Source organism: Streptomyces sp. NPDC058653 (assembly GCF_042716895.1).
Lineage (GTDB): Bacteria > Actinomycetota > Actinomycetes > Streptomycetales > Streptomycetaceae > Streptomyces.
Genome location: NZ_JBHXRM010000023.1, coordinates 60,716 through 116,384, shown reverse-complemented (window position 1 = coordinate 116,384; position 55,669 = coordinate 60,716). Strand labels below are relative to the sequence as shown.

Here is a 55,669-nt window from a genome sequence, read left to right as displayed (position 1 = left end):
CATTCCTTAGGGCTGCCTAACGTGAAGGCTCTCGTCGGTTACGTCCCGAACCGAAGGAGCTACACCCCCCCATGTCCACACGTCTCAATCAAGCGCAGCCGTACGCCCTCGGACTCTTCCGGATGGTGATCGGACTGCTTTTCGCCTGCCACGGCGCCGCGACACTCTTCGGCGTTCTCGGCAAGGACACCGTCGACGCCGGCACCTGGCCCGGCTGGTACGCGGCCGTCATCCAGCTCGTAGGAGGCAGCCTGGTCCTCCTCGGCCTGGGAACCCGGATCGCCGCCTTCGTGGCCTCGGGTTCCATGGCGTACGCGTACTTCAACGTCCACCAGCCCGACGGGCTGTTCCCCATGGAGAACGGCGGTGAGGCCTCGGCGATCTTCTGCTGGGCCTTCCTGCTGATCGTCTTCGTCGGCCCCGGCGCACTCTCCCTGGACCGGTTCATCGGAACGCGCGGCACACGCGAGCCGGAGCACCGGGTTCAGCCGACGGCGGTGCCGGCCTGACCGAGAGCGGTACCCAGCGACACAGGCGCCCGGATCCCGTTTCAACGGGGTCCGGGCGCCCTCGTGTCCGGCAGACTCGGCCGCGGACATACATTCGGCCATTTCCCGATCTCGGCCAACCAGCAAACAGGAGGTGGACAACCGCCGCCCCGTGGGAAGGTGGTCCACCACACAGGCGTACGCTGTATGGCTGACAGCCACTCCCACTTCGCCCGACCGCGGAGGGGGAATCGGCGGTCAGGGGGACCAGGGGGACACGAGGCCGGGAGATTTCGGCTTCGTCACGGAAACGGGGAATGTAAAAGTGCTGGAGAGTCTGGGCGCGCTGACCGGCAGCCCATGGATCTACGCCGTTGTGGCGCTCTCCGTGCTCCTGGACGTGTTCCTGCCCGTCCTGCCCAGCGGTGTACTGGTGATCACGACGGCCACGGCGGCAGCGGGTTCCTCGGCGGTCGCCGACGCGGCCGGCAAGGTGTCGGACGTGGCGCATGTGCCGCGGGAAGTGCCGTCGCTGCTCGTCCTGATCGTGTGCGCGGCCGTCGCCTCCGTCATCGGCGACATCGTCATGTACCGCCTCGCCTGGCGCGGCGGGGACCGGCTGGCGCGCGCCATCGCGCGCTCCCGCCGGCTGACCACCGCGCAGGAACGTCTGGGCGCGTCCCTCACCGGCGGCGGGATCCTCGTCGTGATCGCGCGCTTCGTGCCGGCGGGCCGCTCGGTCGTCTCGCTGAGCGCGGGCGCCGCGCACCGCAAGATGAAGGAGTTCCTGCCCTGGTCGGTGCTGGCGGCCGTGGCGTGGACGGGCTACAGCGCGGGTCTCGGTTACTTCGGCGGCCAGTGGCTCGGTTCGAGCTGGTTCGGTGTCGCGGTCTCCCTGCTGGCGCTGTTCGCGGCGGGGACGGTGGCCGCGTACATCGTGCGCCGCCCGGCACGACGGGCGGACGGCGCGCGGGCGCAGGTGCCCGCGTCGGCGTCGGCCTGATCCATCCGAACGAGGGAGCGCAGCTCCTAGCCGCGGGCCGCCGCCCCTCGTACCTCGATGCCGTCGAGCAGCCGCATCGTGGAGGCGGCGATCTCGTCGACGGCCCGGTCGAACACCTCACGGTTGTGGGCGGCGGGCGCGCGGAAGCCGGAGACCTTGCGTACGTACTGGAGGGCGGCGGCCCTGATCTCCTCCTCGGTGGCTTCCTCGGGGATCACGGGCGGGCGGAGAGTCTTGATACTGCGGCACATACCTCCAGTGTGACCGATCACGGCCCGTGGTGGGTTCAGAATCAGAACTGATAACTTCGGCCCCATGACGACTGTGGACCTCACCGCGATGACCGGCCTCGAACTGCTCCGCTGGGCGGCGAAGCAGCCCACCGACCTCCCTTCCGTCGGACGGCTCCTCGGCATGACCTTCGACGAGCTGGACGAGGGCCGCGTCGTCCTGTCGCTGAGCACCAAGCCCGACTTCGCCAACCCGCTGGGCACGGTGCACGGGGGTATCGCGGCGACGCTGCTGGACTCGGCCCTCGGCTGTGCCGTCCACACGACGCTCCCGGCGGGCGTCGGTTTCACCACGCTGGAGCTGAAGGTGAACTACATCCGTACGGTCGCCGTGGACGCGGGCCGGCTCACCGCGACGGGTACGACGATCCATGTGGGCCGGCGGACGGCGACGGCGGAGGGCAGGGTCACCGACGAGCGCGGCAAGCTGATCGCCCACGCGACGACGACGTGCATGATCCTTCGCCCCGAAGTGGGCCCCGCCGCCTAGGGAGTCGCCGCCCGCGGACCGGCGTCGGCCCTGAGCGTCGGCCGTACGTCCCTCGGGTCGATCGCCTCACCGCAGTCGGGACACGCGAGTCGGGGTGTCATCGTGTGCCCGCACGTCTCGTGGTGGAGGCGTACGGGCGGTCCGTCGTCGCCCGCCATCCACCGGTCGCCCCACGCGAGGAGCGAGACGATCACGGGGTACAGGCCGACGCCCTTCTCGGTGAGCCGGTACTCGTACCGCTCGGGCCGTTCCTGGTACCGCACCCGCCGCAGCACCCCGTGCTCCACGAGCGTGGCGAGCCGCTCGGTCAGCAGGGGCCGCGAGGCGCCCGTGTTCGCCCGGAAGTCCTCGAACCGGCGTACGCCGAGGAACGCGTCGCGCAGCACGAGCAGCGTCCAGCGGTCCCCCACCACCGACAGGGCGCGTGCGACCGAACAGTCGACCTCACCGATCTCGTTCCATCGCATGCGCCCGAGTGTAGGAGCCACCAGGACGGGGCCGGACGGGTACGAGGCCGCCGGGACCGGGGGTCACGGCACCGTCGCCTCCGTGCCGGGCCGTACGGCGACCGACCAGTCCGGGTTGTAGGTGCCGGGCACCGGCCGGCGCGGCCAGTCCCGGGCCCAGCGCGGCGGGTCGGCGCCCCGCAGGATCACCGCCGTCGCGCGGGCGGGGTCGCCCATGGCGGCCGACGCGCAGCCCGCGGTGTACGCGACGGGGATCGCCAGGCTGTTCCCCTTGACCAGGCACCGCGGCCGTACGCCGCCCTCGCGCAGCACGGCGCTGATCCGCTGCCAGTCGGCGCGCGCCCGCTCCTGCACGCCCACGTGGGTACGCACCTGCGAGATCTGCACGCCGGCATGTCCCAGCAGGACGACGGCGAGCGCGAGCGCGACCGGGCGTGAGCCGCGCGCCCGCCCGGCGACCGCGAGCAGCCCGACGGCCGCCGGCAGCGCCAGCGGGGCGTAGGCGGGCAGCAGGAAGCGGGGCGCCGCGTAGGGGACGAGGAAGAGGTACGGCAGCGAGGCCGAGGCCCCGACGGCGACCGCGAGCCCGAGCGGGGCGGCCGGGCGCCCGGCGCGGCGCGTGGTCCACAGCCCGACGGCGACCAGCAGCGGGAGCAGCAGCCACCACGCGGCGGCCCCGGGGTCCATGGAGTCGCCCGTGCAGGGCCGGCAGAGCAACGGGCCGTCCAGGGCGGTGAGATGGGCCCTCAGCGAGAGGACGGGGCGCATACCGCCTTGGATGTCGCTCGCCTCGGCCAGCCGTGCCCCCACACCGCCGAACCGCAGCCACGCCTCCACGATCCAGGGGACCGCCCCCGCCGCGACACCCGCCGCGACGGCCGCCGGCCGCCCCCGCCCCCGCCACGCGGGCACCAGCGACGCGGCGACGAGGAGCGGAAGGGCCACGGCGGCGCCGTCGTTGGGCCGTATCAGCGTGACGACGGCCGTCCCGGCGGCGATCCCGGCGTATGCGCCACGGCCGGGGCGGGGCCGCAGAAAGCATCCGGTGGCGGCGACGGCGCCCATCGCCGTGTAGTGGTTGGGCATCGCGGAGTTGGCGTAGAAGAGCGCGAACCACAGGCTCCCGTACAGCCCCGCGGCCACCGCCGCCGCCTCGGGCCGCCGCAGCACCCCCGCCCAGGGCCGGAACCCCAGATACAGCGCGCCGCCCGCGAGCGCGGTCGTCCAGAGCCGCAGGAGCGGGACCGAGTCGGTCCACGACGCGACGGGGGCGAGCAGCAGGGGGACTCCGCGTGTACGCGGCGCGCTGAACGGGACGCCGGGCCCGTCGTACGGACCGAACCGGCTGGCGTACACGATCTCGTCCCACCCCAGCGGCAGCCCGTACGGCACGAGCACCCCGGCGACGGTCACGAACCCCACGCACACCGCGGCGAGCGCGCGGCGCCCACCCGCATGGGGGCTGCGCCCGGGAGCGGCGTGGCCGACGGCGGCCGGCCCGAGGTCTGTCCGCACGCGTCGTACTCCCCGTACCGCCCGGCGACGTACCGCGCCGCCTCCCGGGGCCGGTGGTCGGCCGCCCTGCGGATCAACTCCGCACAGCGGGGCACTTCGTACCGACTCGGCTGATTCCGGCGCCATCCTGCCATCGGCCTCGGGCGGGACCAAACGGTGACGGGCGCCGTCGGCGCGGGCGGGTTCGCGAGCTCGTACGTGGCCGGGTTCAACGCGCCGGTGGTGTCGGGCGTCGTCGGCGGATCCGCCGGTCCGTGGTGGAAGCGGAAGGCGGAGGTCGGACGTGTGATCGAAGGGTTCACCGGGGACCCGGCCCGCCCGCCGTCCCCTGTCGGCACCCGTCCGCGCACAACAGGAATTCACGGAGCAGGAATCCCTCGTCTCCTGCCCGGTCAGGCCCCGGCGGACTTCCCCTTGAACTGTGAAAACGTTCCAACTCCGACCTGAACGGGTGACGTTGAGGGGACGAGGACGGCCCGGACACGGAACGGGCTACGGTGGGTTCCGTGCTTTCCGCACCGGACCCGCCCCCCGAGGAACGGCCGAGCCCGACACAACCGGAATCAGCCATCGGGCGCCAACTCCGCCCGGCCCGGGGCGAGTCACCTTCTTGAGGGGCCCGCCCCGGGGGATACCTACACCGTGCAGCTGCTCCGCGAGGTCTCGACCGCGAGCAGGGAAACCATCGAGGAGGCCCGATGGCCAAGACCGGACCACAGAAGTACCCAGGCGCCTCAACGGCGTACTGGTACCAGGACACCTACGGCGGCTCGGCGATGGAGTCGAACGTCGGTGTGATCCATACGACGGAGGGCAGGACCGTCCCGTCGTACGGCGGCGGCGCGTCCGCGCCGAACTTCACCGCGCTGCCCGACTTCAGGACGAAGAAGCTCCGCTGGTACCAGCACTTCGACTTCGACGTGTCCTCCCGCGCCCTCGTCAACCGGCCCGGCGGCGTCGACACGAACACCGCGAACGCCGTCCAGGTCGAACTGGTCGGCACGTGCGACGAACGCCACGCGACCACCTGGGACGGCGAACGCGCCGGTGTGGACTATCTGTTCTGGCCCGCCGCACCGGACTGGGCGCTCGCCGAGCTCGGGAAGTTCGTGAAGTGGGCGCACGATCAGCACCGCGTTCAGCCGCGCTCGACCCTCGTCTGGAAGCCGTACAAGAAGGGCCAGGTCGGGGGCTCCTACGGCGCCAACGGCGTACGCCTCACCGGCGCCCAGTGGAACGCCTACTACGGATGGCTCGGCCACCAGCACGTCCCGGAGAACGACCACGGGGACCCGGGTGACCTGGACTTCGCCCGGGTCCTCGCACACGCGACAGGCTCCAACCCCCCTGAGGAGGAAGACATGCCCATCTCGGACGCCGACGCCCGCAAGATCTGGCTGACCGACGGGTTCTTCAAGAACCCCAACCCGGCCACCGCGAAGGAGAACCCCTACATCACCCCCGCGACCGGGCTGCGGAACATCGAGATCGTCACCCGCCGGATGGAGGCGACCCTGGCCGCCCAGACGGCGGCGATCACGGCCCTGGCCGGGAAGGTCGGCTCGGGCGACGACACGGAGACCATCGTCGCGGCCGTACGGCAGGCCATCACGGACGCGGTCGCCAAGGCGGACACCGGCGCCTGACCCTTAAGGACGGCCGGGCTCGGACCAACGCGAACGCCCCCCGATCGAGGCTCGATCGGAGAGCCTCGAACAGACTCCCGCGAGCCGGACGCCGAAGGCCCCCGACCGTGACCGGTCGGGGGCCTTCGTGCCGGTGGGCGCGGACGGTTTCGAACCGCCGACATCTGCTTTGTAAGAGCAGCGCTCTACCCCTGAGCTACGCACCCTGGACGAGGCAACAGCGTACATGGCGCGGGGCCCGCGTTCCCAACGGCTTCGCAGGCCGGGCCGCTTCGGCGGGGGGATACCCCCACCACCGAGACGGTGGCCGGCCGGATCGTTCGGGGGCGCCTGGATTCATACCGTGGAGGCACATCCGCAGCCGCATCATGGGGGACCGATCACCGTGGACACACGTCGTACGTACGACACCCGCCGTACCCGCCCCGCCCGTCGTGGGCGCACGCTCCTCGTGGCCGGGGGCGCGGTGCTCGCGGTGGTCGTCGTCGGTGGGTGCGGGAGCGCCGACGCCGACGAGGCGGAGGTGGAGGCGCGCTCGTTCGCGTACAGCGGGAAGACGCTGACCATCGCGTCGGACAACTCCTCCATCGATCTGGTGCCGGCCGACGTCGAGGACATCGAGGTGACCCGTCAGGTCGACGGCTGGGTGTTCCTCGGGTCGGGGCCCGACCCGGTCTGGAAGCTGGAGGACGGGACGCTCACGCTGAAGCTGAAGTGTCGGGCGGTGGTGAACAACTGCGAGTCGCGGCACACGGTGAAGGTCCCGCGCGCGATGGCCGTGACGGTGCGGAACGACAACGGCAGGGTCCGCGCCGACGGCTTCGACACCGCCCTGAACCTCCGGTCCGACAACGGGTCCGTCGAGGTGCTGAACTCCAGCGGCACGCTGGAGCTGTTCAGCGACAACGGCAAGGTGACGACCGAGCGTGTCTCGTCCACGTCGGTGCGCGCCCGGTCGGACAACGGTGCGGTGCGGCTGGAGCTCACCGCCGTCCCGGACACGGTGGAGACCTTCAGTGACAACGGGTCCGTCACCGTCGACCTGCCGAGGTCCGACACCGCCTACGCGGTGACGGCCGAGAGCGACAACGGGAGCGTCGACGTCGGCGTGCCGACGGACGACGACAGCGCCCATGTGGTGAAGGCCCGCAGCGACAACGGCAAAGTCACAGTCCGAAGCGCGAACTAACCGACCCGTGTGTTCGTCCCTTCCTGGTGGGAGAATGAACTGGGCAGGGCGTAATCGGCACGGGAGAGGGATGTGACGGCGACGACACAGGCGCAGCCGCACGCACGAGCGAGGGCGGGTGGCGTCCGTGATGTCCTCACCCTGATGCTGCTGCCGGTGCCGGTGCTCGTCGCGGCCCTGCCGGGAGCTTTCGCCGGCGGGGGGACGCGGCGCTGGTTCGGCGGGCGGGGGGAGAATCAGCGGGCCGGCGCGCAGGCCGCGAAGGACGCCGCCGCCGCCGCTTTCTACGAGCTGGACACCGCCCAGCGCGATCTGCGCATCTCCATAGAGACGATCACCGCGGTGGACACCTCGCCGGGTGCCCGGCGGGTCGCGGACGAGTTCGCGGCGCTGGGGCGGCGGATCGACGAGGCGAGCAGCGGCTACATCAACGCAGTCGACGCCCATGACCTGGACCGGGACGACCTGGAGCCGTCCGTCGCCTCGACGGCCCGTACGGAACTGACCAAGGCGAAGGACGAGCTCGTACGGGTCAAGGGCGAGCTCGACCGGTTCGAGCGCGGGCTCGGCCCGCTGCTCGACAAGGCGGAGACGCAGCTCGCGCGGCTGGCGCCCGCCGTGGAGCGGGCGCGGCAGACGCTGCTGGCCGCGAGCAACGCACTCGACGCGGTCCGCGGCTCCGGGCTGCGGGCCGACGACCTGGCCGCCCGGCTCGCCACGCTCGGCCCGGAGCTGACCAAGCTCAACCAGGGCGCGGGCCAGCACGGGGTGGCCGAGACCATCCAGCGCGCCGACCGGGTGCTGCGGGACGCCGAGGCGGTACGGGCGGAGGCCGAGCGGCTGCCCGAGCGCGCGGCGGAGATCGACCGGCGGCTGGTGTCGCTGCGTACGCGCGCACAGGCCCTGACGACGCGCGCGGGGACCGTGGAGCCGGTGCTGAGCGAGCTGAGGCGCCGTTTCAGCGCCGAGTGCTGGCAGGACCTCCAGCCGGTGCCCGAGCAGGCGGCGACCTCCGTGCGTCAGGCGGAGGAGAAGCTGAAGGAGGCCGCCAAGGCGCGTGAGGAGCAGCGGTGGCCGGACGCGACGGCCCTGCTCAGCACGGTCCGGGCACTGCTGAACTCCACCGACGAGGCCGTGTCCGCCGCCGGTGACCGTCTCCAGCGGCTCAACGCCGTGTCGAAGGACCCGCAGCACGAGATCGACCGGACGCGGTTCGCCGTGCGGGACGCGCAGCGGCTGGCGATGGCGGGCCGCAACACGCCCGATCCCCGGCACGCACGCCCGCTGGACGACGCCGTGGTGCGGCTGGACCGGGCCGTGGCCGGGCTGGAGGGCCGGCATCCGGACTGGTGGCACTTCCTGGTGGAGACGGAAGCGGTCCGCAACACGGCGGCCCGTGTCGTCGGGGAGATCCGGGACGAGCGGGGCGCGGGCGCCTGACCGGGGCCGGGGAAAGCCCGGCCGCGCGTCCGTCGGTCCACTCGTGGGGCCCGTCGGCCCCCACCCGACCATCTGTCCGATTTGTCCCCTCGTGCCGCCGGGCCGATCCTTGAACTACGCAGGACACCGGCACTCACGGCTGAAGGGGGCCGCACATGTCCGGTCAAGGGACGGTTCCGGGCCCGGCACGGCAAGGGAAGCGGCGGGTCAGGCTCGACGAACATCTGCCCATCGACCACCGGCTGAGCACGGTGTACCGGATCGGCGCGGGACTGATCGGTCTGGTGCTGCTCGTGTTCGGGGTTCTCGGGCTGGTCAACCAGATCGGGCCGTTCGACACCGGCAGCCACACCACCGCAGGTCTGAACACCAACGGCGCGCTGAGCGTGCTGTCGATCTGTGTGGGCCTGCTGCTCTTCGTCGGCATGCTGATCGGGAAGAACTTCGCCTCGACGCTGAACATGATCCTCGGCGTGGTGTTCATCCTCAGCGGCTTCGTGAATCTCTGTCTGATCGACAGCGGGTTCAACCCCCTCGCCTTCCGCCTCCAGAACGTGCTGTTCAGCTTTGTGGTGGGCGTGCTGCTCATGTTCTTCGGCATGTTCGGGAGAGTCAGCGGGAGCCTGCCGCACGACAATCCCTACTGGCGGGCGCGCCATCCCCTCCAGGTGGAGCACGAGCGGCGCACCCGGGACGCCGCGGGAAAGCGCGCGGAGCACGCGCACCGGGCCGTGACGGCCCATCGGCACGGCGACCACCGGACTCCCGGATAACCTGGCCCCATGCCTCGTTACGAGTACCGCTGCCGGCCCTGCGACACCACGTTCGAACTCAGCCGTCCCATGGCGGAGTCCTCGGCGTCGGCCACCTGCCCCGCCGGCCACCAGGACACGGTGAAGCTGCTGTCCACCGTGGCCGTCGGCGGCTCGGCGAAGGGGTCACCGGCCGCCGCGTCCGCCCCCTCGGCCGGTGGGGGAGGCGGCTGCTGCGGTGGCGGCTGCTGCTCCTAGGGCGGACGTCAGCTGTTGAGGTAGCGCAGGACGGCGAGCACGCGGCGGCTGTAGCCGCCGGTCCCCCGGATCTCCAGCTTGTCGAAGATCGCGTTGCAGTGTTTCTCGACCGCGCTCACCGAGATGTGCAGCCGCCGCCCGACCGCCGTGTTCGTGTGCCCCTGCGCCATCTCGCCGAGCACCTCCCGCTCGCGCTCGGTGAGCCGGGACAGCGGGTCCGTGCGGTTGGAGCGGGTCAGCAACTGCCGTACGACCTCCGGGTCGAACGCGGCCCGGCCCGCCGCCACGCGCTCCAACGCGTCCAGGAACTCGTCCACCTGGACCACCCGGTCCTTCAGGAGATAGCCGACGCCCTCCGAGTCGGCCGTCACCAGCTCCTGGGCGTACCGCTTCTCCACGTACTGGGAGAGGACCAGCACCCCCACCCCGGGCCAGCGCTCACGGATCTCCAGCGCGGCCCGCAGCCCCTCGTCGGTGTGCGAGGGCGGCATCCGGACGTCCGCGACCACCACGTCGGGCTGGTCACGCGAGACGACGGCGAGCAGCGCGTCCGCGTCGCCGACCGCGGCCACCACCTCGTGCCCCTCCTCGGCGAGCAGCCGCACCAGGCCCTCCCTGAGCAGGATCGAATCCTCGGCCAGGACTACTCGCACGGGATCTCCGCGGTGATGAGGGTGGGGCCGCCGGACGGGCTGTCGATCCGCAGGACGCCGTCGAGGGCCTCGACACGGCGTGCCAGCCCGAAGAGGCCGCTGCCCGACAGGTCGGCCCCGCCCTTGCCGGCGTCCGTGACCTCTATGCGCAGGGTGCGGGTGTCCTCGACGACGCTGACGTCGATGTCCTTCGCCCCGGAGTGCTTGACCGCGTTGGTGACGCTCTCGGAGACGACGAAGTAGGCGACGGTCGCCGCCGCCCTGGGCGGTTCGGCGCCGAGCCGGCAGCTCAGCGCCACCGGCAGCGGGCACCGTTCGGCGACCGTCTCCAGCGCCGCTCGAAGACCGGCCTCGTCCAGCACCGTCGGGTAGACGCGCCAGGCCACCTCACGGAGCTCGCTCAGGGCCTGTCTGCTCTGTTCGTGAGCCTGGCGGAGCAGTTCGTCGGCGTGCTCGGGGTCGCTGGTGCGCCGGGCGCGGCCGAGGAGTATCCCGAGTGCCACCAGCCCCTGCTGCACCCCGTCGTGCAGGTCCCGCTCGATACGGCGGCGCTCCTCGTGCACGACCTCCACGACCCCCGCCCGGCTGACCGCGAGCTGTTCGATACGCCGCTCCAGCGCCTCCTGCTGGCTGGGCCCGAGGAAGTGCCTGGCCAGCTCGCCTTCGAGATGGGCGATTCCGACGGCGCCCTGGAGACAGAGGAAGACCAGGAAGAGGCCGCCGAAGGAGGAGAGCAGGATCGACCCCACATGGTCGATGTCGATGATCGCCCAGCCGTAGAGGAAGAACGTGCCGTAGGCGAGGCCGACCAGCGCGGACACCACCACGACGGCACCGACCAGTCCGAGTGCCCAGCGCGTCGCGAGGTAGCGCAGTGCCGCGGCCGGTTCGTAGCTGGCGGACACCCGCTCGTCGAGCATCGTACGGAGCCGCCGGCGCTCCAGGTCGATCAGTCTCCGGGCGCAGGCCGTCACCGGGCGCATGACCGCCCTCTCCCCGCGCGGCCGGGCCCGTACGAGCAGCAGGGCCAGACCCGCGAGAACCGAGAAGACCAGTTCGAGCGCCGCCGTGCCACCGCCGATACCGAGTCCGACCGTGAGCCGCGCCCTTCGGCGCACCGCTGTGTTCACGTTTCGCAACGCTAGCCGCCCGGCATGGACGCGCACACTGCGGGAAACCTCATGAATCCGTACCGGTCCGCCTCGATCGGCCTGCCTGAGCAGGCAATTAGCGTGGGAGCCATGAGCGGAAGCAGCCCCGAGCAATGGGTCACCACCTTGATGGACACGCTCGGAGCGCCGGGCGCCGGCATAGCGATCGCTCTGGAGAGCGTGTTCCCTCCCCTGCCCAGCGAGGCGATCCTGCCGCTGGCGGGCTTCGCGGCGAGCACCGGCAAGCTGAATCTGCTGGCGGCGGTGCTGTGGACGACGGCGGGCTCGGTGGTGGGCGCGCTGGCGCTGTACTGGCTGGGCGCCTGGCTCGGCCGGGACAGAACCGTCGCCCTCGCGGCCAAGGTTCCCCTGGTGAAGGCGAGCGACATGGAGCGGGCCGAGGACTGGTTCGCCCGGCACGGCAGGAAGGCCGTCTTCTTCGGCCGGATGGTTCCCGTCTTCCGCAGTCTGATCTCCGTGCCCGCGGGCGTGGAGAGGATGCCGCTGCCCGTCTTCGTCGGTCTGACCGCGCTCGGCAGCGCGGTCTGGAACACCGCGTTCATCATGGCGGGCTACGCGCTCGGCGCGAACTGGAAAGAGGTGAGCGGCCATGTCACGACCTACTCGAAGGTGGTGCTGGGCGTCGTGCTCCTCGCGCTGGTGGCGCTCGTGACCAGACGGGTGATCAGATCGCGTCACCAGCGGCGGCGCGACTGAGCCGCCGCAGGATCTCCTCCCCGGCGGCCACTCCGGTCTCGGTCAGCGTCGTGACGTGCGGGGCGCTCCAGCCGGTGTCGGCCAGCTCGCCGTGGCCCGGCCGCCAGCCCCGGTCGGCGGCCAGCAGCAGGTCGGCGTCGAGGAGGGAGTCGCCGGCGGCGAGGGTCAGTTCGGCGCCGGTCCGCCGGGCCAGCTCACGCATGGCGGCGGACTTGGTCAGCGGTCGCGGTACGGCGTAGATCTTCCGGCCCTGGAGGGAGACCGTCCAGCCGCGGCCCTCCGCCCACTCGGAGAGCTCCTTCACCCAGCCGTCGGGCAACAGCGCGCGGTCGACCACGAGGTAGGCGAAGAGGTCCTCGGCGATGCGCTCCTTGAGCAGCCAGGCGGGGTCGGCCGCGCGCAGGAGGTGCTCCCTGACCTCCGCGAGGGGGGCGCAGCTCGCGGCGAGGCGGTCCGCCACCTGGGTCCGCCACCGCGGGTCGGACTCGCCGTCGACGAGGAGATGACCGCCGTTGGCGCAGATCGCGTACCGGGGCGCGGGGCCGGGCAGCCGGACACGGGCGTACTGCTCGCGGGTGCGGGTCGTGGTGGGGACGAACACGGAGCCGCGCGCGAGATCCACGAGCAGCCCGGCGGCCGTCTCCGTGAGGTAGGACAGGGGCCGGCCCTCGTAGATCTCGACGCAGAGCAGCCGGGGGGCCTCGGCGTCCGGGACGGCGAGCTGGAGCGCGGCGGTCGAGTAGATGAGGGTGCGGTCGAGGTCGCTGGCGACCAGCGCCGGGGCGGGCGCGTTCATGAGGTGGCCACCGCCGTACCGTCCGCGCCGGTGGCGCCACGGGTGTAGCGGGGGTGGATCAGTCCGACGCAGGTGTAGGGAAGTCCGTCGACCTCTTCGACCGGTACGCCGCGCTGCTCGGCGAGCAGCCGGACATGGTCGAGGTCGGCGCCCGCCCCGCGCTTGGCGAGGATCTTCCAGGGGACGCGGCGCAGCAGGACGCGGGTGGTCTCGCCGACGCCGGGTTTGACGAGGTTCACGTCGTGGATGCCGTACTCCTCGCTGATCCGCTCGACGGCGGCCCAGCCTTCCCAGGTGGGCGCGCGGTCGGTGGAGAGGAGCTCCTTGACCTCGGTGTCGACCGCGTCCGCGACCTCGTCGAACCGGGCGGTGACGGTGTCCAGGAAGGAGCCGGACACATCGGATCCGGCGAGTTCGCGGTAGTACTTGGCCCCGTGGAAGTCGTGCGGTCCGACGAGGTCGGCGCGCAGGACGGTGCGGGAGACGAGTCCGGAGACGGTGGAGTTGAGGCAGGCGGAGGGGATGAGGAAGTCCTCGCGGGTGCCGTAGGTGCGTACGCAGCCGCCGGGGTCGGCCAGGACCGCGATCTCGGGGTGGAAGCCGTCGAACGCGGCCAGCGCGTCGGCCAGTTCGCGGGTGATGGCGCCCTTGCCCGTCCAGCCGTCGACGAAGACGATGTCGGCCGGGTGGTGGTGGGCGCCGAGCCAGCGGACGGCGTTGGTGTCGATGCCGCGCCCGCGCACGATGGAGATGGCGTAGTGCGGCAGCTCCAGACCGTGCCGCCGCTGGGCCCAGCGGCGCATCAGGACACCCACGGGGGTGCCGGCCCGGGCGAGTGAGACCAGGACGGGCAGGGCCTGGGTGGCTTCCCGTGAGGCGGGGTCGTCGTAGCGCGCCGGGTGCTCGGCCAGCACGGTCTCGGTGACGGTGCCGACGGCGCGGGCTATCCGGGCGGCGGAGGCGTCGAGCGCGGACCGGAAGAGTTCCTGGTACGCGGCGCTCGGCTGGTACTCGACGGGCAGTGACTCCGCGTAGTGGGCGCCGCCGCTCTGGATCGCCTCCTCGCGCTCCTCCGTGGGGGCTTCCAGTTCCACGTCGGACAGGTCCTGGAGCAGCCACCCGACGTCGTCGGCGGCGTACGAGGAGAAGGCGGGGCCACGCAGGGGGTCGGGCAGCACGGGGGTTTCCTGCCGGTCGGGGACGTGCGGGAGGGCGGGACGGTAGGAGGGGACGACGGCGAGCAGGACACGCGGGACATGGGCGGCGAGCTGGGCGAGCAGACCGCCGGGGGCGTGCAGCTCCGGGGAGTCGCCCGGTGAGTCGACGACCGCGACGACGGCGTCGAAGCCCGCGCCGGCCACGTTGTAGGCGTACCGGTCGCCGGCGCCCTCCCCGTCGGGGAAGGCCGCGGTGTCGTGGGCCGGGAAGACGAGACGGCTGCGTATCGCGTAGCCGGGATCGTCCACGGCGAGCACGGGCGAGCGGGTCGTGGTCGAGTAGCGGACGTCGACGCCGGGGAGCGACCGCTCCAGCTCCAGGGCGAGGCGCAGGGGCGCGTACATCAGCTCCTCGAAGCCGAGGACGAGGACGCGCCGGGCGTCGCCGAGGTTCCGGGCGAGGGCGGCCGCCATGCCGGGCGCGGCGGCCTCCAGGCGGGCGCGGTGGGCGGGTGTGAAGCCGTGGCGTCCGCCGTCGGGCAGCCCGGCGGGCCAGCCGAGCGGGACGCGCACGACGGAGCCGTCCGCCGCCGGGACCTCGGAGGCCGTGCGGGCGGCCGAGTCGTACTCCGCGACAAGTGCCTGGCCGCGGGCCAGCACGTCCCCCGGGAGAGTGACCGTGCCGGAGGCCATCGCCACCAGGTCGACGCGGGCGCCGATGTCCTGGGCGAACTCCGCGAGCCGGCCCTGGTCGGCGGCCGAGCGCATGTCGACGAGCGCCACGATCACGTACCACCGGCGGGGGTAGCGGGCGTGCAGTGCGCGGATCGTGTTGAGAACGGTGTTCCCTGTGGAGAACTCGTCGTCCACGAGGACCAGCGGTCCCTCGCCCGCCAGCAGATCAGGCCGCTCGGGCAGCAGGAGGTGCGAGGTCGCGTGCGAGTGGGACTCCTCGAAGCCGCCGGCGGAGGCGACACCGGGCACCGGGCGGCGGGTGGAGTGCAGGTACGGGGCGTCCGCCACCCCGTCGGCGACCGAGTGGCCGAGGCCGGTCGCGGTCTCCGCGTAGCCGAGGATCACGGTCTCCTCGACGGCGTCGCCCAGCAGGTCCCGTACGCGCTCGCCGAGGGCGACGCCCGCGCCGTGCACGACGGAGGGCCGCTGGGGGACGTGCTTGCCGAGGACGTTGGAGACGAGCAGGTGGGCGCGCTTGGGGTTGCGCCGCAGGGCCACGCCCAGCAGCTCGCGCATGTCGTCCCCGCCGACGAGCTCTATGCCCAGCCGGTCGGCGACCCACGACCCCGTCCATGTCACGTTGCGGCTCTCCTCTGCCCTCTCGGTCCCGGTCCCGCCGGTCCCGTCGTCCGGCACCGCGGCGCTCCCGCTCACGCCGCCAGGCCGGCGGCCAGCAGTTCCACGAAGCCGATGTCCTCCTTGGCGACGCCGAAGACCTCGGCGCGCTGCATGGTTCGTTCTGCCCAGGCGCGGTGGGGCTTCACCTCGTTCATCTTGTTCGTGTACGAGGAACGCAGTACGCCCCCGCCGCCGCGCTCCGGCCGCAAGATGTCCTGGGCGTCGCTGAACTCCTCGTGGCTGACCACCGACAGCGCGTGTACGGGCATGACGTGCGAGGGGTGGATACAGGTCTTGCCGACCAGTCCGTTGGCCTGGTCGAGCTGGATCTCGCGCAGCAGCCCGTCGAGGTCGTGCTCGATCAGGGCCGTACGCAGCTCCTCGGCGCGTCCCGCGAGGAAGGGGCTCTGGCGCAGCTGCGGCTTGAACATCCGCTCGTGGAGCCGGAAGTACTCCCACACCGGGCCGGTGATCGTGAAGCCGCTGCCGTCGGAACGGCCGAGGACGTTCACCACGTCCGCGATGACGGCGGAGATGATGCGTACGTCGTACGCGGTCATATCGGGTGAGCGTCGGAGCCCGTACGCCGAGCAGAAGTCGGTGACGCCGAGCCGCAGCGCCAGCACCCGGTCCCGGTACTTGTCGACGGTGCGGGCGATGCCGGTGAGGGTGTCGGTCCGCGTCTCCAGGTGCAGCAGCTCCGGCGACTCCAGGACGGGCATGGCGAAGAGCCGGAGGCCGCTCTCGTGTTCGGCTGAAATCAGTGCCTCAAGGAACGGCACCCCCCGCTCATCCGTGAACTTCGGCAGTACGAATCCGGACAGGATCTGGGCGGCGGGGCCGAGCCGGCGTACGAGGTCGGGAATCTGGTCCGGTTCCCGGACCCGGACGAAGAGGAGCGGCAGCTCCACACCGCGCCGGTCGAGGTCCGCGAACTGTCTGACCACGTTCTCCTCGGCCCACCCGACCTCGGAGTCGTCGATGGAGTCCTCCAGGCACAGCACCATGGAGACGACCCCGCGGCCCGCCATCTTGACCACGTCGTCCGCCAGCCGCGGCCTGGTGGCGGGGCTGTAGAGGGTGGCTCCGAGGGCTGTCGACAGCATGCGGGCCGGGGAGGAGGAGGTGAATTCGCCGGGCTCCCGGTGGAACAACGCCTGCCGAGCAGTGGGCGGAATATGCCCGAAGTGACGCATTTACTTCCCCCGTACTGCCACGGTGGTCGCGTTGACATGTGGCCGGTAATAGTACGTATGGACGGCAGTCAAGAGTTCCTCCGATGCATGAATTTCAGGTAACTCGTCCAGTTCTCGCCCCCGGCGCGCGCCCGGCTCATCCCTCTCCACCATGCCCCCACGTTGTCCGCGCGGCCTGCGGGGAGGCAGGATGACGGGCATGACGCACGCGATGGTGAAGGGCTCGAACGTTCCCCTCGATGCGATGGCCGTAAGGGCGGTGCTGCGCTGGAGCCCGGGGGCGGGTATCCCCGACGTGGACGTGTCCGCGCTTCTGCTGGGTCCCGAAGGGCGTGTCCGCTCCGACGAGGACTTCGTCTTCTACAACCAGCCCCGTCATCCGTCGGGCCTGGTGAGGCGGCTGCCGAAGAAGCAGGTGCCCGAGGGCCTGACCGACACGGTCGAGGCCGATCTGGCCGCCCTTGATCCGAGCGTAGACCAAGTGGTGCTCGCGGCGTCGTCCGACGGGGCGAGCTTCCAGCACGTGCGTGACCTGCGGGTCCTGCTGTACGACGCGGGCCAGGCCGACGGCGACCCGCTGGCAGTCTTCGATGTGCGTCCCGAGACGGGCGAGGAGACCGCGATCATCTGCGGTGAGCTCTACCGGCGCGGGAACCGCTGGAAGTTCCGCGCCGTGGGCCAGGGGTACCCGACCGGTCTCATCGGGCTGGCGACGGCCTTCGGCATCTCGGTCGACGAGACCGAAGGGGCCCCCGGAGCCGCCGCGCCGGGCTCCGAGGGCGAGACCGCCCAGCTTCCCGGCCCGCCCAATCACCGCGCTCCGGCACACGGCGCCCCGCAGGCACCGCCCGTGCCGCCGGCGCGGCAGCCGCAGTTCGCGCCGCAGCCGCAGGGGCAGTCCGGCTACGGCTATCCGCAGCCCGCGTCAGGCCGGCCGGCCTACGGCTATCCGCAGCCGGCGTCGGCGCAGCCCGGTTACGGCTATCCGCACGCGCCCGCCCCGGGCCCCCAGCCGCCACAGGCACCGCCCGTGCCGCAGGGAGCTCCCGCGTACGGCTATCCCGGGCCCGCCGCCGGGGCGGCTCCCGCGCCCGACCCCAATTTCCGGCTGCCCCCGATGGGGCCGCAGTTCGTACGGCCGCAGCCGTAGCGTCCCCGGGGGCCCGCTCGCGGAGGGGCCCCCGGACGGCTCAGGTCTTCGTCTTGTAGCCGCGCCCCCACTGAAGGCCCCACCCGTACAGGCGGTCCAGCTCGGCCTGGAAGCCGTACACGAACTTCACCTCGCGCCGCACCACCAGATCGCCCTTGACGGTCTGCATCGAGAAGACGGCGCAGGACCGGGCCTGCGGTGCCCGCTCGTCCAGTTCGATCTCGACGCGCGGGCCGTTGCTCGGGTAGAGCGTGACGTTGGCGTGGGTCCGGTCGAAGGCCGGGGTGCGGTCGTAGATGTAGACGAAGACGAGCAGCCGCTTGATCTCCTCCCGGTGGTCGAGGTTGATGAATATCGTCTCGCCCGAGGGGGCGCCGAAGCGGTCGTCGCCGCTGAGCTTGATGTAGGGCGGCTCGTTGAGGCTGCCGAAGAATCCGCCCAGCGGCTGGACAACTCCCTTGGTGCCGTCGGCCAGTTCGTACATGCAGCCGATGTCCAGGTCGACGTTGACCATGCCCAGCGTGTGCGCCTGCACCACGTCGGGCTTGAAGAGCTTGAAGGGGTGCCGCAGCAGCCCGCCGCCCTGCCTGGACCGTCCCTCGATGTCCGAAGTGCGCATCCGCCACGACAGGTTGACCCGTAGGTTCCCGGTGGCCGCGCCCTGTTTGGTGAGCGAGACCGACGGACTGCGCTTGGTCAGCTCGATCGAGTTCGTCGAGGCGCTGCCCGAATCGAACTGCGAAGCCTTACCCCGCCATAGGTTGTCCCAGAAGGCCATGCCCACCCCACCCCCACCATCCGTTGCCGTACAGAACATGAACAGCGGGACGGCCGGAAGGCTTCCGCCTCAGGCCGCCCCGCTCAGAGCGTTCCCGCTATCCCCTCCTGGTCACACCCCGGAGAGGGGGTCAGACAGCGACTGTTGCCTTGTCCTCCGAATCCTCGTCACCCTCGGACTCGACTCGCTTGTTGCGGACCACGGACGACCAGAAGGAGGCGGCGATCAGCACCACGCCGATGAGGCCCGTGATGAACTCGCTGATCTGGTGCTCGATGGTGATGAGCAGGATTCCGGCGAGCGCGCCGATCGCGTAGTGCGCGCCGTGCTCCAGGTAGACGTAGTCGTCGAGGGTGCCCTGGCGCACGAGGTAGACGGTGAGCGACCGGACGTACATCGCGCCGATACCGAGACCGAGCGCCATCCAGAAGATGTGGTTCGTGATGGCGAAGGCGCCGATGACTCCGTCGAACGAGAAGGAGGCGTCGAGGACTTCGAGGTAGAGGAAGAGGAAGAACGCGGCCTTGCCGGCGAGTCCGACGGCCGAGACCTGCTTCCCTTCGGCCTTGGCCTTCTCCTCTTCCTCCTGTTCGCGCTCCTCCTCCTCTTCGAGTTTGTTCTCGAAGTAACTGGAGAGCCCGTTGACCACGAGATAGGTGATCAGACCCGCGACACCGGACAGCAGGACGGTCGCCGATTTGTCCTCGTACCCGGTACTGGTGTGCGCGTGCGTCGCAAACGTCATCGCGGTGACAAGCAGAATGATCAGCGCGATGCAGACCGACAGCATGTCGACCTTGCCGAGCTTGGCCAGCGGACGCTCAAGCCAGCTGAGCCACTTGATGTCACGCTCTTCGAGGATGAAGTCCAGGAAGATCATCAAAAGGAACATGCCACCGAAGGCGGCGATCGCCGGGTGCGCGTCGGTGACGAGCGACTCGTACTTGTCAGGATTGTCCAGCGCCAACTCGACGGCCTCGATGGGGCCGACCTGGGCACTGATCGCCACAATGGCGACGGGGAACACCAGCCGCATACCGAACACGGCGATCAAGATGCCGATCGTGAGGAAGATCTTCTGCCAGAAGGCATTCATCTTCTTCAAGATCCCCGCATTGACAACGGCGTTGTCGAACGACAGCGAGATCTCAAGGATCGACAGGATCAGTACGATCCCGAACGCCTCCCACCCCCACTGCCAGGCCGCGAAGGCAAGGCCGAGCGCCGTAATGGCGAACGACCAGCCGAAGGTTTTCAGGATCACTGGCTACCCCATCTGGTATCTAACGGGTTTTCCCCCGCGCAGAGCACTGCTTTACGAAACGTTGACCCCGAAGTCTAGAGCGATGCCCCGCAGCCCGGACGCGTACCCCTGGCCCACCGCACGGAACTTCCACTCGCCCCCGTAGCGGTAGAGCTCGCCGAAGATCATCGCGGTCTCCGTCGAGGCGTCCTCGGTCAGGTCGTACCTCGCCAGTTCCTGACCGTCCGCCTGGTTGACGACGCGGATGAACGCGTTGCTGACCTGGCCGAAGGTCTGCCCCCGGGCGTCGGCGTCATGGATCGACACCGGGAAGATGATCTTGTCGACATTGGCCGGCACGGCGGGAAGGTCGACCAGCAGGGACTCGTCGTCGCCGTCGCCCTCACCGGTGAGGTTGTCGCCGGTGTGCTCGACGGAACCGTCGGGGCTCCTGAGCTGGTTGTAGAAGATGAACCACTCGTCGCCGAGCACGCGCCCTGACTGGCAGAGGAGTGCGCTGGCGTCGAGGTCGAAGTCCGCTCCGGTGGTGGAACGTGCGTCCCAGCCGAGCCCGATCAACACCTGGGTGAGGTTCGGTGCGGCTTTGGAGAGGGAGACATTGCCCCCCTTGGCGAGTGTGACGCCCATGATCGGTGAGTCCTCCCCGAGGTGACGTGATGCCGGGCACGGCGCGCCTGACGCCGTGCTCGTGGTGCGTGTGCGGGTGCGAACCCCGCACGGTGAGCCGCGTCCGGCGCCGCACTCGGATGTGCGACGCCGGACGACGGACCAGCGGCTCAGACGTTGACGCCGAAGTCCTGCGCGATGCCACGCAGGCCAGAGGCATACCCCTGTCCGATGGCGCGGAACTTCCACTCGGCGCCATTTCGGTAAAGCTCTCCGAAGACCATGGCCGTCTCCGTCGACGCGTCCTCGCTCAGGTCGTACCGAGCCAGTTCGTTGTTGTCGGCCTGGTTGACCACGCGGATGAACGCGTTGCGCACCTGGCCGAAGGACTGCTGGCGGGTCTCCGCCTCGTAGATCGAGACCGGGAACACGATCTTGTCGATCTCCGCGGGAACCGCCGCGAGATTGACCTTGATCGCCTCGTCGTCGCCCTCGCCCTCACCGGTGAGGTTGTCGCCGGTGTGCTCGACCGAGCCGTCGGGGCTCTTGAGGTTGTTGAAGAAGACGAAGTTTCCGTCAGTGGTGACCTTGCCCTCGGCGTTCGTCAGCAGGGCGCTGGCGTCGAGGTCGAAGTCGTTACCGGTGGTCGTGCGGACGTCCCAGCCCAGACCCACGGTGACCGCGGTCAGGTTGGGCGCGGCCTTGGTCAGCGAGACGTTGCCGCCCTTGCTGAGGCTGACTCCCACGAGTCCTCCCTTGATGAGTTTCGCAGGGGGCGCCGCCTCGGCACCGGCCGTTTCGGGCAGCCGTCACCGCGCGTCGCGCGCCCCCCTGGTGCATGTGGCATCGGATCAACGAGTGGATCCTAGTGACCGGTTCCCACCCCTTGTGCGGTTATCGGGGACAACCCCTCCCTCACAAGGCTTTTCCCGGCAGAACGCGATCACGGACGGCGAGCTGTCGTCACAGAGAGGCGAGGGCCCTGACGTAGTCGTCGAGATCGCGCGCGTCCGACAGGGGGTTGACGACCGTCCAGCGCACCACACCGGACCTGTCGATGACGAAGGTGCCGCGCAGTGCGCAGCCCTTGTCCTCGTCGAAGATCCCGTACGCCCGTGAGGTCTCCCCGTGCGGCCAGAAGTCCGACAGCAGCGGGTACTCCAGTCCCTCCTGCTCGGCGAAGATCCGCAGGGTGTGGATGGAGTCGGTGGAGACGGCGAGCAGCTGGGTGTCGTCGTTGACGAAGGTGGCGAGCTCGTCGCGGAGCGCGTGGAGCTCGCCGGTGCAGACGCCGGTGAAGGCGAACGGGTAGAAGACCAGCACCACGTTCCTGCCGTCGCCGTCGGGGCCCGCCCGGAAGTCGGAGAGCCGTACGGTCCGCCCGTGGTTGTCCTTCAGGGTGAAGTCCGGCGCCTGCGCGCCGACCGCGATCCCCGCCGGTCCCGAGCCCGCCGGCCCCGTCCCCGCCGCTGTTCCGGTCCCCATCCCCGCTCCTCTCTCCGTCGTCGGCCGCGATCCCCTCGTCCACGGTCCGTGTCCCCCGACTCGGCCCCGGCCGTGTTCCGGTCGTGCCGGGACGCGGCACCCGACACCCTACGCAAGGGCCCCCGGCGGCGGATGCCGACGGGGGCCGTCAGTGCGTGCGAGGCTTGCGAGGCATGTCTGCCTGGCCGCCGCTTCGGCTTTCGCGCTCGGATGCGGCGCCGGTTCTCAGCGCTTGGACTTCGCCGCCTTGGGCGTGACCAGTCGGCTGCCGGTCCAGTCCTTGCCGGCGTTGATGCTCTTGGTCTGCGCCAGGCCGGCGGTCTGTGCGGCCTCGTTGATGTCGCTGGGCTCGACGTAGTTGTCACGGCCGGTCTTCGGCGTCAGCAGCCAGACCGCCCCGCCTTCGTCGATCAGACCGATGGCGTCCACCAGCGCGTCCGTCAGGTCGCCGTCGTCGTCGCGGAACCAGAGAACGACGGCGTCGGCCACGTCCTCGTAGTCCTCGTCGACGAGCTCCTGGCCGATGACGGCCTCGATGGACTCACGGAGCTCCTGCTCGACGTCCTCGTCGTAGCCGATCTCCTGGACCACCTGTCCGGGTTCGAACCCAAGCCTCGCGGCAACGTTGGTTCGTTCCTCCGCGTGGTCCGCGGTCGCGCTCACGGATTGCCTCCTGATCATGTTTTGGAAAATGCTTCAGCCACGCGCGTACGCGGGGCGCTGGCCGTAGTCCACACGGGCCGGGCGGATCGCGCAAGTACCCGACGGCCGAGACCGCCGAAACGGGTACGTTCCGGGCCGCTTCACCGCATCTCCTGACACCCCACTAACACGGGCCGTGATGGCCCCGGAGAGTTTCTTCCCCTTTTGTCATCCTACGCGGCTTCGGTAGGCCATTCAGGTCCGAACGACCGAACGAAACGCATAGCCGTCTTGGGCGTAAGATTCCGGTTTGGCCGGACCCGGAACACGGCGGACGACCAAGCGGGCGACCTTGTCGCGCGGAATTCGTCGCAGTGTGCTGGTTACCCCTCGGTAGAGGTGACGTTTCCGTCGTCGCGGTACACGATGGATAACGCCGTACGGCCCGCTTTCGTGCCTGTTCCCTGGCGGCAAGAGGCAAGCACTCGCAAGCACCGGCGCAGTACCCGCAGGACCCACAGGCGCGCCCCGCATGGATGGTGTGGCCGGTTCGACGACCGGCCCGGATGCGGGGCGCGACACGACCCGAACAGCGAAGGAAAAGTGTGGCTTCCGGATCCGATCGCAACCCGATCATCATTGGCGGCCTTCCCAGCCAGGTCCCGGACTTTGATCCCGAGGAGACCCAGGAGTGGCTCGACTCGCTCGATGCCGCCGTCGACGAACGGGGGCGTGAGCGCGCCCGTTATCTGATGCTCCGCCTGATCGAGCGCGCGCGCGAGAAGCGTGTGGCCGTGCCCGAGATGCGCAGCACCGACTACGTCAACACGATCGCCACCAAGGACGAGCCGTTCTTCCCCGGCAACGAGGAGATCGAGCGGAAGATCCTCAACGCGACCCGCTGGAACGCCGCGGTGATGGTCTCCCGCGCGCAGCGCCCGGGGATCGGCGTCGGCGGTCATATCGCCACCTTCGCGTCCTCCGCCTCCCTGTACGACGTGGGCTTCAACCACTTCTTCCGGGGCAAGGACGGCGGTGACGGCGGCGACCAGATCTTCTTCCAGGGACACGCGTCCCCGGGCATCTACGCCCGTGCCTTCCTGCTCGACCGGCTCAGCGAGGCGCAGCTCGACGCCTTCCGCCAGGAGAAGTCGAAGGCCCCGGACGGACTGTCCAGCTACCCGCATCCGCGGCTGATGCCGGACTTCTGGGAGTTCCCCACCGTCTCGATGGGCCTCGGCCCGCTCGGCGCGATCTACCAGGCCCGGATGAACCGCTACATGGAGGCCCGGGGCATCGCCGACACCTCCCGGTCGCATGTCTGGGCGTATCTGGGCGACGGCGAGATGGACGAGCCGGAGTCGCTGGGCCAGCTGTCGATCGCGGCCCGCGAGGGCCTGGACAATCTGACCTTCGTCGTCAACTGCAACCTTCAGCGGCTCGACGGCCCGGTGCGCGGCAACGGCAAGATCATCCAGGAGCTGGAGTCGCAGTTCCGGGGGGCCGGCTGGAATGTGATCAAGCTGGTCTGGGACCGCTCCTGGGACCCGCTGCTCGCGCAGGACCGTGACGGTGTGCTGGTCAACCGGCTGAACACGACGCCGGACGGGCAGTTCCAGACGTACGCCACGGAGACCGGCGCGTACATCCGTGAGCACTTCTTCGGTGGCGACCAGCGGCTGCGTTCCATGGTCGAGTCCATGTCGGACGAGCAGATCCTGCATCTGGGTCGCGGCGGCCACGACCACAAGAAGGTGTACGCGGCGTACGCGGCGGCCAAGGCGCACAAGGGCCAGCCGACGGTGATCCTCGCGCAGACCGTCAAGGGCTGGACCCTGGGTCCGAACTTCGAGGGCCGCAACGCGACCCACCAGATGAAGAAGCTGACCGTCGCCGATCTGAAGGGCTTCCGCGACCGGCTGCACCTGCCGATCCCGGACAGCCGGCTGGAGGACGGCCAGCCGCCGTACTACCACCCCGGCAGGGACTCGGAAGAGATCCAGTACATGCACGACCAGCGCAGGAGCCTGGACGGCTACGTACCGACCCGGGTGGTGCGCGCCAAGCCGCTCCAGCTGCCGGGCGACAAGGCGTACGCGGCGGCCAAGAAGGGGTCGGGCCACCAGTCGATCGCCACGACCATGGCGTTCGTGCGGGTGCTCAAGGACCTCATGCGGGACAAGGAGATCGGCAGGCGTTTCGTGCTGATCGCGCCCGACGAGTACCGCACGTTCGGAATGGACGCGTTCTTCCCGAGCGCGAAGATCTACAACCCGCTGGGCCAGCAGTACGAGTCGGTCGACCGTGAACTGCTCCTCGCCTACAAGGAGTCGCCGACCGGGCAGATGCTGCACGACGGCATCTCGGAGGCGGGCTGTACGGCGTCGCTGATCGCGGCGGGTTCGGCGTACGCGACGCACGGCGAGCCGCTGATCCCGGTGTACGTCTTCTACTCGATGTTCGGTTTCCAGCGGACCGGCGACCAGTTCTGGCAGATGGCCGACCAGTTGGCGCGCGGTTTCGTACTGGGCGCGACCGCCGGGCGTACGACGCTGACCGGTGAGGGGCTCCAGCACGCCGACGGCCACTCGCAGTTGCTCGCCTCGACGAACCCGGGCTGTGTCAGCTACGACCCGGCGTTCGGCTTCGAGATCGCGCACATCATGGAGGACGGGCTGCGCCGGATGTACGGGCAGCCGCACCCGGGCGAGGACCCGAACGTCTTCTACTACCTGACGGTCTACAACGAGCCGATCCAGCACCCGGCCGAGCCGCAGGACGTGGACGTCGAGGGCATCCTCAAGGGCGTCCACCGCTTCAGCAGGGGCGAGGGCGGCTCGATCCCGGCGCAGATCATGGCGTCGGGCGTGGCCGTGCCGTGGGCGGTCGAGGCGCAGCGCATCCTCGCCGAGCAGTGGGACGTACGCGCGGACGTCTGGTCGGCGACGTCGTGGAACGAGCTCCGCCGCGAGGCCGTCGAGGTGGAGCGGTACAACCTGCTCCACCCGGAGGAGGAGCAGCGCGTTCCGTACGTGACGCGCAAACTCTCCGACGCCGAGGGCCCGTTCGTCGCGGTCTCGGACTGGATGCGGTCCGTGCCGGACCAGATCTCGCGCTGGGTGCCGGGGACGTACCAGTCGCTGGGCGCCGACGGCTTCGGCTTCGCCGACACGCGTGGCGCGGCCCGCCGGTTCTTCCACATCGACGCGGAGTCGATCGCCCTCGCGGTGCTCACGGAGCTGGCCAGGGAGGGCAAGGTGGACCGCTCGGTGCTGAAGCAGGCGGTGGACCGCTACCAGCTGCTGGACGTGGCGGCGGCGGACCCGGGCGCGGCGGGCGGGGACGCCTGACGGGCGCCGGGTGGCGAGTGGCAGACGGCCGGTGGCCGGTCCCGTGGGTACGGGGCCGGCCACCGGCCGTTGGAGGCCGCCCGTCGCGGTTACGGCCGCGCCTCGCGTTGCCTACTCTTTCCGGCCATGAAGGAAATACCGGCGCGCGTCCGCTGGGAGCGCCGCACGCAGCGGCCGTTGCTGGCGCTCGCGCTGCTCTTCGCCGTCGCGTACGCCCTGCCCATCGTCATGCCGCACGCGGACAGCGCGCTCACCCGCGCCTGCACGCTGGTCGAGTGGGTGGTGTGGGCCCTGTTCGCCCTCGACTACGCGGTACGGCTCGTCCTGGCCCGCGCCCGTTGGCAGTTCGTACGCCGTCATCCGCTGGATCTGCTCGCCGTACTGCTGCCGGTGGTGGCGCCGCTACGGCTGCTGCGGGTGGTCGCGACCCTGCTGCTGGTCGGGCAGCGGGCGAGGATCGCGAGCCAGATCAGGCTCACGACGTATGTGGTGGGGTCGGTCGCCGGGCTGATGATGTTCGGTTCGCTGGCCGTCCTGGAGGTCGAACGCGACTCCCCCGACGGGAACATCAAGACCCTCGGTGACGCGGTCTGGTGGTCGTTCACGACGATGACCACGGTGGGGTACGGCGATCTCTCGCCGACGACCGGGCTCGGGCGGCTGCTCGCCATCGGTCTGATGCTGAGCGGGATCGCCCTGCTCGGGCTGATCACGGCGAACATCGCCACCTGGTTCATCTCCCGCTTCGAGCAGGAGAGCGCGGGCGAGAAGCGCCAGACCGCCGCGATCGAGCTGCTGACGGAGGAGGTGCGGGCGCTGCGCGCGGAAGTGGGCCGGCTGTCGGATGCCGCTCCGCCCGGTCGTGCGCGGGAGAGCGACACCGCGACGGCCGGCCGCACACCGGTCTGATCGCGCCGCCCGGTCCTCCGGTGGGTACCGAAGTGGCCGGTCAGGCCAGCCACATGAGCGCCAGCACGATGTCGACGACACCGAGCGCGAAGGCGATCACCGCCGGTACGTACGCGGTGTTCCAGCGTCCGCCCATGCCCAGCCAGCCGAGGACGACGGCCAGTGGGCCGAAGACGATCGGCAGGATGAACAGGCCGAGGACGGCGAAGACCAGACCGATGATTCCGATGGTCACGCGATCCGTCCCGTTCCGCGACCTCATCCGGCCGCGTGAACGGGGGTGCCTGCGTGTCCGGGTGTTTCCGAAGCCCGTCATCATCACTCCCTGTGTCGGTGGATGTGGGCTGTCTGGAAAGTCGGGTACCCCCGCTCAGCGCTCCCAGACCTTGAAGGCCCGGACGCGGTAGGGCGAGTGGGGAACCCAGGTGCCGTTCCCGGGGTACGTCTCGAACTCGCCGGTCTCCTCGCACTCGTGCGACTGGTAGGTGGTGACGGGCCGCCCGGTGCGGTTGACCAGGGACTGTGCGTCGGCGCCGGGCGGCAGCGGGACGCAGTTCTGGATCTCGGTGCGGAAGAGCTCATGGCTCTGGCGGGGGCCGCGGAATTCGGGTTTGGCCCAGAGACAGAGTTCGCCGGGGCCGCATACGTCGCGTGGTGCGGCGACGGCGGGGGCGGCGGCGGGCAGCAGGGCCGTGGCGGCGGCCAGGGCCGCCGCGGTGAGCAGGGTGGCGGGCATGGCTGTGCGCGTCGTTGTACGCATGGTGGTGAACCCCCGTGTGGTGCTGATCAGTTGTCCGCACTCTGGCCCGGCGGCCCGCTCCGCGGGAAGAGGATCTTGCCCCACTCCACCCGAACAGGCGACGGCCCCGCCCGGATGCCCGGGCGGGGCCGTCGCGCCGAATCACGCCGTGTTGACGCCGGTGGCGTCCGTCCGGTCGTGTCAGATGTGCACGCCGCCTCCGGCCGCGTCCGCGTTGTCGCCGCGCTTGGTCCGGGTGGCGACGAACGCCGCGAGGACCGCGACCGCGCCTGCCACCAGGAACGCCAGGCTCATCCCGGACACGAAGGTGTCCTGCATGACCCCGGTGATCTTCGCGAAGACGTCCGGCGTCACCCCGGGCGCCTCGGCGAGCGCGGGCGGGGCGACACCGATCTCGGCCGCCTGTTCCAGGGACGGGTCCAGGGGCAGCTGGATGCCGGCGCCCTCCCAGTTGCCCTCCAGGTCGGCGCTGACCCTGGCCGACATGACGGCGCCGAGCACCGCCGTACCGAGCGCGCCGCCGACCTGCATCGCGGCCTGCTGGAGTCCGCCCGCGACACCGGAGAGCTCCAGCGGGGCGTTGCCGACGATGACCTCGGTGGCGCCGACCATGACGGGGGCCAGCCCCATGCCGAGCAGCAGGAACCAGATCGACATCACGAACGTGCCGGAGTCGGGTGTCAGGGTGGACATGCCGAACATGGCGACGGCCGTGGCGACCATGCCGCCGACCAGCGGGACCCGTGGTCCGAACCGGGTGATCAGCATGCCCGCGACGGGCGAGGCGACGATCATCATGGCCGTCAGCGGCAGCAGGTGCAGACCGCTGTCGACCGGGCTCATGCCGTGGACGCCCTGGAGGTAGAACGTCACGAAGAAGAGGCCGCCCATGAAGGCGAAGGCCATCAGCACCATGAGGATCGCGCCCGCGCTGAGCGGGACGGACCGGAACATGCTGAGCGGTACGAGGGGTTCCCTGACCTTCGTCTCCCAGACGGCGAAGAGGACGAAGCACAGGACGGCGGCGCCCAGGAAGCCCCAGGTGCCGCCCGAGGTCCAGCCCCAGGACTCGCCCGCCTTGATGATCGCCCAGATCAGGGAGAACATCGCGGCCGAGAGCAGCAGGATCCCGACGATGTCGAAGGACTTGGGTGCCTTGGCCGCCCGGTGGTCCTTGAGGATCAGCAGGCCGAGGGCGAGTGCGACGACACCGACGGGCACGTTGATGAAGAACACCGACTGCCAGCTGACGTGCTCGACGAGCAGACCGCCGACGATCGGGCCGCCCGCGGTGGAGGCGCCGATGACCATGCCCCAGATCCCGATGGCCATGTTCAGCTTCTCGGCGGGGAAGGTGGCGCGCAGCAGTCCGAGCGCGGCCGGCATCAGAAGGGCGCCGAAGACGCCCTGGAGCACACGGAAGGCGACGACGAACGCGACGCTGTCGGAGAAACCGATGATGGCGGAGGCCGCGGCGAAGCCCGCGATGCCGATCAGAAAGGTCTGGCGGTGGCCGAAGCGGTCACCGAGCTTGCCCGCGGTGATGAGCGAGACCGCGAGCGCGAGGAGATACCCGTTGGTTATCCACTGGACCTGGGCGAAGGTGGCGCCGAGGTCGTCCTTGATCACCGGGTTGGCGATGGCGACGATGGTGCCGTCCAGCGCGACCATCATCACGCCGATGGCGACGGAGAACAGTGTCAGCCAAGGGTGGCCCCGCAGGCCCTTGGTGGCACCCGGACCCGCGTCCAGCGGGTCTTTCGGCGCCGATTCAACGGTGGTCTGACTAGTCATGTTCCGAGGCTAATGACAGCCGCTGACAGTTGACAAACCATTTCACTAGTCTGTAACTGTCACGTGGCTCACATCTCACCTCGGGCCGACAACAGCGTACGAAGTGGACGAGAAGTGACGGGAAAGAGGACCGGAGAGCGATGGACGGGCAGCGGGTGGCACGGCATCCTGCCGGACTGCGGGAGCTGAAGAAGCAGCGCACGCGGGACGCCCTGCTGCGGGCGGCCCTCGAACTGTTCACGACCCGGGGGTACGAGGAGACCACCGTCGACGAGATCGCCGAGGCGGTCGACGTCTCCCAGCGGACGTTCTTCCGCTACTTCGCCAACAAGGAGGAGGCGGCCTTCACCATCCAGGACATGGTGGAGTCGCGCTTCGAGGCGGAGCTGCGCAGGCGCCCGCCCGGGGAGAGCCCGTTCGAGGCCATGCACAACGCGGTACTGGGCACCTGGAACTCCATCAACGAGGCGATCGAGGCCCTGGTCCCGGTCGAGGTGCATCTGCGCACCTACCGGATGATCGAGTCCACGCCCTCGCTGCTGGCCGCGCATCTGCGGCGCGCCACGGAGCTGGAGGAGCGGGTCGCGCGGGTGATCGCCGAGCGCGAGGGGCTCGACGTGGAGACGGACCCCCGGCCGCGCGTGGCCGTCGCCGCCTTCTCCGGGGTGATGCGGGTGACGGGACGGCTGTGGGGGCAGCGGGAGACGGGGCTGGACGGGCTGCGGGAGCTGACCGAGTCGTATCTGGACCAGCTCGGGCCGACGCTGGCGGGCGACTGGGGGCCACCGAAGGAGCGGCCCGACCCCGACGGCGGGTGACCGGCCACGTACGCAAGGGGCGTGAGCGGCACTCAGCGGCCCTCCGCGCGAGGCGGATTCGCCCCTTGCGTGCTGTTACGTACGCCACATCCGAGCGTCGGTGAGTGCGCGCTTCCCCGACAGAGCGTGAACAAACGCCAGTTCGCCCCTCTCCAAGGGGTGATCTGTCTCATGCTCGCCCCGGGCGCCGCCGCACCTCTCCTACTGTGTCGGTCAGTGACTACCGTCGACTCCTCCCCGTCCCCCACCGCGTGGCGCGCGCTGCTGGCACTCGCCGTGGTCTTCGTGATGCTGGCGTCCACAGGATGGACCGCGCTCCAGCAGCACGGCGTGCCGGGCACGGCACGGGCGAGGGCCCTCTCGGCCTGGGAGAAGGGCCGTGTCGGCGCCCTGGACCTGCCCGACCCCCACGCGTCGCCGAAGCGCCTGGCCGCGTTCTTCGGCTCGCTCAGCGCCGCGCAGCGGGTCACCCTCGCCGACCGCTACCCGCTCGTGGTGGGCAATCTCAACGGCGCGCCCCTCACACTCCGCTACCGGGCCAACCGGCTGGCGGTGATCCAGGCGCGGGACGACGAGCGGGAACGGACACACGACAGCAGACTCTCCGCCGAGGGAAGGCGGCAGGCGGCCCGGCGGATGAACCGCTTCGACTCGATGGCGGGCGACGGCCGCCGCATCCTCGCCTTCGACCCGTCCGGCGACGGCCGCGCCGCCGAGGTCTTCGGCGATCTCGACAACGCCAGGCGCGTGTCGGTGGTCGTCCCGGGCGCCGACACCACCCTGCTGACCTTCGAGCGCACCGAGCGCCGCTACACCGCCCCCGCCGGTATGGCCAGGTCGCTGTACGACGCCGAGCGGGCGGCCTCGCCCCGTACCCCCACCGCCGTCATCGCCTGGGCCGACTACACCGCGCCCGCGGGTATCGGCGTGGACGCGGTGACCGGGCGGCTGGCCTCGGCGGGTGCCGTACGGCTCAACGCGCTCACCTCCGCGCTGCCGGGCACCTCGCGGGTCTCGCTGATCTGCCACAGCTACGGCTCCGTGGTGTGCGGCATCGCCGCGCGCCGCCTGCCCGCCCGGGTCACGGACGTGGCGGTCGCGGGCAGTCCGGGGATGCGCGCCGATTCGGCGGGACAGCTGGACTCCCGCGCCCGGGTCTGGGCGATGCGGGACCACGACGACTGGATCCAGGTGGTGCCCCATCTGGAGGTCGGCGGCATCGGCCACGGCGCCGACCCGGTGACGTCCGACTTCGGCGCGCGGGTGCTGTCCGCGGAGGGCGCGGCCGGCCACACCGGCTATTTCGAGCCGGGCACGGAGAGCCTGCGGAACTTCGCGGACATCGGGGTCGGTTCGTACCGGAACACCAGTTGTGCGGACGACGGTGACGGCTGCCGGAGTGGAATCTCCGGCGCCGAAGTGATCTGACGCGCGTAGAACTCGGCCCACCGGGGTCCTCGCCGAGGGGCGACGTGCGGCCGTGCGGCGCATACGATGAGGCACATGGGTGATGTGCTGGCCGGAATTCATGCCACCTGGGAGTTCAGTCACGACTCCGTGCTCATCCGCTTCGAACGGGGGATACGCACGCCAAAGCTCTTCCAGGCACTGCGCGAACGGCGCGTCCCGCACGAGGCGTTGGCGTCCGTGACGCTCACCCCGGGCAAGCGCGGGACGGTGGTGCTGCACGCCGTTCCCAGACCCGGAGCCGATCCGCTGATGGAGGCGGCGGCGGGCCAGCTGAAGGAGTCCGGCGATCCCTACCGGCTGGTGCTGCCCGCGGATCACGAGACGCTCGCGGAGTACTACGCGGACGAGCTGCGCGCCGTCCTCACCACCGACGCTCCGCCGGCCGGGCACTATCTGGTGGACCCTCCCCCGGCGCCGCTGAGCTTCAAGGCCTACGACGCCAAGGCGTCCTTCGACGGGTTCACGGCCTCCTTCCGTTGGTTCTGGACCGGCGCGTCCTCGGCGAAGTGGAAGGCGGGCGACCAGCACTTCGCCGTCTCGGAGCTGAGCGGGGTCGAGTGGCGCTCCCCCGAGGTCCTCGACGGCTACCTGCGGCTGCTGCGCCGCGGCGCCGACCACCAGCCCGCCCAGGCCGACCACGATCCGGCGGCCGTGGTCTTCGGCCTCGGCTACGGGCCGGTCCACGAGTCCCTGCCGTTCGCCGCCGCGGTCCTGGCGGCGATCCGGAAGTCGGAGCCCGCCGACGCCGTGCCGGTGGCGGCGGGCCGGCGCGACCCCGCCGACATCGCGGAACGGATCCGGCATCTCGGCGAGCTGCACGAGGCGGGACTGGTGACGGACGAGGAGTTCACCGCGAAGAAGGCGGAGCTGCTCGCCGAGCTGTGACGCGCGTAGCCCGACCCCCTACGGGGGTATGAGCCCAGGTCTGGCTCCTGGGTATGACGCCGGGCGGTACGGGCGCTGCGTACGCTGAACCGGCCATGAGCCCCGAACAGCCGGAACCGCCACCCTCGCCCCGCGCCGCCGCGGCCCGCCGGGCCCTGCGCCCGCTCGGCGACGCCCTGCGGGACTCCACCGGACCGCTGCTGGCCGGCGCCCCCAAGGCGTGGCAGCGCCGGGCCCCGTACGTGGTCGCCTTCGGTTTCGCCGTCGCGCTGCTGTCCACCACGGCCACCGTGCTCGTCCAGGACTACCGGCTGGAGGGCGGCTGGGCAGGGGCGCTCGCCACCGCGCAGGGCGCGCCACTGCTGCTCGCCGTGACCCGGCCGCTCCAGGCATGGCTGATCGTCTTCGTCGCGGACATCGTCGGCGCGGTGCTGCTCCTGACATCGGCGGCGGATCTCGACGGCCGCTCCTGGCCGTGGCCGCCGGCGGTCGTCGTCGGCTACCTCCTGCTGATGGTCTGCCTCGGGCTGCGGGAGCCCCGCCGTACGCTCCTCGCGGTCTGGCTCGCGACAGGAGCGGCGGGGCTGGCCTTCGAACTGCTCTCGCAGCAGCACAGCGACGGTGTCCATCTCCTGCTCTTCGTGCTCAGCGGCGTCGTCCTGCTCGTCACGGCCGCCCTGCGCGAGCGCGGTGACGCCCAGCGCCGCCTGGTCGAGCAGGAGACCATCAGCGAGGTCGAACGCGCACAGCGCACGCTGCTGGAGGAACGGGCCCGGATCGCACGGGAGTTGCACGACGTGGTCGCCCACCACATGTCCGTGATCACGGTGCAGGCCGACTCGGCGCCGTACCGGATCGACGGGCTTCCGGACGCCGCGCGCGAGGAGTTCTCCACCATCGCCGCGGGCGCGCGGGAGTCGCTGACCGAGATGCGGAGGCTGCTGGCGGTCCTGCGCAGCGACGGCTCGGCGGGCGAGCGGGCGCCGCAGCCGGGGCTCGACCGTGTGCAGCAACTCGTCGAGGCGACCGTACGGGCCGGGGTGCCGGCCGAGCTGTCCCTCGCGGCGGATCTCGGTCCCGTCCCGCCGTCGGTGGACCTCTCCGCGTACCGCATCGTCCAGGAGGCCCTCTCCAACGTCGTACGGCACGCGCCCGACGCACCGACCCGTGTCTCGGTGACGGCGGACCCGGACTGGCTGACCGTCCTGATCGTCAACGGGCCCGCGACGGCCCGCACTTCACCCCTGGAGAGCTCCGGCACCGGCCACGGGCTGATCGGTATGCGCGAACGCGTACGGTTGACCGGCGGCACGCTGGACACCGGGCCGCTGCCGGACGGCGGGTTCCGGGTCGCCGCGCGGCTGCCGCTGGCACCGCCGACCACGGAGGATCCCTCGTGACCATCCGCGTGATCATCGTCGACGACCAGGCCATGGTCCGCGCGGGGTTCGCCGCGCTGCTCTCGGCGCAGGCCGACATCGACGTGGTCGGCGAGGCGCCGGACGGGCGCCAGGGCATCGACGTCAGCCGCGCCACCCACCCGGACGTGGTCCTGATGGACGTCCGGATGCCGGAGATGGACGGCCTGGCGGCGGCCCGCGCGCTGCTGGACCCGCCGGTGGGGGTGGTGCACCGGCCGAAGGTGCTGATGCTGACCACGTTCGACGTGGACGACTACGTGTACGAGGCGCTGCGCGCGGGAGCCTCCGGGTTCCTGCTGAAGGACGCGCCGCCCGCGGACCTGATCTCGGCGGTCCGGGTGGTCGCGGCGGGCGAGGCGCTGCTGGCACCGTCCGTGACGCGCCGGCTGATCGCGGACTTCGCCCAGCAGCGGCCGGCCCCGCGCAAGAACCGCTCGCTGCGGCTGAAGGGGCTGACGCCGCGCGAGACGGAGGTGCTGGAGCTGGTGGCGCGGGGGCTGTCGAACCAGGAGATCGCGAGGCACCTGGTGCTCGCGGAGCAGACGGTGAAGACGCACATCGGCCGGGTACTGGCGAAGCTGGAGCTGCGGGACAGGGCGCAGGCGGTGATTTTCGCGTACGAATCCGGGCTTGTTGCCCCTGGCGGTTGACGGTTGCCTCCGGGGCGCCTGCGGCGCTGTGTGGGTTGCGTGCGGGTCCGTGGCGGGCCGGGGTCGGCCTCAAGCGCCGGCCGGGCTGGGGGTGGTCGCTGTGGTTGCCGGGTGCCGCTCCGGGGTCATGCCCGGACGGCGTGATTTACGCCGCGTGCACCCCTCGTCGGACCCAGGGGAACCGGGTCGTCCACGCGGCACAAATCAGCCTGAGTGTCCGGACACGACCCCTGCGCGTCCCCCTTCCCCGCGCGGACCGGAGCGACCGGGGGGCTTGTACGGGTGTCGTGACGGCGTGAGGGGGGCGGGGTCGCAGGAGGGGTGTGTTCGGACACTCAGGCTGATTTGTGGCGCGTGAACAAGAACCTCTCATCGGGACCAACGAGCCGTGCACGCGCCGTAAATCACGCCGTCCGGACATACCCCTCCGGAGGCCCCGAACCCCGCCCCCGCCAACGACACCGCAACCAAGACCCCGCACCAGAAGACCCCCTACCCAGGTCGCACCCGCGACTTGGCTCCCCGGTGTGACGCGCCCCCACCCGTCGTCTTCCTACCTTCCTCCCGCCACACACCGTGGCCACGACGAGGGAGACGCGAATGCGCCGCTACAGAAGGACCTTGGCCGCCGCAGCGCTGATGGCCACCCTGGTGTCCGGCACCGCCGGCTGGGCCGCCGGGAGCGGCCAGAGCCCCGTCACCGGACCCCCGCCCGGCACCGCCGCCTGGCTGGACGACACGTCCCTCGGACGCGCCCTCCCCGACCCGGAGAAGACCGCCCCCGCCCAAGTCGCCGCGTTCTTCCGTACGTTGAGCCCCGCCCAGCGGCACGCGCTCACCGCCCGGCACCCCTCCGTCGTCGGCAATCTCGACGGCGCCCCCGTCGAGCTCCGTTACCGCGCCAACGAGCTGGCCGTCGCCAAGGACCCCCGCTACGCCCGCCTCGCGGAGAGCCGGCGGCAGATCCTCGCCTTCGACCCGCGGGGCCGCGGCACCGTCGCCGAGGTGTACGGGAATCTGCTGACGGCCCGTCATGTCGCCGTCGTGGTGCCGGGTTCGGACATCGACGCGCGGACCTACGACCGGCCGGGGGACCCGTACGGCACCCCCGCCGGGATGGCCACGGCGCTGCGGACCGCGACCAACGGCCGTACCGCCGTGGTCGCGTGGGCCGGTTACACGACGCCGCTCGGTGTCGGCCTGGACGCCGCCACGGGCGGGCTCGCCGAGGCGGGGGCGGACCGGCTGGCCCGGTTCACCGGGGGCCTGACCGCCGCCGGTGTGAGGACGCCGAAGCTGTTCTGCCACAGCTACGGCTCCGTGGTGTGCGGGCTCGCCGCCCGGGACGCCGCCGCGAGCGACATCGTGGTCCTCGGCTCCCCCGGCATGCGCGCCGCCAACGTGGCCGCGCTGCGGACGGACGCCCGGGTGTGGGCGGCGAAGGACCCGTCGGACTGGATCTCCAAGGTCCCGAACGTCGAGTTCCTGGGCCTGGGCCACGGCAGGGACCCGGCGGAGAAGGGCTTCGGGGCGCGGCGGGTCCCCGCCCGGACCGCGCACGGTCACACCGGCTACTTCGCCCCCGGCACGGACTCGCTGCGCGCCTTCGCCGCGATCGCCACGGGTGGTGACGTGCGATGAGGCTCGTCGAGAAGATCGAGGCGGGGACACCCGCGTCCCGTGACCGCGCGATCGACGGTCTGCGCGCGATCGCGCTGCTCGCGGTGCCCACCGGGCACTGGCTGCTGGGCGGATTCACCCTGGAGCAGGGGGCACTGCGCAACGCGAGCCCGCTGAGCACGTTCGGCCCCTTCGCGCCGGTCAGCTGGGTGCTTCAGATGCTCGGCATCTTCTTCCTGGTCGGCGGTTACGCGTCGGTGCTCTCGTACCGGGGCAGGAAGGGCTCCACGGCCGCCTGGCTCCGGCAGCGCGTGACCCGCCTGGGGCGCCCGGTGCTGGGTGTGAGCGCGGTGTGGGCGGTGCTGATCCCGGTGCTGTACGCGGCCGGCGTGCCGGGCACGACGCTGAGTACGGCCTCGACGCTGGTGGTGCAGCCGCTGTGGTTCGTGGGGGTGTACGTCGTGGTGACGGCCCTGACGCCGTACTGCGTGCGGGCGGCGCGGCACCTCGGGGCCTGGGCGGCGGCGCCGTTGCTCGGGGTGGTGGCCGTCGTGGACGTGCTGCGCTACGGCCCGTACGCCGACGCCATGCCCGGGTGGCTGAGCGTGGTGAACATCCTGCCGGGCTGGATGTTCGCGTATCAGCTCGGCGTGTCGTGGGGCGAGGGCCGGATCGGCCGGCGCGGCGCGCGGGTGCTGCTGGTGGGCGGCGGTGTGCTCTTCGCCGTCCTGCTGGTGGTCTTCCACTACCCGGCGTCGATGGTCGGGGTGCCCGGTGAGGCGCGGACCAACTCGCATCCGCCGTCGCTGCTGGTGCTGGCGCTCGCGGCGGCGCAGAGCGGCGCGGCGATCCTGCTGCGGGACCGCGTCGCGGGTCTGCTGCGCAGGCCCGCGCTGTGGGCGCCGGTCGTGATCATCAACCTGTCGGCGATGACGATCCTGTGCTGGCACCAGACGGCGATGCTCGCGGCGGCGGTGCCCGGTTCGTATCTGGGAGCGGTGCCGGGGCTGACGACGGCTCCGGATTCGTACGGCTGGATTCTGGGCCGGGTGCTCTGGATGCCGCTGTTCGCGGTGGTCCTGGTGGTGATCGCCCGGTACGCGCGGGTCTTCGAGACGCCCTGGCGGTCGGGGACGCACATGGCGAACGCCCGCCGGGCGGCGGCGGGGCTGCTCGCGGCGGGCTTCGCGGTGTACGCGCTGGCGTGGTGAGGGGGCTACTCGCGGGCGGCGGCCGTCGCCGACATGTCGGCGTAGCGGGCGCCGGCGACCTGCCCGGCGATCGGCTCCAGGAGCGCCAGTTCGCCGGGGGTGAGGGTGAGGGTGATACGGGTGGCGGCGGCGTTCTCCCGCAGGCGCGAGCGCCTGCGGGTGCCGGGGATCGGTACGACGGTCAGGCCGTGCGCCCGGGCCCGCTGCTGGACCCAGGCGAGCGCGATCTGGCCCGCTGTCGCGTCGTGGGCGGCGGCGACGGCGCGGAGGGGTTCGAGGAGGGCGGCGTTGCGGCCCGCGTTGTCGCCGGTGAAGCGCGGCATGCCGCGCCGGAAGTCGTCGGCCTGGAGTTCCGTCTCGGCCTGGGTGAACGAGCCGGTCAGGAAGCCGCGTCCGAGCGGTGAGTACGGTACGAGCGCGACGCCCAGCTCGGCGGCGGCGCCCGCCGCGCTCGTCTCGACGTCACGGGAGAAGAGCGACCACTCTGACTGGAGCGCGGTGATGGGGTGCACGGAGTACGCCTCGCGCAGTTCGGCGCCGGTGACCTCGCTCAGGCCGAGGTACTTGACCTTGCCCTCGGCGACGAGTCCGGCCATCGCGCCGACGGACTCGGCCAACGGCACGGCCGGGTCGCGGCGGTGCATGTAATAGAGGTCGATGACGTCGACGCCCAGGCGCCGCAGGGACTCCTCCACGGACTCCTTGATGTACGCGGGTTCGTTGCGTACGCCTCGGTACTTCGGGTCGTCGGTCCGCTCGATGCCGAACTTGGTGGCGAGGGTGATCTCGTCGCGGTGGGCGGCGACGAACGGCGCGAGGAAGGTCTCGTTGGCGCCGCGCCCGTAGACGTTGGCGGTGTCGATGAGGGTGACGCCCGCCTCGACGGTCGCCTCAAGGGTGTCCCGGGCGGAGGTCTCGTCCGTGCCGCCGTAGAACTCGCTGATGCCCATGGCGCCGAAGCCCTGGACGCCGACCGTGGGCCCGGTGGTGCCGAGCTTCACGGTGGCTATCTTCTCTGTGCTCATGACGCCCTTTCCGACGCGCGGTGGGCCCCGGCGTAGAAGTTGATCTTGTGGTCGAGTACGGCGAGGGTGTCCTGGAGTTCGGCTATCCGTGAGCGCACGTCGCGCCTGGTCCGCCGGAGCAGTTCCTGCCGCTCCTCGAAGGTGTGCTCGCCCTCCCGGACGAGCTCGGCGTAGCGGACCATGTCGGCGACCGGCATGCCGGTGAGGCGCAGTTTGCCCACGAGGGCCAGCCAGTCGAGGTCCCGGTTGGTGAAGCGCCGCTGGCCGGTGTGCGACCGGTCGACGTGCGGCATGAGTCCGATCCGCTCGTACCAGCGCAGGGTGTGCGCGGTGAGGCCGGTGAAGGCCGCCACCTCGCTGATCGTGTACCGGTCGTCGCCGGCGGGACGGGGATGGGCCGGTGGAGCCGCCACACAGACGTCCGTGGTCTCCGCGGTGACGGGGGTGCTATCGATCAGCGACATGGACTCAACGTAGGACCTTGGAGTGCACTCCAAGCAAGGGGGTCGGGGTCGATTTCCGTCACCCTCCCCACCCGCGTCCGGCCGTGCGGGAGCCCCGTCTACGCTCGTTCCCATGCAGAGCCTGGCGATGATCGAGAACTGGCCGGTGCCGACGGCCGCCACAGCCGTCGTACGCGCGGACGGCACGGTGGGCGGGACGTACGGCCCGACGTCGCACCGTTTCCCGCTGGCGTCGGTGACCAAGCCGCTGGCCGCGTACGCGGTGCTCGTGGCGTACGAGGAGGGGGCGGTCGAACTGGACGAACCGGCCGGGCCCGAGGGCTCGACCGTCCGCCATCTCCTCTCCCACACCAGCGGTCTGGCCTACGACGAGCACCGGGTGACGGCCCCGCCCGGCACCCGGCGGCTGTACTCCAACGCGGGTTTCGAGGTGCTCGGTGAGCACCTCGCGAAGGCGACGGACATCCCGTTCCCCGAGTATCTGCGCCAGGCGGTCCTCGCCCCGCTGGGCATGACGTCGACCGCCCTGGACGGCTCGCCCGCCAGGGACGGTGTCTCGACGGTGGACGATCTGATCCGCTTCGCCGCCGAACTCCAGGCGCCCCGGCTGCTCGACCCCCGTACCGTCCTGGAGGCGATGACGGTGGCCCACCCAGGGCTGTCGGGGATCCTGCCGGGCTACGGGCACCAGAAGCCCAACGACTGGGGTCTGGGCTTCGAGATCAGGGACTCCAAGTCGCCGCACTGGACGGGGAGTACGTCGTCACCGCGGACTTTCGGCCACTTCGGGCAGGCCGGTACGTTCCTGTGGGTCGACCCGGACGCGGGCGCGGCGTGCGTCACGCTGACCGACCGGGACTTCGGACCCTGGGCGGTCGACGCGTGGCCCCCGTTCACGGACGCGGTGCTGGCGGAGCTGCGCGCGGCGGGCTGAGCGCTAGGGCCCGCTCGGGCCCAACTCCCAGATCAGCGCCTCGGCGGGGCCGTCCGCGATCAGTTCCAGACTTTCGGAGTCCGTGATGCGCGCCGAGTCGCCGGCGCCCAACTCGACGCCCGCCAGGACCACCAGGCCCCGCACCACATGCAGATACGCGTACGCCGCGTCGGGGATCTCGGCGCGCTCACCGTCCTGGAGGCGGCGCACGTGCAGCATCGCGCCCGCCTCGGGGAGCGCGTACGGCGTGGAGTCGGCGATGCCGTGCACGATCTCGTAACGGGGCGGGCCGCCGGGCGCGAGCGGGGCGAGCCACATCTGCACGAAGACCAGCGGCTGCCCGCCGTCGTTGCGCTCCACGTGCCGTACACCGCCGCCCGCGCCGAGCCGCTGCACGTCGCCGGGCCGTACCAGCGTCGCGTTCCCGGCCGAGTCGCGGTGGGTCAGCTCCCCCTCGACGACCCAGGTGACGATCTCCGTGTGGCTGTGCGGGTGTTCGCCGAACCCGGCCCCGGGCGCGAGCCGTTCCTCGTTGCAGGCGATCACCGCGCCGAACCTGAGGTTGTCCGGATCGTAGAACTCCCCGAAGGAGAAGGCGTGGAAGGACTCGATCCCGGTGGACAGGTCACCGCCGGGATAGCGGTCGTCGGCGTACCGGACGGAAATCACGGAGCCAGGTTAGGCCCTGTCGTCCGGATCCCGCCTGGCCGATCCGGACAACGGATCCTGCCCCGGCCCCGCGCGCACCCCCGCTGATAAGGCAGTCTTGTCCCGTGCCTGAACCCGCGAACGAAGCCCATCCGCATCCCGCGACCCTGCGCCGACTGGAGAAGTCGGCGGGCAGGCTGGCCGCGAACGCGATCGCCCGCATGGACGAGAAGCTGCCGTGGTACCGCGCGATGCCGCCGGAGAACCGTTCCTGGATCGGTCTGGTGGCCCAGGCCGGGATCGCGGCCTTCACGGAGTGGTTCCGGCACCCCGAGACCCCGCAGGCGATCTCCACTGACGTCTTCGGTACGGCGCCGCGCGAACTGACCCGGGCGATCACGCTGCGCCAGACCGTCGAGATGGTGCGCACCACCATCGAGGTCATGGAGTCGGCGATCGAGGAGGTCGCGGCGCCCGGCGATGTGTCGGTGCTCCGTGAGGCGCTGCTCGTGTACGCCCGGGAGATCGCCTTCGCGACGGCGCAGGTGTACGCGCAGGCCGCCGAGGCGCGCGGCGCCTGGGACGCCCGGCTGGAGTCCCTGGTGGTGAACGCGGTGCTCTCCGGCGAGGCCGACGAGGGCGCCGTGTCGCGGGCCTCCGCGCTGGGCTGGAACTCGCCGGAGCACGTGTGCGTCCTGCTGGGCACCGCGCCCGACGGGGACAGCGAGCTGACGGTGGAGGCGATCCGCCGGGCCGCGCGGCACGCCAAGCTCCAGGTGCTCACCGGGGTGCTCGGCGACCGGCTGGTCGTCATCGCCGGCGGCAGCGACAATCCGCTCCAGGTCGCGAAGGCCCTGATCGGACCGTACGCGGCCGGGCCGGTGGTGGCCGGCCCCGTGGTGCCCGACCTGCTGGCGGCCACGAGGTCCGCGCAGGCGGCCGCCGCCGGTCTCAAGGCGTGTTCGGCGTGGCAGGACGCGCCGCGTCCGGTACTGTCCGACGATCTTCTGCCGGAGCGCGCGATCGCGTCGGATCCCGCCGCCCGCGAGCAGTTGGTGGAGGAGATCTACAGACCGCTTGAAGAGGCGGGCTCGGCGCTTCTGGAAACTCTGAGTGTTTACCTGGAGCAGGCGAGCAGCCTGGAAGGCGCCGCCCGGATGCTGTTCGTGCACCCCAACACCGTGCGCTACCGGCTTCGACGTGTGACCGACGTCACCGGATGGTCACCTTCCGACGTCCGTTCCGCTTTCACTCTGCGAATCGCGTTGATCTTGGGGAGGTTGGCCGACGCGGAATCGCCTTCCTAGCCTTTTGTTGGACACCAACAATTACCCCGACGGTTCTTCGTCCTTGTCCCCACGGGCGGCGGAGGCCGTCCCCACGAGAGAGTGTGAGGGTGCTCGTACTAGTCGCTCCCGGCCAAGGCGCTCAGACGCCCGGCTTCCTGACTCCCTGGCTCGATCTGCCCGGCGCCGAAGACCGGCTGCGGGCCTGGTCGGACGCCATCGACCTCGATCTGGTCCACTACGGCACGCTGGCCGACGCGGACGAGATCCGTGACACGGCCGTGGCCCAGCCGCTGCTGGTCGCCGCGGGTCTGCTCGCGGGCGAGGCCGTACGCGGGCTGCTGGGCCCCACGGCGGGCGTCGGCGCGGTCGCGGGGCACAGTGTCGGGGAGATCACGGCGGCGGTGTACGCGGGGGTACTGGGCGAGGAGGCCGCGGTGGACTTCGTCCGTGCCCGCGGTCTGGCCATGGCCGAGGCGGCGTCCGTCACCGCGACCGGTATGGCGGCCCTGCTCGGCGGCGACCCCGAGGTGACCCTGCCGCATCTGGAGAAGCTCGGTCTGACCCCGGCCAATGTGAACGGCGCGGGCCAGATCGTGGCCGCGGGCACCCTGGAGCAGATCGAGGCGCTGGCGGCGGACAAGCCCGAGGGCGTACGCCGGGTGGTGCCCCTGAAGGTCGCGGGCGCCTTCCACACCGAACACATGGCCCCCGCGGTGACGAAACTGGCTGACGCGGCCGGAAAGCTCGACGTGTCAGACCCCGCCTTGCCGTATGTGTCCAACAAGGACGGGCAGACTGTGCGGACGGGGGCCGAGGTCGTCGCACGTCTGGTGGGCCAGGTCGCCAATCCGGTCCGCTGGGACCTGTGCATGGAGACGTTCACGGAGCAGGGCGTGACGGCGCTGATCGAACTGTGCCCCGGTGGCACCTTGACCGGCATCGCCAAGCGCGCCATGCCCGGTGTGAGGACCCTGGCGCTGAAGACCCCCGCCGACCTCGACGCGGCTCGCGAGATCGTCGCCGAGCACGCTGCCTAAGGAGCCCGAGAGAGCATGGCGAAGATCAGGCCCAGCCAGGGCGCCCCGTACGCCCGGATCATGGGCGTCGGCGGCTACCGTCCGACGCGCGTGGTGCCCAACGAGGTGATCCTGGAGACGATCGACTCGTCCGACGAGTGGATCCGCTCCCGCTCCGGCATCGCGACCCGGCACTGGGCCTCCGACGAGGAAACCGTCGCCATGATGTCGATCGAGGCGTCCGGCAAGGCCATCGCCGACGCGGGGATCTCGCCCCAGCAGATCGGCGGCGTGATCGTCTCGACCGTCTCGCACTTCAAGCAGACCCCGGCCATCGCCACGGAGATCGCCGACCGGATCGGCGCGGGCAAGCCGGCCGCGTTCGACATCTCGGCGGGCTGCGCGGGCTTCGGCTACGGGCTGACGCTCGCCAAGGGCATGGTCGTCGAGGGCTCGGCCGAGTACGTCCTGGTCATCGGCGTGGAGCGGCTGTCGGACCTCACCGACCTCGAAGACCGGGCCACCGCCTTCCTGTTCGGCGACGGCGCGGGCGCGGTCGTCGTCGGCCCGGCGCGGGAGCCGGAGATCGGTCCGACGGTCTGGGGTTCCGAGGGCGACAAGTCGAACACGATCATGCAGACCGTACCGTGGGACGAGTACCGCAACGGAACGGTCGAGCGCTTCCCCGCCCTCACCCAGGAGGGCCAGGCGGTGTTCCGCTGGGCCGTCTTCGAGATGGCGAAGATCGCCCAACAGGCCCTCGACGCGGCCGGAATCACCTCGGCGGACCTGGATGTCTTCATTCCGCACCAGGCCAACATGCGCATCATCGACTCGATGGTGAAGACTCTGAAGCTGCCGGAGCACGTCACGGTCGCCCGCGACGTGGAAACCACCGGCAACACGTCGGCCGCCTCGATCCCGCTCGCGATGGAGCGGCTTCTGGCGACCGGTCAGGCGAAGAGCGGCGACACGGCGCTCGTCATCGGCTTCGGGGCGGGTCTCGTGTACGCGGCGACGGTCGTTACCCTCCCCTAGGCACACCGGAACTTTCCGGACCGTGCTTGTACAAATCCCTCTGCTCACGCTGAATATCGAAGGAGCGCCCACATGGCCGCCACTCAGGAAGAGATCGTCAACGGTCTCGCGGAGATCGTGAACGAGATCGCCGGCATCCCGGTCGAGGACGTCCAGCTGGACAAGTCCTTCACCGACGACCTGGACGTCGACTCGCTGTCCATGGTCGAGGTCGTCGTCGCCGCCGAGGAGCGCTTCGACGTGAAGATCCCGGACGACGACGTCAAGAACCTGAAGACCGTCGGCGACGCCGCCGACTACATCGCGAAGCACCAGGCCTGATCCAGGTCGCGCGGCTGACGCCACCCGGTGGTGGCGCCGTAACAAATTCCGCACCCTCTACACGTGGAGAAAGAATTCCAGTGAGCCCGACCAATCGCACCGTGGTCGTCACCGGTATCGGCGCAACCACACCGCTGGGTGGCGACAGCGCATCGACCTGGGAGGGCCTGCTCGCCGGCCGCTCGGGCGTCAAGCCCCTCGAAGGCGAGCGCTTCGCCGAACTGCCCGTCCGGATCGCCGCGATCGCCGCGGTCGATCCGGCGGATGTGCTGCCCCGCCCGCTCGCCCGCAAGCTCGACCGCTCGGCGCAGTTCGCGCTGCTCGCGGCCCGCGAGGCGTGGGCCGACGCGGGCTACAAGGCCAAGGCCGGCGAGGACGAGAACATCGCCCCCGAGCGCCTGGGCACGGTCATCGCCTCGGGTATCGGCGGCGTGACCACCCTGCTCGACCAGTACGACGTGCTGAAGGAGAAGAGCGCGCGCCGCGTCTCCCCGCACACCGTGCCGATGCTGATGCCGAACGGACCGTCCGCCAACGTCGGACTGGAAGTGAACGCCCAGGCGGGCGTGCACACCCCGGTCTCCGCGTGCGCGTCGGGCGCCGAGGCGGTCGGCTACGCCGTGGAGATGATCCGCACCGGCCGCGCCGACGTCGTGGTGGCGGGCGGCACGGAGGCGGCGATCCACCCGCTGCCGGTCGCCGCGTTCGCCAACATGATGGCGATGTCGAAGAACAACGACGAGCCCACCAAGGCGTCCCGCCCCTACGACAAGGGCCGTGACGGCTTCGTCCTCGGCGAGGGCGCGGGGGTCGTGGTCCTGGAGTCCGCCGAGCACGCGGAGGCGCGCGGCGCGCGCGTCTACTGCGAGGTGCTGGGCCAGGGCCTGTCCGCCGACAGCCACCACATCGCGCAGCCGGAGCCGACCGGTCGCGGGGTCGCGGCGGCGATGCAGAACCTGCTCGACAACACCGGTGTGAAGCCGTCGGAGATCGTGCACCTGAACGCGCACGCCACCTCGACGCCGCAGGGCGACATCGCGGAGATCAAGGCGCTGCGCCGGGTCATGGGCGAGGACCTCGACCATGTCGCGGTCTCGGCCACGAAGTCGATGACGGGTCATCTGCTGGGCGGCGCCGGCGGTATCGAGACGGTGGCGACGGTGCTCGCGCTGTACCACCGGCTGGCCCCGCCGACGATCAATGTCGAGAATCTGGACGAGGACGTCGACGCGGACGTCGTGCGCGACGAGGCACGGGCGCTGCCCGAGGGCACGATCTCGGCGATCAACAACTCGTTCGGCTTCGGCGGCCACAACGTGGTGCTGGCGTTCCGCTCGGTCTGATCCCGCCCGGTACGCCCGGACCGACACGCCGGAGGCCCGGCTCCCGTCCTCCACGGGAGCCGGGCCTCCGGCGTGTCGGCCTCCGGTTGTCCGGTTCTCCGGTTGTCCGGTTCTCCGGTTGTCCGGTTCTCCGGTCCGCTCAGTCCTCGAAGCTGGCGAAGTACGTCGCGGCCATGTCCTTGTCGCCGTGCCCCTTCTCCAGCGCCCGTGCGAAGCGCCGTGCGCCCGCCTCTGCGACGTCCAGCCGCACACCGGAGGCCTCGGCCGCCTCGACGACGAGACGGGCGTCCTTGACGGCCGTGGCGAGTCCGAAGCTCGGGGTGTAGTCGTCGTCGAGGATCGCCGCCGACTTGACGCGCAGATAGCCGGAGTCGAGGGCGCCGCCCTCCGTGGCGGCCAGGAAGTCCCGCGGGTCGACGTCGAGCGCCTTCGCCAGGGCCAGCGCCTCGGCCGTCGCCTGGGTGAGGGTCAGGGCCCAGCTGTTGCAGACCAGCTTGAGCCGGGTCGCGGCCCCGGAGGCACCGTCCTCGCCCACCCAGATGGTGCGGCCGCCCACGGCGTCCAGCACGGACGCGACGGTGGGCCGGGCGTCCTCGGGGCCCGCGGCGAGGACGACCAGCTTGCCCTGCTCGGCGGGGCCCCTGGTGCCCAGCACGGGCGAGTCGAAGAAGACCAGCTCGTGGGCGGCGGCCAGTTCGGCGAGCGGGACGAGGCCGTCCAGGCCCGCCGTCGTCGACTGGAGCCAGACCGTGCCGGGCCGCAGCCCGGGGGCCGCCTCCGCCATCGTCTCCAGGGCGGCGGCGCCGTCGTACAGGATCGTCAGGACGATGTCCGCGCCGCGTACGGCGTCCGCCGGAGTGTCCGCGACGCGCGCGCCGTCGGCCGCGAGCGGCTCGGCCTTCGCGCGGGTACGGTTCCAGACCCGCACGGCGTGCCCGGTCCGGCAGAGGTTCCGGGCCATCGCCGCGCCCATGATGCCCGTGCCGAGAACTGCTACTTCGAGTTGATCAGCCATGCGTCCACCGTAGAAGGCGGTGGCGCGGTCCGTCCCGGGGCCCCACCGTCCGGCGTCCGCCCCGTGTACGGCGCGGCTCAGACGACCTGGTGCAGCCAGCGCACGGGGGCGCCCTCACCGGCGTACCGGAAGGGCTCGAGCTCGTCGTCCCAGGGCTTGCCGAGCAGCTTCGCGACCTCGGCCTCCAGGTCGGTCTCACCGCTCAGCGACCGCGCGAGAGCCGCCCGCAGCCGGTCCTCGGGGACCAGGATGTCGCCGTGCATACCGGTGACGGCGTGGAAGATGCCCAGCTCGGGCGTGGCGCTGTAGCGCTCGCCCTCGGTGTTGGGCGTGGGCTCGGCGGTCACCTCGAAGCGCAGCATCTGCCAGCCGCGCAGCGCCGAGGCGAGCTTGGACGCGGTCCCGGCCTCGCCGCGCCAGGAGAACTCCGACCGCCAGGTACCGGGCGACGCGGGCTGCCGGATCCAGTCGAGCTGGACGCGCGCGCCGAGGACGCCCGCCACCGCCCATTCGACATGGGGGCACATCGCGCGGGGCGCGGAGTGCACGTACAGAACACCACGTGTGGTCACCAGGACCTCCAGTGTGGGACGAGGTTCGCCTTTCCCGGCGGCCTCAGTAAACAGCATCGAGAGTGAAACCCCGCAAAACGGGCAGTATGTGACGGGATGTAACGTACCGGAGCCGTGGGGGCGCGGTTGACTTCGGTTCGACGCCTGAAAGCTACCTTGCGCGGGGGGCACGGGGGTGCCGTACTGTCGGTCCCAGGCGCGATATACGCGAAGCTTTCACTCGCCAGGACGCCGCCGTACGCATGACGACGCCCACGCGGAGGGTTCACAGCATGCAGGAGAGCCCTCAGGGCCGTGCCGGGCGCCGCCCGGTCGCTCGCGGCCCCCGCCGCCGCCGGAAACCGTACGCGACTCTCGCCGCCTCCTGTGCCGCGCTGCTGGCCGGTGCCGTCGCCCTGGCGGGGTGCACGTCGTCGGACGGCGCCGACCCGGACTGGACGAAGGCGAAGACGAGCCAGCCGCCGCCGAAGCCGGTCTGGGACCGCAGCCCGACCTCGATCGCGGCTCTCGGCGACTCGATCACACGCGGCTTCGACGCCTGCGGGGTGCTGAGCGACTGCCCCGAGGTGTCCTGGTCGACCGGGTCCGACGCCACGGTCCGCAGTCTCGCGCTCCGGCTGCTCGGCAAGCCGGCCGTCGCGAAGAACAGCTGGAACTACGCGCGCACGGGTGCCACCGTCGGCGATCTCGCCCAGCAGATGACGAGGGCCGCCGCGCACAGGCCGGATCTGGTCACGGTCATGGTGGGCGCCAACGACGCGTGCAAGGACGAGGTGGCGCTGATGACGCCCGTGGAGGAGTTCCGCGCCTCGTTCGAGGAGTCGATGCGCCGGCTGCGCGAGCGGGCGCCCAAGACCCAGGTGTACGTGGCGAGCGTGCCCGATCTCAAGCGGCTCTGGTCCGAGGGGCGGGAGAATCCGCTGGGCCGGCAGATATGGAAGCTGGGCATCTGCTCCTCGATGCTGGACGACTCGCAGTCCATGGCCGCCGCCGCGCAGAAGCGGCGCTCGACCGTGCAGGCGCGCGTGGTGGCGTACAACAAGGTGCTCAAGGACGTGTGCGCCAAGGACCTGCGCTGCCGCTACGACGGCGGGGCGGTCTTCGACTACCGGTTCACGGGGGACCAGTTGAGCGTGTGGGACTGGTTCCATCCGAGCAAGAACGGCCAGGGGAAGCTGGCGGACATCGCCTACCGCAACGTCGTCGCGGCCGACCCCCCGGCGTAGGGTCGGCGACCGTGGACGAGCCGACCGCGAACAACCTGACCATGACCGATCCGATCGAGCGCGGCGTGAGCGGGCCCGAGCCCGCCGGTGCGGCGCCCGACGGGACCCCGGTCCACCGCTGGGTCCTGGAGCGGGCCGGGACACGGGTGAGGGTGCTCACCTACGGCGGGATCCTCCAGTCCGTCGAGGTGCCGGACAGCGAGGGCGCCCGCGCCAACGTGGTGCTCGGTTTCGACGACGTCGCAGGCTACGTCGACTGCCCGTCGCCCTACTTCGGCGCCCTGATCGGCCGGTACGCGAACCGCATCGCGGGCGGGACGTTCACGCTCGACGGGCGGACGTACCGGCTGCCGCGCAACAACGGCCCCAACTGTCTGCACGGCGGTGAGCGCGGCTTCGACAAGCGCGTGTGGGACGCGGAGCCGACGCCCGACGGGCACGGCGTACGGCTGTCCCTGGTGAGCCCGGACGGCGAGGAGGGCTTTCCCGGCCGGCTGGAGCTCGCGGCGACGTACACCCTGGACGCGGCGGGCGCGCTGCGGATCGGCTACCGGGCGGTGACGGACGCGCCGACGGTGGTGAATCCGACGAATCACGCCTACTGGAACCTGTCCGGCGTGGGCAGCGGTGGCACGGGCGGGCATGTGCTGCGGATCGCGGCCGGCCGCATCACCCCGCTGGACGGCGACTCGGTGCCGACGGGCCCGCCCGCGCCGGTCGCCGGGACCCGTTTCGACTTCCGTGAGCCGCGTGAGGTCGGGTCGGGGTACGACCACAACTTCGTGCTGGATCAGGGGAGTTCGGGGGCCTCGGTCGCGGCGGAGCTGTACGACCCCGTGTCGGGGCGGAGGCTGACGGTGACGACGACCGAACCGGGCATGCAGCTCTACACCGGTGACCACTTCGACGCGGGACCGTTCCGGCCCGGCGACGGCGTCGCGCTGGAGACCCAGCACTTCCCGGACTCGCCGAACCGGCCCGACTTCCCGAGCACGGTGCTGCGGCCCGGCGAGGTGTTCACCTCGGCCACGACGTACGGGTTCTCGGCCGGACGGACCCCGGGCCCGTCCGGCCGTTGAGGAGCCGGGGCGTTCAGCGCCGGACGGTGGCGCTCAGCCTGCGGTCGGTGAGGGAGCGGCCCGCCTGGATCTCGTACGCGCCGGGGACGGCCGTCCAGCCGTTCGCCCTCTCGTCCCAGATCTCGAAGGCGCGGGCCCTGAGGGGGACGGTCACCTCGACGCTCTCGCCGGGGCCGGCCTCGACCGAGGCGAATCCGGCCAGCCAGCGCACCGGGCGCTCGGGCGCGTCGGGCGCGTCGCCGGGGACGGGCGCGAGATAGAGCTGGACGGTCTCGCGGCCGGGCCGCGCGCCGGTGTTGCGCAGCCGTACGGTCGCCCGCTCGGCGGTGGCGTCCAGGGTCTCGTACTCCCAGTCGGTGTAGCCGAGGCCGTGGCCGAAGGGGTACGCGGGGGTGGTGCCGGCCCGCTCCCAGGCGCGGTAGCCGATGAACACGCCCTCGGTGTAGTGCAGTTGGCCCGCGTCGGGGGTGGTGTCGGTGACGGGGACGTCGGCGAGGGCGACCGGCCAGGTGGTGGTGAGCCGGCCGGCGGGCTCCTCGGCGCCGGTGAGGACGTCGGCGAGCGCGGCGCCGCCCTCCTGGCCGGGGAACCAGCTGAGCAGGACGGCGGCCACGTCGTCGCGCCACGGCATCTCGACGGGTGAGCCGGTGTTGACGACCACGACGGTGTTCGGGTTGACGGCGGCGACGGCCGCGACGAGGGCGTTCTGGTGGCCGGGCAGTTCCAGGCTCGTGCGGTCGAAGCCCTCGGACTCGACGGCCGTGGTGGTGGCGACCACGACGACGGCGGTGTCCGCGTCCCGGGCGGCCTCGACGGCCTCGGCGATCAGCTCGTCCGGCCCGCGGCGCGGGCCGAGGTGGAGCAGCGAGAAGGCGACGGCCTCCATCGGGGCGCCGGGCAGCCGGGGCACGGTCAGACGCAGCGAGACGTCCACGGTCCGTCCCTCGGTGAGGGTGACGCGGGCGCGCTCCAGGCGTTCGCCGAAGAAGGCGTTGAACGGGTCGGTGCTGTCGCCGAGCCCTTCCTCGCCCTCCCAGACCTTCTCCCCGTCGACGGTCAGGACGAGGGGGCCGATGCCGCGCGTGCCGAAGGTGTGGTCGCCGCTCTCGCGCGGGGTGAAGGTGCCGGTGAACTCGACGGTGTGCAGCTCGTCGTAGATGACCCCGTCCGGGAGGTCGACGCCGACCCACTGGACCATGCCGGAGGGGAGGTCGGTGGTGCCCAGCTCTCGTCCGTCGGCGGCGCGGCAGACCGCGCGCAGGGTGAACCCCTTTCCGGCGACGGCCAGTTGGTCGCTGGGGTCGGCGCCGACGCTGTAGCTGAGGGAGCCGTCGGGCAGGGCGGCGGTGAGGCCGTCGAGCGGGGAGACGGTGTGCGGCGGGAAGACATGGGCCGAGCCGCCGCCGAGGATCCGGGCGTCGCGGGCGGCGGCGCCGCTGAGGGCCACCGTGCGGGTCCTGGCCGGGTCGAGGGGCAGGGCGGGGTGCCCGCCGCGTGCCTCGTTGCGTACGAGCACGAAGGAGCGGCGCGCGATCTCGCGGGCGAGCGCGTCGCCGTCGAGGGGCGCGGGGAGGTCGGACGCGGGGACGACGGCGGGCGCGTCGCCGAGGGCGCCGAGGCGGGCCGCGAGCCTCAACACGTTGCGTACGGCGTCGTCGACGAGGGACTCCTCCACCTCGCCGGAGCGGACGGCGGCGGCGAGCGCCGCGCCGTACACGGTCTTGGGGCCCGGCATCGCGACGTCGAGACCGCCGAGGACGGCGCCGACGGTGGAGCGCGCGGCCAGCCAGTCGGAGACGATGTAGCCGTCGAATCCCCACTCGCCCCGCAGGACGTCTCTCTGGAGATGGCGGTGCTCGGTCATCGAGTCGCCGTTGACCCGGTTGTAGGCGGCCATGACGCCCCAGGGGCGGGCGTTCTTGACGATGGCCTCGAACGGGGCGAGATAGAGCTCGCGCAGGGGGCGCGGGGAGACGACGTTGTCGACGGTGAAGCGGTCGGTCTCGGCGTCGTTGGCGACGAAGTGCTTGACGGTCGTGCCGACGCCGCCGTCCTGGACGCCCAGGACATAGCCGGTGCCGATCTCGCCGGTGAGGTACGGGTCCTCGCTGTACGCCTCGAAGTGGCGTCCGCCGAGGGGGGACCGGTGCAGATTGACGGTCGGCGCGAGGAGGACGTGCACGCCCTTGCGGCGGGCCTCCTGGGCGAGCAACCGGCCCGCCCTGCGGGCGAGTTCGGGGTCCCAGGTGGCGGCGAGCGCGGTGGGCGACGGGAGCGCGACGGACGGGTCGTCCGCGGTCCAGCGCACACCCCGGACACCGATCGGTCCGTCGGACATGACGAGGGAGGCCAGCCCGATCTCCGGGAGCGCGGGCAGCGACCAGTTGTCCTGCCCCGCGAGCAGCCGCGCCTTGTCGTCCAGCCCCAGCTTGCCGAGCGCCGCCTCGACTGCCGCTTCGCGTTCCTGGTCGGCCGGGGTGATGGGTGCGCCGGTCACGGCGGTACCTCCTCGTCAGTGCCCTGCGTTCGTGCGGACGGGTTACATGGTGACCCGCAATTCTGTAGGCGGGTAGGCTTCGTTATCGGTTTGTTACTCGTGTACGGTCCGGAGGCAACGGTCGGTGAGCTGACAGGCGCGAGGCGAGAGGACCGGTTGGATGGCGAGGGCCAGAGGTACGGAGCGGCGGGCGGAGATTCTCCGCGCCACCATCGAGGTGATCGCCGAACGCGGCTACCGGGGAACGACGTTGGGCGCGGTGGCCGAACGGGTGGGCCTCACCCAGCAGGGGCTGCTCCACTACTTCCCCACGAAGGACGCGCTGCTCCTCGCCGTGATGGACGAGCGCGACCAGTGGGACACCGGGGGCGGCAGCCGGGGCGCGGACGGCTGGCGGCTGGAGCTGCTGACGTCGATGGTCGACTACAACGCGATGCGGCCGGGCATCGTCCAGACCTTCTCGGCGCTGCTCGGCGAGAGCGTGACGGAGGACCACCCGGCCGGGGAGTTCTTCACCCGCCGCTATGTCCAGGTGCGGCGCAACATGGCGGGCGTGCTGCGCGACGAGTTCGGCGACCGTCTGCCGAGCGGCCTCACACCCGAACAGACCGCCCCGTTGCTGGTGGCGGTGATGGACGGGCTCCAGTACCAGTGGCTGCTCGCCCCGGAGGAGGTGGACATGCCGGCCGCGTTCCGCGCGTTCGTGACCCTGCTGCGGGGCGGGGCGGAGGGGCCGGAGCGGTAGGTCCCGCCCCGGGCCGTGCCCGGCGGTCCGCGGGCGGGTGTCCCGGCGGGTGTTTTGTCGCCGTAGCCATCCGCCGGGTGTGGAGGCGATACTTCCGCCACCCGACGGAAGGACTCCCGTGAGACTCGTGCGCACCAACGGCAACACCGCGGGCCGGCCGCGTGTTCGGCCGGCCGGATTCGGTCTCGTACTGCTCGCCTCCGCCGCCCTCGTCGCCGTGGCGCCCCCGCCGCGGGCGGTGGCGGCCGCGAGCGCGCCGGCCGTCACCGTCGAGGAGCGGCGGCTCGACAAGGACGTGCCGCGGCGGATACTCGACGACAGCGGCTTCGACCGGGTCGCGCCGGAGTTCGCGGCATCGCTGCGGCACGCCGGTTCGTACGCGCAGGCCGAGCGCGCCGCCGTACTGCATGGCGAACGGCTCTGGCAGCGGGCGGTGGACCGGGCGCAGGGGCGCGGGCCGGCGGGTGGCGAGCTGAGCCGGGACGACGACCGGCCGCTGTACTGGGCGCGGCTCGCGATGACCCGTGAACTGCGCGCGTGGCACGCGGAGTCGGGGCTCTCGGAGGCGGCGGGCGTACGTCTCCTGGAGCGGCTGGAGAGCGCCTCGCGGGGCCAGGACTCGATGGCGTTCGGGGACGGCCGGGCGAAGGGCCTCAAACGGATCGTGGTGACCGGCTTCGACCCGTTCACGCTCGACAGGGACATCCGGATCAGCAACCCGTCCGGGGCGGTCGCGCTCGCGCTGGACGGCACGGTGATCCGTACGGCCGACGGGCCCGCGCGGGTCGAGACCGCCGTGTTCCCGGTCCGCTGGGGTGACTTCGCCGACGGCACGGTCGAACGCGCCCTGCGCCGTGCGCTGCCGCGCGCCGACCTGTTCGTGACGGTCAGTCAGGGACGGGTGGGGCGTATCGACGTCGAGCGGTACAACGGCGCCTGGCGCGGCGGCTTCGGGGACAACGAGAACCTGTCGGAGACCGGGCTCGTACCGGTGAAGGACCCGGCGACGCAGCCGCAGTGGACGGTGACCTCGCTTCCCCACGCGGCCCTCGTGGCGGCCGACACCGGACGTTTCCCGGTGTACGACAACACGTCGGTCACCGAGATCCCGGCGGGCGGCACCGCCCCCGTCGTACGGCCGAACGGGCCGACACCCGGGTCGGCCGCCCGCGCCGGTGGCGGCGGGGACTATCTGTCGAACGAGATCGCCTACCGGGCGACGCTGCTGCGTGACCGGCTCGGGCTCGACATCCCCGGCGGCCATGTCCACACACCGGTACTGGAGTTCGGTCCGGGCAACACCGACCCGGCGACCGGGGCGGTGTCGGATCCCGTCTTCGTACAGAACCGGCTGGACATCACGGCGCAGCTGCGGACGATCGTGCGCGTGGCGGCCGAGGAGTCGTAACGCGGGGACCGGCCCACCGGGTCCGCCCGGCGGGCCGGTCCGTCACCACTCGCGCGGGACGTCGGCCGCCGGGCCGGCGCGGTGCGGGGACGGGGGCGGACCCGGATGCGGCGGGGCCGCGTCGGGACGGGGCGCCGCGGGGTCGACGGCACGCGGTCCGGTGCCGGCGCCCTCGCCCGTCAGTTCGCGGGCCATCAGTGTCGCTCCCGCCACCGCGCCCGGCATCAGGAACACCGCGACGAACGGGACCAGGAAGGCGAGCGTCAGCGGGACGCCGAAGCCGAGGGTCATCATCCGGCGGCCCCTCAACAGCGGGAGCCGTTCCTTGAGTTCGATGCCCCGGCGCTGCATGGCGACCGCGGTGAGTTCCTCGCAGAGGAAGAAGCCGGAGACGCAGAAGCCGAGCACGGGGACGACGGTCTGGCCGAGTACGGGCACGAAGCCGAGGGCGAAGAGCAGGATGCCGTACAGCACCACCCGCCCCAGGATCCGCAGGCTGTCCCGCGCCGAGACCCACAGCTCGCGCCAGAACGGGAGACCCGACTCCGGTACGTCACCGCCCTCCGAGCGGTCCACGGCCGCGGAGAGCGATTCGTAGAAGGGCTGCCCGACCAGCAGGGTCACGGCCGTGAAGGTGATCACGGCGAGGAACAGCGCGAGCGCGCAGAGCAGCACGGTCAGGAAACCGCGGAACAGCCCCTGCCAGGGCGAGGACCAGTCGTCGGCGAACGGCGTCGCCCAGGCGGTCAGGTCGTCGGCCCCGTGGAACAGGCCGAAGAGGGCCGCCGCGTAGAGCACCAGGGTCACCAGGCCCGGCAGCAGCCCGAAGCCCAGCCATCCGCCGTGCGTGGCGACCCAGCGCTGGCCCTTCACCAAGTAGCCGAAGCCCACTCCCAGATCACGCATACGACCACCCTATCGGCCTTGTTCCGGGGCTGTTTCGCGGCGGTTCCCAGCGGGTTCCGTGAGCCATGCGGGGCCAACGAGGCGGTGAACACCTCTTGTTGTTGACACGTTCAACCGGTATGACCTGCCTATTGAACCGAACGATCGCCGCCGCACGACCCGGAGGTACATCCGCATGGGGATGCCCAGACCCGTCCTGCTCGCCACCGCCACCGCCACCGCCACCGCGGCGCTGATGCTCTCGCCCCTTCCCGCGACCGCCGCTCCCGGCGCCGACGGCGACCGGTCGTCGCACCCGGTGCGGGACGGGGGCACCACGGACAGCAGGGTGGCCTCGCCCGCGCTGCCGTCGGCCGGCGCCGCCGCTCTCTCCTCGGTGGGCACGACCTCCCTCGGTCTGCGCAAGGACGGCGGCTATCCGCGCCGCACCGTCCTCGACACACTGCCCGAGAACCCGGCCGACAAGGCCATCAAGCTGGGACTCGCGCCGTACCACGCGCTCGCGCCGCGCCTCAACGCCCTTCAGGAGCTGGGCGACCGGGTGAGCGTCGAGGTCACCGGCCGGTCCGCCGGCGGGCACGACCTCTACCTCGTCACGGTCACGGCTCCGGAGAGCGCGAAGGAGGCCGCCGAGCAGGAGCGGATGCGCGAGCGCATCGAGAACTCCCCCGCGTCGGCCGCCAAGGACCGGCGTATCAAGGAGAGTTACAAGACTCCCGTCTTCATCAACAACAACATCCACGGCAACGAGTGGGAGGGCACCGACGCG

At 71.4% G+C, this 55,669-nt stretch carries 54 protein-coding genes and 1 tRNA gene (1 of these 55 only partly in view); 30 read left to right on the top strand and 25 right to left on the bottom strand.

What is annotated here, in order from left to right; translation table 11 throughout:
- Positions 1-71 precede the first annotated feature (71 nt).
- On the top strand, positions 72-509 hold the full coding sequence (locus tag ACFWU9_RS20830; RefSeq protein ID WP_384320431.1) for a DoxX family protein: 438 nt from the start codon (positions 72-74) through the stop codon (positions 507-509).
- Positions 510-813: 304 nt separating this feature from the next.
- Positions 814-1,491 carry a DedA family protein gene (locus ACFWU9_RS20825; RefSeq protein WP_384320429.1) on the top strand — a complete coding sequence of 226 codons (678 nt, stop codon included), beginning with the start codon at positions 814-816 and terminating at the stop codon, positions 1,489-1,491.
- A 26-nt stretch (positions 1,492-1,517) separates the two neighbouring features.
- Here the strand turns inward: ACFWU9_RS20825 and ACFWU9_RS20820 are convergent, their stop codons facing one another.
- Positions 1,518-1,742: a DUF2277 domain-containing protein gene (locus ACFWU9_RS20820; protein ID WP_384320427.1), complete on the bottom strand. Its 225-nt coding sequence runs from the start codon at positions 1,740-1,742 to the stop codon at positions 1,518-1,520.
- A gap of 64 nt (positions 1,743-1,806) precedes the next feature.
- On the opposite strand from ACFWU9_RS20820, the gene ACFWU9_RS20815 reads away from it, so the two are divergent.
- On the top strand, positions 1,807-2,271 hold the full coding sequence (locus ACFWU9_RS20815; protein ID WP_384320425.1) for a PaaI family thioesterase: 465 nt from the start codon (positions 1,807-1,809) through the stop codon (positions 2,269-2,271).
- Here ACFWU9_RS20815 and ACFWU9_RS20810 read toward each other — a convergent pair.
- Both ACFWU9_RS20810 and ACFWU9_RS20805 read right to left on the bottom strand, forming a co-directional pair.
- Positions 2,268-2,738, bottom strand: coding sequence for a winged helix-turn-helix transcriptional regulator (locus ACFWU9_RS20810; RefSeq protein ID WP_384320423.1), 471 nt, complete (start codon positions 2,736-2,738; stop codon positions 2,268-2,270). The genes ACFWU9_RS20815 and ACFWU9_RS20810 overlap by 4 nt on opposite strands.
- A gap of 63 nt (positions 2,739-2,801) precedes the next feature.
- Positions 2,802-4,253: a hypothetical protein gene (locus tag ACFWU9_RS20805; protein ID WP_384320421.1), complete on the bottom strand. Its 1,452-nt coding sequence runs from the start codon at positions 4,251-4,253 to the stop codon at positions 2,802-2,804.
- A gap of 698 nt (positions 4,254-4,951) precedes the next feature.
- Between ACFWU9_RS20805 and ACFWU9_RS20800 the strand changes: the two genes are divergently transcribed.
- Positions 4,952-5,899: a hypothetical protein gene (locus ACFWU9_RS20800; protein ID WP_384320419.1), complete on the top strand. Its 948-nt coding sequence runs from the start codon at positions 4,952-4,954 to the stop codon at positions 5,897-5,899.
- Positions 5,900-6,033: 134 nt separating this feature from the next.
- On the opposite strand, the gene ACFWU9_RS20795 is transcribed toward ACFWU9_RS20800, so the two are convergent.
- Positions 6,034-6,105 (bottom strand) — tRNA-Val (locus tag ACFWU9_RS20795).
- 179 nt (positions 6,106-6,284) lie between these two features.
- Here ACFWU9_RS20795 and ACFWU9_RS20790 point away from each other — a divergent pair.
- From ACFWU9_RS20790 to ACFWU9_RS20775, 4 genes are all read left to right on the top strand, one after another.
- Positions 6,285-7,088, top strand: a complete 804-nt coding sequence (locus ACFWU9_RS20790) for a DUF4097 family beta strand repeat-containing protein (protein ID WP_384320417.1) — start codon at positions 6,285-6,287, stop codon at positions 7,086-7,088.
- A gap of 144 nt (positions 7,089-7,232) precedes the next feature.
- On the top strand, positions 7,233-8,528 hold the full coding sequence (locus ACFWU9_RS20785) for a hypothetical protein (protein WP_384320470.1): 1,296 nt from the start codon (positions 7,233-7,235) through the stop codon (positions 8,526-8,528).
- Between the two features lie 155 nt (positions 8,529-8,683).
- Entirely contained in the window at positions 8,684-9,301 is a 618-nt protein-coding gene (locus ACFWU9_RS20780) for a DUF4383 domain-containing protein (RefSeq protein ID WP_384320415.1), read from the top strand.
- Between the two features lie 9 nt (positions 9,302-9,310).
- The gene (locus ACFWU9_RS20775; protein WP_384320413.1) at positions 9,311-9,538 is read left to right on the top strand and encodes a zinc ribbon domain-containing protein; all 228 of its coding nucleotides are present in this window, start codon (positions 9,311-9,313) and stop codon (positions 9,536-9,538) included.
- An 8-nt stretch (positions 9,539-9,546) separates the two neighbouring features.
- Here ACFWU9_RS20775 and ACFWU9_RS20770 read toward each other — a convergent pair whose 3' ends face one another.
- On the bottom strand, positions 9,547-10,191 hold the full coding sequence (locus tag ACFWU9_RS20770) for a response regulator (protein WP_384320411.1): 645 nt from the start codon (positions 10,189-10,191) through the stop codon (positions 9,547-9,549).
- Complete coding sequence (locus ACFWU9_RS20765) at positions 10,182-11,321, bottom strand: sensor histidine kinase (protein WP_384320409.1); 1,140 nt, start codon at positions 11,319-11,321, stop codon at positions 10,182-10,184. Before ACFWU9_RS20765 ends, ACFWU9_RS20770 begins: the two co-directional genes overlap by 10 nt.
- Before the next feature lie 111 nt (positions 11,322-11,432).
- Here ACFWU9_RS20765 and ACFWU9_RS20760 point away from each other — a divergent pair, with 111 nt between their 5' ends.
- Complete coding sequence (locus ACFWU9_RS20760; protein ID WP_384320407.1) at positions 11,433-12,059, top strand: DedA family protein; 627 nt, start codon at positions 11,433-11,435, stop codon at positions 12,057-12,059.
- On the opposite strand, the gene ACFWU9_RS20755 is transcribed toward ACFWU9_RS20760, so the two are convergent.
- The 3 genes from ACFWU9_RS20755 to ACFWU9_RS20745 form a co-directional block, all read right to left on the bottom strand.
- The gene (locus tag ACFWU9_RS20755) at positions 12,028-12,855 is read right to left on the bottom strand and encodes an HAD family hydrolase (RefSeq protein ID WP_384320405.1); all 828 of its coding nucleotides are present in this window, start codon (positions 12,853-12,855) and stop codon (positions 12,028-12,030) included. The genes ACFWU9_RS20760 and ACFWU9_RS20755 overlap by 32 nt on opposite strands.
- Complete coding sequence (locus ACFWU9_RS20750; RefSeq protein ID WP_384320403.1) at positions 12,852-15,326, bottom strand: phosphoribosyltransferase; 2,475 nt, start codon at positions 15,324-15,326, stop codon at positions 12,852-12,854. The genes ACFWU9_RS20755 and ACFWU9_RS20750 overlap by 4 nt, the downstream gene beginning before the upstream one ends.
- Before the next feature lie 71 nt (positions 15,327-15,397).
- A complete protein-coding gene (locus ACFWU9_RS20745) occupies positions 15,398-16,561 on the bottom strand; it encodes an HpcH/HpaI aldolase/citrate lyase family protein (RefSeq protein ID WP_384320401.1) in 1,164 nt (387 codons plus the stop codon).
- A gap of 190 nt (positions 16,562-16,751) precedes the next feature.
- On the opposite strand from ACFWU9_RS20745, the gene ACFWU9_RS20740 reads away from it, so the two are divergent.
- Positions 16,752-17,711, top strand: coding sequence for a TerD family protein (locus ACFWU9_RS20740; RefSeq protein WP_384320399.1), 960 nt, complete (start codon positions 16,752-16,754; stop codon positions 17,709-17,711).
- A gap of 40 nt (positions 17,712-17,751) precedes the next feature.
- Here ACFWU9_RS20740 and ACFWU9_RS20735 read toward each other — a convergent pair whose 3' ends face one another.
- The 6 genes from ACFWU9_RS20735 to ACFWU9_RS20710 form a co-directional block, all read right to left on the bottom strand.
- The gene (locus tag ACFWU9_RS20735; protein WP_384320397.1) at positions 17,752-18,489 is read right to left on the bottom strand and encodes a Tellurium resistance; all 738 of its coding nucleotides are present in this window, start codon (positions 18,487-18,489) and stop codon (positions 17,752-17,754) included.
- A 130-nt stretch (positions 18,490-18,619) separates the two neighbouring features.
- A complete protein-coding gene (locus ACFWU9_RS20730) occupies positions 18,620-19,753 on the bottom strand; it encodes a DUF475 domain-containing protein (RefSeq protein ID WP_384320395.1) in 1,134 nt (377 codons plus the stop codon).
- 51 nt (positions 19,754-19,804) lie between these two features.
- Positions 19,805-20,380 (bottom strand): TerD family protein, encoded by a 576-nt coding sequence (locus ACFWU9_RS20725; RefSeq protein ID WP_384320393.1) that lies wholly within the window; start codon positions 20,378-20,380, stop codon positions 19,805-19,807.
- Between the two features lie 149 nt (positions 20,381-20,529).
- Positions 20,530-21,105, bottom strand: a complete 576-nt coding sequence (locus ACFWU9_RS20720; RefSeq protein ID WP_384320391.1) for a TerD family protein — start codon at positions 21,103-21,105, stop codon at positions 20,530-20,532.
- Positions 21,106-21,322: 217 nt separating this feature from the next.
- Positions 21,323-21,844: a peroxiredoxin gene (locus ACFWU9_RS20715; protein ID WP_384320389.1), complete on the bottom strand. Its 522-nt coding sequence runs from the start codon at positions 21,842-21,844 to the stop codon at positions 21,323-21,325.
- A 225-nt stretch (positions 21,845-22,069) separates the two neighbouring features.
- Complete coding sequence (locus ACFWU9_RS20710; RefSeq protein WP_164250122.1) at positions 22,070-22,507, bottom strand: DUF3052 domain-containing protein; 438 nt, start codon at positions 22,505-22,507, stop codon at positions 22,070-22,072.
- Positions 22,508-23,091: 584 nt separating this feature from the next.
- Between ACFWU9_RS20710 and aceE the strand changes: the two genes are divergently transcribed.
- On the top strand, positions 23,092-25,836 hold the full coding sequence (aceE, locus tag ACFWU9_RS20705; protein ID WP_384320387.1) for a pyruvate dehydrogenase (acetyl-transferring), homodimeric type: 2,745 nt from the start codon (positions 23,092-23,094) through the stop codon (positions 25,834-25,836).
- A 126-nt stretch (positions 25,837-25,962) separates the two neighbouring features.
- A complete protein-coding gene (locus ACFWU9_RS20700; RefSeq protein WP_384320385.1) occupies positions 25,963-26,745 on the top strand; it encodes a potassium channel family protein in 783 nt (260 codons plus the stop codon).
- Positions 26,746-26,785: 40 nt separating this feature from the next.
- Here ACFWU9_RS20700 and ACFWU9_RS20695 read toward each other — a convergent pair whose 3' ends face one another.
- From ACFWU9_RS20695 to ACFWU9_RS20685, 3 genes are all read right to left on the bottom strand, one after another.
- Positions 26,786-26,980, bottom strand: a complete 195-nt coding sequence (locus tag ACFWU9_RS20695; protein ID WP_384320383.1) for a hypothetical protein — start codon at positions 26,978-26,980, stop codon at positions 26,786-26,788.
- 135 nt (positions 26,981-27,115) lie between these two features.
- Entirely contained in the window at positions 27,116-27,505 is a 390-nt protein-coding gene (locus ACFWU9_RS20690; RefSeq protein WP_384320381.1) for a peptidase inhibitor family I36 protein, read from the bottom strand.
- 180 nt (positions 27,506-27,685) lie between these two features.
- On the bottom strand, positions 27,686-29,179 hold the full coding sequence (locus ACFWU9_RS20685) for an MFS transporter (RefSeq protein ID WP_384320468.1): 1,494 nt from the start codon (positions 29,177-29,179) through the stop codon (positions 27,686-27,688).
- Between the two features lie 260 nt (positions 29,180-29,439).
- Between ACFWU9_RS20685 and ACFWU9_RS20680 the strand changes: the two genes are divergently transcribed.
- The 7 genes from ACFWU9_RS20680 to ACFWU9_RS20650 all read left to right on the top strand — a co-directional run bounded on the left by ACFWU9_RS20680 (position 29,440) and on the right by ACFWU9_RS20650 (position 37,374).
- Positions 29,440-30,117 carry a TetR family transcriptional regulator gene (locus ACFWU9_RS20680; RefSeq protein WP_384320378.1) on the top strand — a complete coding sequence of 226 codons (678 nt, stop codon included), beginning with the start codon at positions 29,440-29,442 and terminating at the stop codon, positions 30,115-30,117.
- 216 nt (positions 30,118-30,333) lie between these two features.
- Positions 30,334-31,545 (top strand): alpha/beta hydrolase, encoded by a 1,212-nt coding sequence (locus ACFWU9_RS20675; RefSeq protein WP_384320376.1) that lies wholly within the window; start codon positions 30,334-30,336, stop codon positions 31,543-31,545.
- Between the two features lie 75 nt (positions 31,546-31,620).
- Positions 31,621-32,472, top strand: coding sequence for a DUF4429 domain-containing protein (locus ACFWU9_RS20670; protein WP_384320374.1), 852 nt, complete (start codon positions 31,621-31,623; stop codon positions 32,470-32,472).
- Positions 32,473-32,567: 95 nt separating this feature from the next.
- The gene (locus ACFWU9_RS20665) at positions 32,568-33,872 is read left to right on the top strand and encodes a sensor histidine kinase (RefSeq protein ID WP_384320372.1); all 1,305 of its coding nucleotides are present in this window, start codon (positions 32,568-32,570) and stop codon (positions 33,870-33,872) included.
- A complete protein-coding gene (locus ACFWU9_RS20660) occupies positions 33,869-34,543 on the top strand; it encodes a response regulator (protein WP_384320370.1) in 675 nt (224 codons plus the stop codon). The genes ACFWU9_RS20665 and ACFWU9_RS20660 overlap by 4 nt, the downstream gene beginning before the upstream one ends.
- A gap of 600 nt (positions 34,544-35,143) precedes the next feature.
- Positions 35,144-36,184 (top strand): alpha/beta hydrolase, encoded by a 1,041-nt coding sequence (locus ACFWU9_RS20655; RefSeq protein ID WP_384320368.1) that lies wholly within the window; start codon positions 35,144-35,146, stop codon positions 36,182-36,184.
- On the top strand, positions 36,181-37,374 hold the full coding sequence (locus tag ACFWU9_RS20650) for an acyltransferase (protein ID WP_384320366.1): 1,194 nt from the start codon (positions 36,181-36,183) through the stop codon (positions 37,372-37,374). The genes ACFWU9_RS20655 and ACFWU9_RS20650 overlap by 4 nt, the downstream gene beginning before the upstream one ends.
- A 5-nt stretch (positions 37,375-37,379) precedes the next feature.
- On the opposite strand, the gene ACFWU9_RS20645 is transcribed toward ACFWU9_RS20650, so the two are convergent.
- Positions 37,380-38,399, bottom strand: a complete 1,020-nt coding sequence (locus ACFWU9_RS20645; protein ID WP_384320364.1) for an aldo/keto reductase — start codon at positions 38,397-38,399, stop codon at positions 37,380-37,382.
- Complete coding sequence (locus ACFWU9_RS20640; RefSeq protein ID WP_384320362.1) at positions 38,396-38,863, bottom strand: MerR family transcriptional regulator; 468 nt, start codon at positions 38,861-38,863, stop codon at positions 38,396-38,398. The genes ACFWU9_RS20645 and ACFWU9_RS20640 overlap by 4 nt, the downstream gene beginning before the upstream one ends.
- 112 nt (positions 38,864-38,975) lie before the next feature.
- On the opposite strand from ACFWU9_RS20640, the gene ACFWU9_RS20635 reads away from it, so the two are divergent.
- Positions 38,976-39,797, top strand: coding sequence for a serine hydrolase domain-containing protein (locus tag ACFWU9_RS20635; protein WP_384320360.1), 822 nt, complete (start codon positions 38,976-38,978; stop codon positions 39,795-39,797).
- 3 nt (positions 39,798-39,800) lie between these two features.
- Here the strand turns inward: ACFWU9_RS20635 and ACFWU9_RS20630 are convergent, their stop codons facing one another.
- Complete coding sequence (locus ACFWU9_RS20630) at positions 39,801-40,466, bottom strand: pirin family protein (protein ID WP_384320358.1); 666 nt, start codon at positions 40,464-40,466, stop codon at positions 39,801-39,803.
- A 104-nt stretch (positions 40,467-40,570) separates the two neighbouring features.
- Between ACFWU9_RS20630 and ACFWU9_RS20625 the strand changes: the two genes are divergently transcribed.
- The 5 genes from ACFWU9_RS20625 (at position 40,571) to fabF (ending at position 45,452) form a co-directional block, all read left to right on the top strand.
- A complete protein-coding gene (locus ACFWU9_RS20625) occupies positions 40,571-41,752 on the top strand; it encodes a PucR family transcriptional regulator (RefSeq protein WP_384320356.1) in 1,182 nt (393 codons plus the stop codon).
- Between the two features lie 89 nt (positions 41,753-41,841).
- Positions 41,842-42,771, top strand: coding sequence for an ACP S-malonyltransferase (locus ACFWU9_RS20620; protein WP_384320354.1), 930 nt, complete (start codon positions 41,842-41,844; stop codon positions 42,769-42,771).
- A 15-nt stretch (positions 42,772-42,786) separates the two neighbouring features.
- Entirely contained in the window at positions 42,787-43,788 is a 1,002-nt protein-coding gene (locus ACFWU9_RS20615; RefSeq protein ID WP_384320352.1) for a ketoacyl-ACP synthase III, read from the top strand.
- A 72-nt stretch (positions 43,789-43,860) separates the two neighbouring features.
- Positions 43,861-44,109 carry an acyl carrier protein gene (locus ACFWU9_RS20610; protein ID WP_384320349.1) on the top strand — a complete coding sequence of 83 codons (249 nt, stop codon included), beginning with the start codon at positions 43,861-43,863 and terminating at the stop codon, positions 44,107-44,109.
- An 80-nt stretch (positions 44,110-44,189) separates the two neighbouring features.
- Positions 44,190-45,452: a beta-ketoacyl-ACP synthase II gene (gene fabF, locus ACFWU9_RS20605; protein ID WP_384320346.1), complete on the top strand. Its 1,263-nt coding sequence runs from the start codon at positions 44,190-44,192 to the stop codon at positions 45,450-45,452.
- A gap of 139 nt (positions 45,453-45,591) precedes the next feature.
- Here fabF and ACFWU9_RS20600 read toward each other — a convergent pair whose 3' ends face one another.
- Entirely contained in the window at positions 45,592-46,467 is an 876-nt protein-coding gene (locus ACFWU9_RS20600; protein WP_384320344.1) for an NAD(P)-dependent oxidoreductase, read from the bottom strand.
- A 77-nt stretch (positions 46,468-46,544) separates the two neighbouring features.
- Positions 46,545-47,039 (bottom strand): DUF3145 domain-containing protein, encoded by a 495-nt coding sequence (locus ACFWU9_RS20595; protein WP_384320342.1) that lies wholly within the window; start codon positions 47,037-47,039, stop codon positions 46,545-46,547.
- Between the two features lie 272 nt (positions 47,040-47,311).
- Here ACFWU9_RS20595 and ACFWU9_RS20590 point away from each other — a divergent pair, with 272 nt between their 5' ends.
- Positions 47,312-48,265, top strand: coding sequence for an SGNH/GDSL hydrolase family protein (locus tag ACFWU9_RS20590; RefSeq protein WP_384320340.1), 954 nt, complete (start codon positions 47,312-47,314; stop codon positions 48,263-48,265).
- Between the two features lie 41 nt (positions 48,266-48,306).
- Complete coding sequence (locus ACFWU9_RS20585; protein ID WP_384320466.1) at positions 48,307-49,344, top strand: aldose epimerase family protein; 1,038 nt, start codon at positions 48,307-48,309, stop codon at positions 49,342-49,344.
- A 13-nt stretch (positions 49,345-49,357) separates the two neighbouring features.
- Here ACFWU9_RS20585 and ACFWU9_RS20580 read toward each other — a convergent pair whose 3' ends face one another.
- Positions 49,358-51,841 carry a glycoside hydrolase family 3 protein gene (locus tag ACFWU9_RS20580; RefSeq protein ID WP_384320339.1) on the bottom strand — a complete coding sequence of 828 codons (2,484 nt, stop codon included), beginning with the start codon at positions 51,839-51,841 and terminating at the stop codon, positions 49,358-49,360.
- 160 nt (positions 51,842-52,001) lie between these two features.
- On the opposite strand from ACFWU9_RS20580, the gene ACFWU9_RS20575 reads away from it, so the two are divergent.
- Together ACFWU9_RS20575 and ACFWU9_RS20570 are read left to right on the top strand one after the other, a co-directional pair.
- Positions 52,002-52,586 (top strand): TetR/AcrR family transcriptional regulator, encoded by a 585-nt coding sequence (locus ACFWU9_RS20575; protein WP_384320337.1) that lies wholly within the window; start codon positions 52,002-52,004, stop codon positions 52,584-52,586.
- Positions 52,587-52,713: 127 nt separating this feature from the next.
- On the top strand, positions 52,714-53,994 hold the full coding sequence (locus tag ACFWU9_RS20570) for a pyroglutamyl peptidase (protein WP_384320464.1): 1,281 nt from the start codon (positions 52,714-52,716) through the stop codon (positions 53,992-53,994).
- Between the two features lie 42 nt (positions 53,995-54,036).
- Here ACFWU9_RS20570 and ACFWU9_RS20565 read toward each other — a convergent pair whose 3' ends face one another.
- On the bottom strand, positions 54,037-54,900 hold the full coding sequence (locus ACFWU9_RS20565) for an EI24 domain-containing protein (RefSeq protein ID WP_384320335.1): 864 nt from the start codon (positions 54,898-54,900) through the stop codon (positions 54,037-54,039).
- 175 nt (positions 54,901-55,075) lie between these two features.
- On the opposite strand from ACFWU9_RS20565, the gene ACFWU9_RS20560 reads away from it, so the two are divergent.
- Positions 55,076-55,669, top strand: partial view of a M14 family zinc carboxypeptidase gene (locus ACFWU9_RS20560; RefSeq protein ID WP_384320333.1) — the 5' end (the start) only. The gene runs 1,980 nt beyond the window's last position; only the first 594 of its 2,574 coding nucleotides appear in the window; the start codon lies at positions 55,076-55,078; its stop codon lies off the right edge, out of view.

Excerpts from the sequence above, each read along its gene's own strand:
- ACFWU9_RS20830 (WP_384320431.1), top strand. The coding sequence starts at position 72 with ATGTCCACACGTCTCAATCAAGCGCAGCCGTACGCCCTCGGACTCTTC.
- ACFWU9_RS20820 (WP_384320427.1), bottom strand. The coding sequence starts at position 1,742 with ATGTGCCGCAGTATCAAGACTCTCCGCCCGCCCGTGATCCCCGAGGAA.
- ACFWU9_RS20815 (WP_384320425.1), top strand. The coding sequence starts at position 1,807 with ATGACGACTGTGGACCTCACCGCGATGACCGGCCTCGAACTGCTCCGC.
- ACFWU9_RS20810 (WP_384320423.1), bottom strand. The coding sequence starts at position 2,738 with ATGCGATGGAACGAGATCGGTGAGGTCGACTGTTCGGTCGCACGCGCC.
- ACFWU9_RS20800 (WP_384320419.1), top strand. The coding sequence starts at position 4,952 with ATGGCCAAGACCGGACCACAGAAGTACCCAGGCGCCTCAACGGCGTAC.
- ACFWU9_RS20785 (WP_384320470.1), top strand. The coding sequence starts at position 7,233 with ATGCTGCTGCCGGTGCCGGTGCTCGTCGCGGCCCTGCCGGGAGCTTTC.
- ACFWU9_RS20780 (WP_384320415.1), top strand. The coding sequence starts at position 8,684 with ATGTCCGGTCAAGGGACGGTTCCGGGCCCGGCACGGCAAGGGAAGCGG.
- ACFWU9_RS20775 (WP_384320413.1), top strand. The coding sequence starts at position 9,311 with ATGCCTCGTTACGAGTACCGCTGCCGGCCCTGCGACACCACGTTCGAA.
- ACFWU9_RS20760 (WP_384320407.1), top strand. The coding sequence starts at position 11,433 with ATGAGCGGAAGCAGCCCCGAGCAATGGGTCACCACCTTGATGGACACG.
- ACFWU9_RS20755 (WP_384320405.1), bottom strand. The coding sequence starts at position 12,855 with ATGAACGCGCCCGCCCCGGCGCTGGTCGCCAGCGACCTCGACCGCACC.
- ACFWU9_RS20745 (WP_384320401.1), bottom strand. The coding sequence starts at position 16,561 with ATGCGTCACTTCGGGCATATTCCGCCCACTGCTCGGCAGGCGTTGTTC.
- ACFWU9_RS20740 (WP_384320399.1), top strand. The coding sequence starts at position 16,752 with ATGACGGGCATGACGCACGCGATGGTGAAGGGCTCGAACGTTCCCCTC.
- ACFWU9_RS20735 (WP_384320397.1), bottom strand. The coding sequence starts at position 18,489 with ATGGCCTTCTGGGACAACCTATGGCGGGGTAAGGCTTCGCAGTTCGAT.
- ACFWU9_RS20725 (WP_384320393.1), bottom strand. The coding sequence starts at position 20,380 with ATGGGCGTCACACTCGCCAAGGGGGGCAATGTCTCCCTCTCCAAAGCC.
- ACFWU9_RS20715 (WP_384320389.1), bottom strand. The coding sequence starts at position 21,844 with ATGGGGACCGGAACAGCGGCGGGGACGGGGCCGGCGGGCTCGGGACCG.
- ACFWU9_RS20700 (WP_384320385.1), top strand. The coding sequence starts at position 25,963 with ATGAAGGAAATACCGGCGCGCGTCCGCTGGGAGCGCCGCACGCAGCGG.
- ACFWU9_RS20690 (WP_384320381.1), bottom strand. The coding sequence starts at position 27,505 with ATGCGTACAACGACGCGCACAGCCATGCCCGCCACCCTGCTCACCGCG.
- ACFWU9_RS20685 (WP_384320468.1), bottom strand. The coding sequence starts at position 29,179 with ATGATGGTCGCGCTGGACGGCACCATCGTCGCCATCGCCAACCCGGTG.
- ACFWU9_RS20680 (WP_384320378.1), top strand. The coding sequence starts at position 29,440 with ATGGACGGGCAGCGGGTGGCACGGCATCCTGCCGGACTGCGGGAGCTG.
- ACFWU9_RS20670 (WP_384320374.1), top strand. The coding sequence starts at position 31,621 with ATGGGTGATGTGCTGGCCGGAATTCATGCCACCTGGGAGTTCAGTCAC.
- ACFWU9_RS20665 (WP_384320372.1), top strand. The coding sequence starts at position 32,568 with ATGAGCCCCGAACAGCCGGAACCGCCACCCTCGCCCCGCGCCGCCGCG.
- ACFWU9_RS20655 (WP_384320368.1), top strand. The coding sequence starts at position 35,144 with ATGCGCCGCTACAGAAGGACCTTGGCCGCCGCAGCGCTGATGGCCACC.
- ACFWU9_RS20650 (WP_384320366.1), top strand. The coding sequence starts at position 36,181 with ATGAGGCTCGTCGAGAAGATCGAGGCGGGGACACCCGCGTCCCGTGAC.
- ACFWU9_RS20645 (WP_384320364.1), bottom strand. The coding sequence starts at position 38,399 with ATGAGCACAGAGAAGATAGCCACCGTGAAGCTCGGCACCACCGGGCCC.
- ACFWU9_RS20640 (WP_384320362.1), bottom strand. The coding sequence starts at position 38,863 with ATGTCGCTGATCGATAGCACCCCCGTCACCGCGGAGACCACGGACGTC.
- ACFWU9_RS20635 (WP_384320360.1), top strand. The coding sequence starts at position 38,976 with ATGCAGAGCCTGGCGATGATCGAGAACTGGCCGGTGCCGACGGCCGCC.
- ACFWU9_RS20615 (WP_384320352.1), top strand. The coding sequence starts at position 42,787 with ATGGCGAAGATCAGGCCCAGCCAGGGCGCCCCGTACGCCCGGATCATG.
- ACFWU9_RS20610 (WP_384320349.1), top strand. The coding sequence starts at position 43,861 with ATGGCCGCCACTCAGGAAGAGATCGTCAACGGTCTCGCGGAGATCGTG.
- ACFWU9_RS20600 (WP_384320344.1), bottom strand. The coding sequence starts at position 46,467 with ATGGCTGATCAACTCGAAGTAGCAGTTCTCGGCACGGGCATCATGGGC.
- ACFWU9_RS20590 (WP_384320340.1), top strand. The coding sequence starts at position 47,312 with ATGCAGGAGAGCCCTCAGGGCCGTGCCGGGCGCCGCCCGGTCGCTCGC.
- ACFWU9_RS20585 (WP_384320466.1), top strand. The coding sequence starts at position 48,307 with ATGACCGATCCGATCGAGCGCGGCGTGAGCGGGCCCGAGCCCGCCGGT.
- ACFWU9_RS20575 (WP_384320337.1), top strand. The coding sequence starts at position 52,002 with ATGGCGAGGGCCAGAGGTACGGAGCGGCGGGCGGAGATTCTCCGCGCC.
- ACFWU9_RS20565 (WP_384320335.1), bottom strand. The coding sequence starts at position 54,900 with ATGCGTGATCTGGGAGTGGGCTTCGGCTACTTGGTGAAGGGCCAGCGC.